Below are 41,270 nucleotides of genomic sequence, written 5' to 3'. Positions count from 1 at the left end.
CGAGCGTGAACTTGGTACCGACGCGTCGGCTGTAGACACTGACGGCGATGGTATTCGCGACGATGTCGAGGTCCTTACCGATGGCACCGATCCGGTAGACGCGAAGTCCTTCAAGCCTGCTGCTCCGAAGCCGGCTTCGGATCAGGTCCTCCCGTCGATCGAATCTTTGTCGGGCACCATTAAGCGTGAGCAGGATAAGGACACTCAGGGCAAGGACATCCCGCTCCTTGGCATCACGAATGCTGACGCCGCACCGGTCAAGATTGTCGCTGTGCCGACTGACAAGCTGGACAAAGACGATGAAGGCAACCCTACCTATAAGACTGATGACGCTATTGCCGTTGCATCGCTTGACGACGCCGCCGCCATCGAAAAGGGCGAGTTCAAATCCGGCAAGCTTAAGCTCGAGGACGGTACGGAGTACACCCTCGTTGCGGAGTCCCCGAATGGCGAGCGCACCAAGGGTGGTGCTTTCAAAGCGACCGATGCTCCGACTGAGACTCCGGCTCCGTCGATTACCACTGGTTCTGAGAAGGATCAGGTTCCGGCTGATGGTTCGGAGAAGACCTTGGATGACAAGGTCAAGGATCCGACTGATGGCATGACTGGTGAGGTCCAGGACAAGGACGGCAAGCCGATTGATGGTGCCAAGGTTGAGGTTGATCCGACCACTGGTGGCATCAAGGTGACGGTGCCGGAGGGTACTGGCGCGCAGGATGCCAAGGTTGTTGTCAAGGACAAGGATGGCAAGCCGGTTGGTGATCCGATTGGTGTGACGATCACCAAGCCGAAGGGCGAGACTGAGACTCCGGCTCCGTCGATTACCACTGGTTCTGAGAAGGATCAGGTTCCGGCTGATGGTTCGGAGAAGACCTTGGATGACAAGGTCAAGGATCCGACTGATGGCATGACTGGTGAGGTCCAGGACAAGGACGGCAAGCCGATTGATGGTGCCAAGGTTGAGGTTGATCCGACCACTGGTGGCATCAAGGTGACGGTGCCGGAGGGTACTGGCGCGCAGGATGCCAAGGTTGTTGTCAAGGACAAGGATGGCAAGCCGGTTGGTGATCCGATTGGTGTGACGATCACCAAGCCGAAGGGTGACTCCGGTGAGCCGTCGAAGCCGACCGACCCGACCGGTACTCCGGCCCCGCAGGAGCCGGCGATCGATAAGGGTAAGTGTGCGGCTTCTGCTGTGGGCTTCGGTCTGCCGCTGCTGGCGCTGATTCCGGTTGGTCTGGCAACGCAGATGTCCATCCCGGGTATCTCTGACTTTGTCGAGAACGTCTCGAAGGAGATCGAGCGTGCGAATGCGCAGATCCAGCAGAACCTGGGTATGTTCAACCCGCAGACTGCGCAGTCGCTGTCGCAGATGAATGAGCAGCTGCGTAAGGCAGGTTTCGACCTGGCCACTGTCGGTGCCGGTATCGCGGTGATTGCTGCTGGCATCATTGCTGGCACGATCATTTACGACAACTGTGCTCCCGGTGGTCTTGGTGGTAGCTCCGCCAAGCTGGATGGTTCCTCTAAGTAGCCATCCCGAACGCGGTTAACACCGTGTAAACACCGCACCGGCGCAACGCCCCACGAGTAGGGGGTGTTGCGCCGGTGCTTTTGCGTCTGCAGAGGAGGGGAGTGCTCGCTACCACACTCAAACGCGGGTAGCTCGGAGCCGACTAGTCTTACCTTTACCGGTACAATGGATCGCGTTTACTGGCATCTCGAACCAGGCCGTGAAACGCCTGGACACGAAAGGCGGAACCCATGGCTCAAGGCCACTCCCTGCTTCTTACCGCGGCCAACTGCACGCTGGAAGACGTCGACGTTGACGCGCTCGCAGCTCAGTTGAATGTGCGCCCCGCGCGCGTCGAGGGCGAGACCCTCGCCGAGGCGTACGCGCAGGAGCTGCTCGCGGACGGCGACGCGCTCATCCTGGGTAGCGGCGACTACACCTTCGACGCAGAGGTCGCCGCAGCGTACGGCGTGCCGGTCGTGCTGGTGACCCCGACTCCGGAGAAGACCGGGCACGTTGAGGGTGTGCTGGGTGAGAAGGGGGCGGTGCTCGCGGGCGTCGTGAAGCAAGGAGCCCTTGACGCGGACTCCCTGAAGGTGGACGCGGCGGCTGAGCCCGTGATGAGCGCCGAGGTGTTTGAGTCTTGGCTGATTGGTCGCGCAAAGGAGAAGCAGGCGCACATCGTGCTGCCCGAGGGCGACGATGACCGCATCCTGCAGGCCGCGCACCAGCTGCTGGCCAAGGATGTGGCGAAGCTGACCATCCTGGGTGACCCGGCGGACATTGAGCGCCGCGCAAACGAGCAGGGCCTGGACCTGTCCAAGGCGCAGGTGATCAACCACCTCGAGTCCGAGCTGCGCGAGGAGTTCGCGGCTGATTTTGCGGAGCTGCGCAAGAAGAAGGGCATCACGCTCGAGCAGGCTCGGGAGACGATGGAGGACATCTCCTACTTTGCCACCATGATGGTGCACAAGGGCATGGCGGACGGCATGGTTTCCGGTGCCGCGCACACCACGGCGCACACCATTAAGCCGTCCTTCCAGATCATCAAGACCGCCCCGGGCGCATCCGTGGTCTCCTCCATCTTCCTGATGGTCATGCGTGGCCGCCTCTGGGCATTCGGCGACTGCGCGGTGAACCCGAACCCGACCGCGGAGCAGATCGGCGAGATCGCTGCGGTCTCCGCCAAGACTGCTTCGCAGTTTGGCATCGACCCGAAGGTCGCCCTGCTGTCCTACTCCACCGGCACCTCCGGCTCGGGCCCGGACGTAGACCGTGCCGTCGCCGCGCTCGAGGCTGCCAAGGCCGCGGACGCGGACCTGGTCGTGGACGGGCCGCTGCAGTTCGACGCAGCGTGCGACCCAGGCGTGGGCAAGAAGAAGGCTCCGGACTCCCCGGTGGCCGGCCAGGCAAACGTGTTCATCTTCCCCGACCTGGAGGCGGGCAACGCGGGCTACAAGATCGCGCAGCGCACCGGCGGCGCCCTGGCCGTCGGCCCCGTGCTGCAGGGTCTGAACAAGCCGGTCAACGACCTGTCCCGCGGCGCGACCGTGCCGGACATTGTCAACACCGTTGCAATCACCGCTATCCAGGCAGGAGCAAAGTAAATGGCATACGCACTGGTTATTAACTCTGGCTCGTCCTCCATCAAGTTCCAGGTCGTGGACCCGGAATCCAGCGCCTCGGACGACCCGTTCGTGTCCGGCCTGGTCGAGCAGATCGGCGAGCCGCAGGGCCGCATCACTATCAAGCACAACGGCCAGAAGTACGTGGTGCAGCGCGCCATCCCCAACCACAAGGTGGGGCTGGAAGAGAGCTTCGGCCTGCTGGAGAAGAAGGGCATCGGCCCGACCCAGATTGACATCCAGGCTGTCGGCCACCGTGTTGTCCACGGCGGCATGGTCTTCTCCCAGCCGGAGCTGATCGTGGACCAGGTCGTGGAGATGATCCGAGACCTCATCCCGCTCGCCCCGCTGCACAACCCCGCGAATATCGACGGCATCGAGGTCGCCCGCGAGCTGCTGCCGGACATCCCGCACGTCGCCGTGTTTGATACCGGCTTCTTCCGCAACCTGCCGCCGGCCGCCGCACTGTACGCCATCAACGCGGAGGTGGCGGAGCGCAACCAGATCCGCCGCTACGGCTTCCACGGCACCTCGCACGAGTTCGTCTCCGAGCAGGTTCCCGCCCTGATCGAGCGCGACCCGCTGCACACCCGCCAGATCGTCCTGCACCTGGGTAACGGCGCGTCCTGCTCCGCAGTGGAGAACGGCCACGCGATCGACACGTCGATGGGCCTTACCCCGCTGGCCGGCCTGGTCATGGGCACCCGCTCCGGCGACATTGACCCGGGCATCATCTTCCACCTGGTCCGCCAGGGCAACATGAGCATCGACGAGATTGACAACTTGCTCAACCGCCAGTCCGGTGTGAAGGGCCTGTCTGGTGTGAACGACTTCCGCGAGCTGCGCACGATGATTGATGAGGAGAACGGCGACGCCTGGCTGGCGTACAACGTGTACATCCACCAGCTGCGCCGCTACATCGGCTCCTACATGATCGCCCTCGGCCGCGTCGACGCGATCACGTTCACCGCCGGCGTGGGCGAGAACGACCAGCACGTCCGCATGGACGCCCTGGACAACATGGAGATGTACGGCATCAAGGTCGACCCGGAGCGCAACGCGCAGCCTAACGACGGACCGCGCATCATCTCTACCGACGACTCCAAGGTGAAGGTCCTGGTGGTCCCCACCAACGAGGAGCTGGCGATCGCGCAGAAGGCATCCGCGATTGCGAAGCAGATGGCGTAAATCGCCCCTCCACTGAAGCCGCGGCCCCGCGTTGGGTCGCGGCTTCTTGCATCGCAAAACCCTGCCGGTAAAGTAAAGGGCACGTAGGCTTTTCCTGGAACATCCATAACGTTTTCCAGGAAAGCGGTCGGTCCCCGCCGTGCGCGGGCAAACACAGGAGGAGCGGCCATGGGCACGCACAGCTCGTCACGTCGTCGGGGCGCCTCGCTCGCCGCGTGCGCATTCGGACTCACACTCGCGCTCTCGGGCGTCCAACCCATCGCCGCGCAGCACACACTCCCCGCCGCCCACGCTGCGCCCCGCACGACCGTGCACTGGGACACACTGCGTCCCGCATTCGGCGAGTCCGCCACCGCACCCGCCTCCGTGCGCGCACTCGGCCTGTTCGGCCGCGCGGCCGAGCCCACATCCTGGGCACTCAGCGAGGGGTTCGAGGTCCCCGAGGGCTGGAGCATTGAGCTTGACGACGCCGGCGCTGTCACCGCCCAACCACCCACCCCATTCACCGAGGGCGCGACCGATGAGTTCGACGTCCCCGTCCAGGTGACGTTTGCGGACGGCACCTCCGGCGAATTTTCCGCACACGTGGAATTGGCCGACGAGCCCTACCTCATCGCCCCCGGCGACAAAACCTACTGGTCTGGCCGCCTCATCCTGCCCCTCTACCTGCGAGCGGTGAACGTGCCGCTCGGCTCCAAGCTGGAGCTCGACGGGCTTCCCGACGGGCTGTGGACCACCCTCCAGGCCCCCGGTCTCAAGCGCAGCCAGTACTTCTACGTCAACGGCCGCCCGGAGGGCACGGGCGAGTACCCGGTGACCCTGCGCGTGGTCGACCGCCAAGGCGAGCCGGTGGAAAACGCCGCCGGCCCGCTGGAAAACGAGTTCACCATCACCTTCCGCGACCCGGCCGACCTGGAGCCGCTGGAAGCTGACCTGGCGGATTCGCCGGCGGAACCGGTTGCCGCTGGCGAGCCCATCCGCATCCCGATCTCCGCCGACAACGCCGCATCCGTCGAAGTCTCTGGCCTGCCCGACGGCGTGGAGTTCAACGGCGAGGACAGCGTCATCGAGGGCACCCCGGAGGAGCCGGGCACCTCGAGCGTGACTGTCGACCTCATCACTGACGACGGAGAGCGGCTCGTCGACACCTTCGACCTGGTTGTGGCGGGGGAGCCGAGTGCGGAAAATTCCGCACAGGCGGAAACTTCCGCACAGGCGGAATCTTCGACGCTGGAGTCTGCGGAACCGACCGCCAAAACTTCCGCACATGCGGAAGAATCCGAAGAGCCCAACGCGACGACTGCCGGGGAGACGAGTGTGGAAAGTTCCGCACACGCTGAATCCTCTGCGCCGGAGTCTGCGGAACCTACCACCAAAAATTCCGCGCAGGCGGAAGAATCTGCGGAGCCCACTGCGACGACTACTGGGGTGACGAGTGCGGAAAGTTCCGCACAGGCGGAAACTTCTGCGCTGGAGTCTGCGGAGCCGACCTCTAAGAATTCCGCACAGGCGGAAGAATCCGCGGAGCCTAGCGCGATGACTGCTGGGGTGACGAATGCCAAAACTTCCGCACAGGCGGAAAAGCCCACCGCCCCCGTCGACCCCGCGGGCCCGGAGGAGATCGACCAGTTCGAGTGGGACGAGTTCACCGTCGCGGCCGGCGCGGAAAACGCGGTCGACCCGGTGCGCAGCGAGCGCTCCGCCGTGGTCACCGCCGAGGCGGGCGCTCCGGACTGGGTGACCGTCTTCCGGGGCGGCCAGGTGTACGCGAGCCCGTCGCGCGACGTTGCGCCCGGCGAGTACCCGGTGCGGGTGCGCACGAGCAACGGGGAGACGGACACCATCCATGTCCGGGTTGTGGAGGCGGCGAACGACGCCGAGCGCTACACGCCCACCTACGCCGTTGCCTACGCCCGCGCCGGTGGCAGTGTGCAGTCGCTGCCGCCGCGAGCCACCTTTACGGTCCGCTCCTCCGAATTTGATAACCAGCCGTTGCCGGAGGGGACGAGGTTTGAGGTTGAGGGGGATGGGGTGAGCGTCGATAGGCATGGTGCAATTACGTACGCTCCGCCGCTGGACGCGCAGGTGGGCAAGGCGAAGCTGGTGCCCGTGAAAGTGGTGTACCCCGACGGGTCGAGCGAGGGGACCGTGGCGCGCTTCGAGGTGCTCAAGGCGCGAGACGCGGAGCTGTACACCCCTGCCTACCAGGTGGAACGTGAGGCAGGCGCGGGGGAGACCGCTACCGTGGCGCAGACCGCGCGGGACCTGCCGGCGGAAACGGAGTTCAGCCTGGACTCCGCCGCGAACCTGCATGGGTGGGACGTGCGCGTGGACGCGCGGACCGGCCGCGTCGAGGCCACCGCTCCCGAGGCGCCGGCCGACCTGGACGTAAACGTGCACGTGTCGTACGCGGACGGGTCGGAGGAGACCGTGCCCGTGCACGTCGCCGCGCGGCGCACCGCCTCGATGGCGCAGTCCACGGAGCTGCGTTACGACGACGCCTACGCGGCCGCCGACGGCACCATCACCATCGCCCCGCGCGGCGCGGTGCCAGAGGGCGTGGCTTTCGCCGCCGCGGGCGCGACGCCGGTGCAGCTTGACGTGGAGCCGTCGACAGGCGTGATCACCGCGAAACTACCTGATGGCGCCCCCGCGGACACCTCGTACACCCTGGGCGTGCGCGCGGCGTTCCCGGACGGATCCGCAACCCAGCTGAGCGCGACCGTGACCACGGACTCGCAGGCGCGCCACGCCGACGTGCGGTGGCCGTCCGTCGCGGTCCCGGTCGGCGCTGATGCCGCGACCGCCCAGGTCACAGGCGCGCCGGCGGGCACCACCTTCGCGCTCGCCGCCGAGTACTCGGGCTCGCCGTGGCCCAGCAGCGTCGACCCCACCACCGGCGCACTCACCGTCGCCGCCCCGGAGGGCGCGAACGCGGGCGACGGCGCCGAGGTCCCGGTCGTGGTGACGTTCCCGGATGGCTCGCAGCGGCTGGTGGGGGTTCGCGCGACCGCGGTCGATGCGATGGCCGGCGCGCAGCCCACCGAGTACGGCGCCGCGGAGGTCCGCCCCGGCGACTCCGTGACGGTCAGCCCCGCGTTCGCGGCAGCACAGTTCTCCCTGGTTGAGAAGGTCGAGGGGCTCTCCACGCGTATCGACGCCACGTCAGGCGCCCTCACCGCCACCGCCACCACACACGCAGCCCCCGGCCCGCGCCGCGTCCCGGTGCGCGTGACCTTCGCCGACTCCACGCAAGCCACGGCCTACGCCACCGTCACGGTGCTTCCGGCGGACGTGACGGCGCAGGCGCAGGGCGAGGGCGAGGGTGCTTCCGCGGTTGGGAAGCTCGTCGCGCTCGCGCTGGGTATCCTCGCCAGCACGGGTGCTGTCGGGTTCGGCCTGTACGAGAACCGCGAGTTCTTCCGCACCTTCCTGGCCTTCCCGCCCCGCTAGACCGCCGCTCCGCCTTCCGCACAGAAAGGGGAACCGATGCGCCTCAGGCCCGCCCGCGCCGCCGTCGCCGCGCTGACCGCCGTCGCGCTCGCATGCGCCGGCGCCCCCGGCCCGGCCGCCGCGGACATCACGCAGAGCCGGTTTGCCGTCCAGCTCACCACGGGCGCGCCGAGCGGGTTCCACACCGTGGACGTGAACAAGGGCCGCGTGTCCTGGCTTACCTTCAACCACCCCAACCAAACGGTGCACGTGCTGCAGGACGCGCTGTCTATCGACGCCACCGCCGCCGGCACCCAGGTCTCGTACGCCGGCGACGACACCGAGGTCACCGAAGGCGCCGGAGCCGCCGGTGGCACGGGTGGCGCTGCCGAGACCGTCACGCTTACCCACCGCGACGACCGCGCCCAGGTGGAGATGGTGCGCACTTTCCGCGTCTCCGCGGACTCGGTGGAGGTGGACGTGCAGCTGCGCAACCTGGCGCAAGACCCGCGCGAGCTGAGCGTGGACTTGGCCCACGGCACGCTGGACAGCGACTTCGCCGTCACCGCCGACCGCGACGGCGACGCGCTCGACCTGCACATCGGTGAGGCTTACCAGCTGCGCCTGGACCTGGCGGGGGCGCAGCGCATCGGCACCGGCGCCGACCGTGATGCCGCGCTCGCGGCCCTCGCCGGCTCCGACGGACCGGGCTCGGACGAACCTGGCACGGACGCCCGCTACCAGGCCGGCCGCTTCGCCGGCACCGTCGCCCCCGGCGAGTCGCTGCACGCCCGCGCCACGCTCACCGGCACCGCGGACGACCGCCTCAACGACACGGATGGCGACGGCTTCCCCGACGTCTTCGAGGCGCAAGGCTTCACAACCGCCGACGGCACCGAGTTCCCCCTCAACGCGTGGGGCCTGGACCCCAACCGTCCTGACCTGCTCCTCCAGCTCAACTGGATGAAGTCCGAGTGGGAGACGCTGGGCTGCGCCACCCGCCGCGCTTACGCGCCCACACCGGCCGACTTCGCCGCCTTCACCGCCTGCTCGCGCGCGAACACGAACACCTACCGGCCTTCGCGAGCCACCCTGAACCAGCTCGTCGAGGTGTTTGACCGCCAGGGCATCAATTTGCTTATCGACGCCGGCGCCTACTACACCAACATCCCCGCCTACACCGACTTTCACGGTGGCCCCACTGAGGACTACGCGGAGTACTACTTCGGAGGGGCGTCGACAAGCATGCCCTACGCGGCGAAACTCCTGGCCGAACGCGACCGGCTGCTGGGGGACCGCGCGGGCGTGTTCCGCGTCGGCGTGATCGGCGGGCAGCAGGCGCCCGGCGACCTCTCCTCCGGGACCGGGCTGGTGCGCGACGGCTCGTTCTTCGTGTCCAAAAACGAGCTGATGACGTCGCAGGAGCAGCTGCGCAACAGCATTCTGCACGAATACGGCCATAACCTGGGGCTCACGCACTCGGGCGCGTACAACGTGGCGCACCCGGATTCGGCCTACGTGCCCAACTACCGGTCCGTGATGAACTACCTCTACCAGTTCGCCTACTTCGACTACTCGGATACGGAGGCGCGCCCCGACGCCGCCGCGCCGCTGCCGCGCGCCTGCACCGATGGCTCCGTGACCTGCTACGACGGCGACTACGACATCGCGCCGGACTGGGACCACATCGAGCTGGTCAACGGGCGCATCGGCACCGCCCAAGGCACCGCCGGCACGAGCACGGCGGGCGGGGAAGAGACGTCGCACCGCGCCGACGTGACCGTACGCGACCTGGAGAAGCACGCCGCCGAGCACAACAACGGCAAGGCCGGCTTCCGCGTGCTCAACGACCCGGACTCGCCCAACGTCATCGTGGCCAACCGCACCGACTCCACCGTGCGCGTCGAGCTGTCCAACCTGGGCAGTGCGCCGCACCGCTTCCGCGTCCAGGCGTCCTACCCGGGCGGCGAGTGGTCCGACACCGTGCAGGTCGCCTCCGCGCTGTCGAGCGACTCCAAGCGCACCGTCACGGTCCCCATCGCCCAGACCGCCGGCTACCGCGACGCCACCATGCCCATCCAGTTCCGCGTCTACAACGAGGACGGCCGTCTCGTCGCCGACGAGACCCAGGACTTTTCCGTGCTCACCTACACGAAGGCGCAGATGCAGTCGCTTATCGACGAACTCCAGCGCACCCGGTCCCCACTGCTCGCCGACGCGCAAGCCGCGCTCCTCGGGCCCGGCTCGGGCTCGGGTGCTGGCCAGGGCGCTGCGACCCCGGCTCCGGTGCCGACGCGCCCCAACTCCGCCCTGCCCACCCCGACCCGCGCCCCGGGCGTCACCGACCTGGCGCCGGCGTCGCCTGCTGAGCCTGCGTCACCTGCTGAGCCGGCTCCGGCGGCTATTGCTTCGCCTGCGGGCGGTTCGAGCTCGACCGGCATCGCGATCGCCGTGGTCCTCGCGTTGCTCGCGGCGCTGGGGATTGGCGCGGGCGTCGCGGCGCAGGCCGGGCTGCTGTAGCGGTCGGCTGTAGCGCCTACCCCGCCTTGCGCCGCCGCCAGTCCACGCCCGCTTGGGGCCGGGACGAGGTGGCGGGGGTGAGTGGGGCGTCGAGAAGCGACGAATGCTCCTTGAGCTCCAGGATCTGCTGCACGACGCCTGCCTCATCGCGCAGCAGCTCGCGCGGAGTCACGCGCACGACCTCGTAGTGCTGCAGCCGGAGCCAGTTCTCGCGCTCCAGCTGCTCGAGCGCCGCGACCTGGCCGTTCGCCGCGAACTTTGCGTCGCCGTCGACCTCGATGATCAGCTGTCCCCACAGCAGGTCCGGCCGCACGAACTGCCCAATCCACATTTGCTCCGCCACCTCGATCCCGCGCTCGCGCAGCACGACCCGCAGCAGCGACTCGTACGGCGACTGCGACTTCCTCGAGCACCAGGCCAGGGCCTTGCGCGCGTGGGCGATGCCTTGCTTACCGACGAGCCTGTCCACCACCTCCTCCAACTCCGCCAACACCCGGTGGTGGTCCTTGCGTTCCACCTGGTAGAAGAGGGAATCCATCGCCACCACCCCGTGCCGAACCCCGTGGAACCGCGCGATGTCCACCGCCGTCCGCGCGGCCGTGGTGACCTGGACGGTGTCGCGCTCCAAGGTGAAGGCGTAGCGGTCCGCCTCCGGGATGCGCAGGCGCCGATACTGCACCCCTTTCGGCCACGACGCCTTCCCCGGCACCGCCTGCTCCGGGTAGGACAACGTGACGGGCGCGTGCCGGTCGGGCAGGACCCAGATGCCGCTCACCACGGCGGCTGAGCGCCCCACCAGCACGGCCGTCTGCGCCGCCGCGCCAACCGCGTACGTGCGGAGAAACTCCTGCTCGTGGGGCTTGAGCTGCTGCCACACCGATGTGGCGATGAACTTGGTTGCGGACAGCTTCGTGCAGGCGAGCTCGTCTGCACTTCCAGGCCGGATGAGATGGCCGATGAGCGCACGTTTATCCATTGGTGTTCCCCCGATCTGTTGGCGCGATCCCCCCGATCGCCACTAGCTGCCAATGTAGCAGCCGCCGGCTGGCGTGGTGTGGAAACGTGCGAGCTGCGGCCTAGATGACGAAATCACGATGACGAGGATGCGACGAAACTCTCGTACCCTCGTCACCCTGATCTCGTCAAGTAGCAAGGAAGAGGGGCACCCGGCCCCCGCCTAGAACCAGGTCGCGGGCCGGACCTTGTTGGCCATGTCCACCAGGGCGAACCGGTGCCTGGCGTACGGGGCGACGCGGGCCTGTTCCCGCAGCGTGATGGCCAGGCCGCGGCGGAGTCCGCGGAGGCTGAATGTGTACTCGAAGAGCGGCATCGTGGAGTCGGCGCGGCGCAGGTTGTTGGCGCGCAGGTAGGTCAGCGCGGCGCGGAGGACAAACACCTTGATCTGCAGGAAGCGCGGCTCGGTGTTGGGGATCTGGTCCAGGCGGCGGGCGGCGCGGCGGATGCGGGACTCGGTCAGGTCGCGGGAGACGAGGCAGAGGATGGCGGTGAGCTGGGCCATCCGGTTGTGGCGCGACGAGTTGGGCACCTTGTCCAGGGCGGCGACGGCGAGTTCGACCTCGCCCTCGTTCATGAGTTGGCGGGCCAGGCCGAAGGCGGAGGACACCGTGGTCGGGTTGGTCACCCAGACCAGGGCGTAGAGGCGCATGGAGTGGAAGCGCAGCATGGCGGGGTCGTTGGTGATCAGGCCCCACTCCCGGTCCAGGAGGCCGCGGTCGTGGAGGTCCTCGAAGAAGGATTGGTCCACGTCGTCGAGTTTGGAGCGGAGGCCGGCGGAGGCGCGCGCGAGGGCGTCGTTAAGCATTGGCTCTTCGTGGAGGCCGAGGCGTTGGAGCATGAGCTCGTTGACGGCGGCGATGGCGAGCTTGGGGGCGGCCTCGCCGGGGAGGAAGGCGAGGACGCGGGCGAAGTCGCGCTGGGCTGCGGCGTAGTCGCCGAGCAGGGTGTTGACCACGCCGAAGTACCAGTAGAAACGCCAGTTGCCGGCGAGGCGGGAGCTCATGCTGGCCAGCCACGTTTGGGCCTGCTGGGTCAGGCCGAGGTCCAGCATGGAGCGGACGACGCCGAACGGGATTTCCAGCGACTGCTGGTACTGGTCCGTCTGCATCGCCTGGCGCAGCGTTTCCAGGGTTTCCTGCGGCTCGGTGTAGGAGGAGCCCTGGAGCATGCCGGCGCCGACGTCGTCGCGGTTGATCAGCGGGGTGGGCAGCGCGGAGACTACTTCCTGGGGCGTGATTTCGACGGTGCGGGTGATGCCGTCGATGAGCTGGTCGGTGCGGAAGACCAGGTGCTTCGTGCCGAAGGTGGTACGTTGCGGCGAGAACTGGGATTGCTGGGCGGGGAAGGTGCGGCCGTCGCGAATTGCCAGGATCTCGCGCAGCACGCCGAGCAACTGCGCCTGCAGCTCTTGGACGGAGCTGTAGCGCTTCGCCGGCTCGGGCTCGCAGCAGCGCATGATCACGCGGTAGAGCGAGATGTGGCGGCGGAACAGCGGCTCCTCGGTAGGGGTGGGGATGTGGCGCTTGTACACGCCGTCGACCTGCGGCAACTCCACGACCAACGCGGCGAGCGTGCGCCCGATGGTGTAGATGTCGGAGTGGACGGACGGCCCCTCCGAGGCCACCTCGGGCGCCTGGAAGCCGCGCGTACCGTAGATGAAGCCGTAGGCGCCGATGCCGGAGACCGCGCCCAGGTCGATGAGCTTGACCTGGTCCTCCGTGACGATGATGTTGTCCGGCTTCAGGTCGTTGTACACCACGCCGCGCGAGTGCAGGTACCCCAGCGCCGGCAGCACCTCGAGCATGTAGCCGATCGCCACGTCGGGCGGCAGCTTGTGGTCGGGCTGCTCGTTGCAGCGCGTGCGCAGCGACGGCCCGCCCACGTACTCCATCACGATGAAACCGCTGGTCACGCGGGGGTCGTCGATGAAGTTGAAGATCTTCACAATCCCCGGGTGCGTGATGTCCGCCAGGAACTCGCGTTCGGCCTCGGCGGCCGCCGCCTCATCAGCGCTTTTCGACGAGTGCAGCCCCTTCAACACGACCACCCGCTCCGCCACGTTGTGGTCTTGGGCCAGGTAGATCCAGCCCATGCCGCCGTGGGCAATCACGCCCATGATCTCGTACTGGCCGGCGACGATGTCGCCCGGGTGCAGGGCCGGGGCGGGGATGCCCTTCTCCACCTCCGCGGTGCGCGGGTCTTTGAGCGCCTTCTGCGGTTCGGTCGGCTCGACCCAGGGCAGCTTCACCATGCCGTCGGCGACGGTGCGGTCGTCGCGCCGGGTGCCGCGCAGCTCGCGGAATGTGTCCAGCGCCAGCTTGCGCGAGCGCGACGAGGTCTCCTCCTTCACCGACCCTTTGCGCAGGTCGTCGAGGTCTTTGAGCAGGCCGGCCATCTCGCCGAGCCCGGAGAAGTCTGCCTCGTCTTCGTCCTCGTCATCGTCGGCGAACGGGTCGAACGCCACGGCCTCGGTGCCGGGGTCGGTGTCGTCGGCGAAGGGGTCGAAGGCGACGGCTTCGGTCGCGGGGCCGGCGTCGGTAGGCGGGGTGTCCTCGGGGTCGCGCTTGGGGGTCGGGTCGCTCACTGTTCCTCCTCTTCGCGGTACATCAGGGGCGGCGGGGTGGGCTCGGCCAGCGAGCGGCCGAGCCAGGTGCGGTGCATGGTGGACCAGGTGCCGTTGGCGCGGATGCGCTCGATGGTGTGGTTCACGGCGCGGACCAGGTCATCGTGGCCCTTCTGCACGCCGACGGCGTAGAGCTGCCGGGCCAGCGACTCCGAGACGATCTCGGCGTGGGGGTCCTGCGCGGCCATGCCGGCGAGGATGGCATCGTCGGCAAGCACTGCGTCCGCCTGGAACTGCTGGGTGGCCATGAGGCAGTCCGACCACGAGCGGGTGCGCAGGACCTCGGACTCCGGGGCGACGGTGCGCGCGAGGTTGAGCAGGTTGGTGCCGTCGACGATGCAGACGCGCATGCCCGCGAGGTCATCCAGGCTCTCGATGCCGCGGTCGCGCGGGGCGAGCAGGCGCACGTACGAGATCATGTACGGGGTGGAGAAGGAAACCTTTTGCGTGCGTTCCTTGGTGATGGACATGGTGCGGATCACCACGTCCACCGCACCGGATTGCAGCATCTCCGAGCGCGAGGCGGACTCCACGAAGCGGAAGTCGACCTTCTCCGGGTCGCCGAGAATATCGGCCGCGATCTCGCGGGCGAGGTCGACCTCGAAGCCTCGCAAGTCGCCCGCCGACGTATCGCGGTAGGACAGCAGGTACTGCGATTGGTCAATGCCCACGATGAGGCGGTCGCGGTTGCGGATCTGCTCCAGTGAGCCGCCGATGCCGTCCTCCTCGTCGTGGGGACGCAGCGAGCCCTGCCAGTCGAAGTCCGCGGTGGCGAACTCGCCCTCCGGTGCGATCCCGGGCGGGTCCAGGATCGCGCCCGGCGGCAGCGGGAGGCCCTCGTACGTGGGCTCCGGGTCGCTCGGCGGGGTCGGGGAGGGCTTGGGCGCGGGGGCGCAAGCGGACAGGGCGAGCGCTGCGGCGGTGGCGGCGGCGGTGACGCGGCGGGAAGTGTTCACAGGAATTCTCCGATCCTGCGGCGGATACCAATCCAGATGCACACCACCGCGAGCAGCGACAGGAGCGCGACCGCGCCCGAGACCAGACGGGTCGCGTCGAGGGATGCGGTGATGTACTCGCGCGTGGACACGCGCGACAGCGTGATCAGGTCCTGTAGGTCCGCGTCCAGTTCGCGGTACGCCGACGCGCCGACGTCGCCGGCCTCCTCGGTCCCCGGCTGCTTGCCGGTGAGGAGGACCACGGCCTCCTGGTACTGGCCGGCGTCGATAGCGGCGAGGAGGGCGTCGTGGTTGGAGGACCACTCGTTGAGGGACTCGTGGGCGGAGGCGATCGTTTCCTCGGCCGCGACCGGGCCGTCCTGCGCTTCCACGCCCCGCGCGTTGCGCAGCGCGGGCGTATCGCGCGCGTCCAGCGCGTTCTCTGCGGCGCCGAGCGCGTCCTCCACCCGCTGGTACGTCGAGTCAAAGGAGCGCGAGGACTGTGCCACGGACTGCCGCCGCAGCAGCGCGAACGTTTCGTCGGTGCGGGCCTCTTGGGCGTCGATACGCGCGGCCGTCAGCTGCTCCCACGGTTCCGCCGCCCGCGCGAAACCGACCACGCCCGCCTGCCACAGCTGCAGGTTGGACACGACCACCCACAGGATCGCCACCACCATGGACGCGGTGGCGACGAGGAAGCCTCGGTTGAGGCGGCGCCGGAACGTGCGCCACAGCCACCACTGCGCCAGGAGCAGGAAGAACAGGGCGGCGAAGAGCCCCGACAACGGTACGAGCTGGGGCGCGGACAGCCGGGCCATCTCGCGGGCGACCTGGCGTTGTGTGAGTTTGTAGAGGCGGTCGGCGTCGCTAAGCATGTGCTCGCGCATGATGCCGGAGGCCTCGGACATGTACGCGACGCCCACCGGGTTGCCCATCCGTTGGTTCACCAGCGCGCGCTCCATCAGCGCGGAGTAGAGGGGGATCTGGCGCTGGATGGAGGTGACCAGGCGCTCGATCTCCGCGCCGTCCTGCCCGTTCTCCGTCTCCACCGAGCCGCGGAAGACGTCGTTGGACGCGGAGACCGCGCGGTCCAGCGAGCCTAGGTACAGGTCCATTTCCTCTTGCGTGAGCATGCCCGGCTGGACAAAGCCGGTGGTGGCGACGGTGTCTGCCTGCGACAGCGAGGTGAACAGCAGGTGCGCCGAGTTACTCATCGGCTCCGTGGCCGTGACCAGGGTGTCCAGCGAGTCCTGCCGCTTGGACATGGAGCTACTCATCGCCGCGCCGGCCGCCAGTAGGGCGAGCGTGAGCACCAGCATCATCGCGATGAGCTTGCCGGGCGTGGTGGCGAGGAAGCTCGCGCTGCGCCGGGCCATGCGTGCCGGGCCGGTGGCGTAGTCGCGCACGATCGCGCCGAACGTGCGGCGGGTGGGGACGCGCTCGAGCTCGTCCAGCCACGCGTCATCAGACGTCGGCGCGGCCCCGTCCTGGGCCGTGCCGGGCAGCTGCACGTTGTGGCTCATTCCCCAAGAATAACGTGTCTGTCTACAGTGGGGGCATGCTTGGCGACGGAAACGGATGGGTCATCGGACCCCACGGTGAAAAGTACTGGGGCAAATTCGGGGCGGCTGGCCTCTTCCTACAGGCAGGCGACGCAATCCTGATGCAGCACCGCGCCGCATGGACCGCGCAGGGCGACACGTGGGGCATCCCCGGCGGCGCGCGCGATTCGCACGAAACCGCCAGCGAGGCCGCGCTGCGCGAAACGGTGGAGGAGTGCGGCATCGACCCGGACCGCGTGCGCCCGCTCGAGGAAGTGATCACGTTTGAGGTCCCCGGCTGGGCGTACACCACCGTCATCGCGCGCACCGACGACGGCGCCCAGCTGCCGGTCACGGCGAACGAGGAGAGCGAGGAGCTGCGCTGGGTTCCGCTGGGCGCGCTCCGCGAGCTGCCCCTCCACCCGGGGTTCGCTGCCGCGCTGGATCGCCTTATCGGGCATACTGAACCGCATGATTAAAGTACAGGGACTGACCAAGCATTACGGTCCGGTCCGGGCCGTCGATGACCTCACCTTCACCGTCAAACCTGGCGTGGTCACCGGCTTTCTCGGCCCAAACGGATCGGGCAAGTCGACGACGATGCGGATGATCCTCGGCCTGGACACGCCGACCGCGGGCAGTGCGCTTATCGACGACACGTTGTACCAGCACCTCCCCAACCCCACCCACCGCGTGGGCGCTTTGCTGGACGCGAAGGGCATCCACCCGAACCGCTCGGCACGCAACGCGCTGCTCTGGCAGGCGCAGGCGGCGGGGCTGTCGAAGCAGCGCGTCGACGAGGTCCTCGGACTGGTCGGCCTGACCGACGTGGCGGACAAGAAGGTTCGCGGCTTCTCGCTCGGCATGGGCCAGCGCCTCGGCATCGCGGCCGCCCTGCTGGGCGACCCCGAGTACCTCATCCTTGACGAGCCGGTCAACGGCCTCGACCCCGAAGGCATCCGCTGGGTCCGCAGCCTGCTGCGCCGGCTTGCCGACGAGGGGCGCACCATCCTCGTGTCCTCGCACATCCTGTCCGAAATGGCGCAGACCGCCGACAACCTGGTGGTCATCGGCCGCGGCCGGCTGGTGGCGGACACGTCGGTGAACGAGTTCATCGCGTCTAACTCGAACGTCACCACCGTCGTGCGCACCGCCACCGTCGCGGACATGAAGGGCCTGAGCGCCGCGATCGGCCAGGCCGGTGCGCGGGTGGAGCGTGGCGTCGATAGTGCGCAGCGCGAAGTGCTGGAAATCCCCGACCTGACCAGCGACGAGGTAGGCCGCATCGCCCACGAGGCGGGCGTGCAGCTGGCGGAGCTGACGCAGCGCCACGCCTCGCTGGAGGACGCGTACATGCACTCGACCATGGACAAGGCCCAATACGTCGCACCGGAGGGAAACCGTGCTTAACCTGATCAACGCAGAATGGACCAAGCTGCGCACCACCGCGTCGTTCTACGCGTGCGCGATCGTGGCGCTCGTGCTCTCGCTGCTGAACGCCGCGCTCACCGGCTGGATCTACAACACGATGTCGTTCCCGAAGCCATTGACGACGGCAGCCGTCATCACCGTCGTACTCTCCATGTACACGCTGGTGCAGACCTCAATGATGGTGACCACGGAATACCGGTTCGGCATGGCCGCCACCAACTTCCGGGTCGCGCCGAAGCGCTGGCAGCTTGCCCTGGCCAAGCTGATTCTTGGCGCGGTGCTCGTCGCCGTGGTGTCGCTGGTGAGCCTCGTCCTGGGCTTCACAGTGGCGGACCTGGTGGACAACAACCCGGTCGGCTGGGCCAGCAACTCGTTCGTGCACCGGGCGCTGTGGGCGGTCCCGCTTGGCGAGGCACTCCTCGCCGTCCTCGTCCAAGGCGTCGGCTGGCTGCTCCGCAACACTGCGGTCACGGTCTGCGCCGGGCTGCTCATGATGCTGCTTGTGGAGCGAGTCCTGCCCGTCATCCCCAAGATCGGCGAGCACGTCGACCGGTTCCTGCCGTTCAAGGACCTCAACGCGTTCATGCTCAACCAGAAGGCGCCGAATGACGACCCACTTGTGTCCCTCGGCATCTTCGTCGTCTGGGCCCTCGTCGCCTGGGTGGCCGGCGTGGTGCTGCTGCACAAGCGCGACGCGTAAAAGTTTGGTTTGTGTGCCCCTGGGCAGCCGGTTGCGGCTGGTCGGGGGCTTTTTGGTGGGGTCTTGCGGGGGCCGAGTGAGAGATTTCTGCGCTGCGTGGTTGGGGCGTGGCGTGGCCCCAGGTCGGGGTGGTTTAGATAGGCAAGCTATGGGAGATTTTGCGCATTCTCGTCATCCAGCGCCCCGCCTACTGCAGCGCGGAGGTCAGCTTCATCACGTTGTCCACGTAGCGGCGGTACCAGGGTCGGCGGTTCCATCGCTCCGGGGTGAGTTCTCTGGAGACGGATAGGTAGGTGTCGGCGAGGCGGTGCAGGTCGCGGAGGAGGGTGCCCTCGGCGACGAAGAGGCTGGACTCGTAGTTGAGGGAGAAGGAGCGGATGTCCATGTTGGAGGAACCAACGATGGCCACCGGCCGCCCACCCCCAGAACCAGCCCCAACCCCCGGATCCGCCAGCGCGAACTTGGTGTGCAGGACGTAGGGGGCGGGGAACTCCCAGATGTGCACGCCGGCGTCGAGAAGCTGCTCGTAGTAGGAGGATTGGGCGTGGTTGACCATGAACTGGTCGGCCTTTTCGCCGACGAGGAGGTCGACGCGGATGCCTCGATAGCAGGCGGTGGTCACCGCTTCTAGGAGGGATTCGTCGGGGACGAAGTAGGGGGAGCAGAGGATGAGGCGCTCGCTGGCGTGGTGGATGAGGGAGTTGAAGCTGCGCAGGTTGGGCTCGGTCTGGTAGCCGGGGCCGGAGGGGAGGAGCTGCACTAGGTTGACGTCCTCGCCGTGGGGGCTGGGGAGGGACGCGGGGGTGTGGAGGTCGATCAGCTCGCCGGATTCGGTGTACCAGTCGACGGCGAAGAGTGACTCCATGGAGGCGACGATGGGGCCCTCGAGCTCGATGAAGGTGTCCACCCACTGGCGTCCGGCGCGGCGGTGGTTGGGCATGAGGTAGCCGCGGTCGATGAGGTTGAGGGAGCCGATGAAGCCGACGCGGCCGTCGATGACCACGAGCTTGCGGTGGTTGCGCAGGTCGGGGCGCCGGAAGCGGCCGCGCAGCAGGTTGAGGGGCAGCATGAGGTGCCAGTCGATGCCAGCGTCGGTGAGCCGGCGCTTCAGGGTCCGGAAGTGCGGGTACTTCATGGAGCCGATGTGGTCGAAGAGGAGGCGGACGTGGACGCCGCGCTGCACGGCCCGCTCCATCGCCTCGAAGACGGGGCCGGTGGTCTGGTCCCACGCCACGGCGTAGATTTCGACGTCGACGTAGGAGGTGGCGGCGTCGATAAGCGTTGCGAGGCGGCGCATGACTAATTCGTAGTCGGTCCAGGTGTGGCGGACGCGGCTGTATTCGGCGGGGAAGCCGGTGAGCTCGCGGTTGAGCCGGATCATCGACGCCACGTCGGGGGCCAGGCGAGCGTCGACGGGATGGTCGGGCGTGCGCGTGTAGATGTCGTTGAGCGCGGCGGTGGCGCGCTGCTGGATGCGGTGGCGGCGGCGCGAGACCAGGGTCGATCCCATCAGCAGGTAGAGGGGCAGGCCGACGATGGGTAGCAGGAGGATGAGCAGCAGCCACGCGTTCGCGGACGCCGGGCGCCGGTTCTCCGGCACGATACCGATCATGACGAACTTGATCGCGTAGTCAATGGTCATGGCAACGAGCTGCCAGACCGAGAGGTCGAACGAGAACGTCATCGCACTTGGTCGATGTCCAGGCCGTGGGTGTCGTAATCCACGATCACGGGCGCGTGGTCGGAGGCGCCGGTGCCGCGGCGCTCGTCCACGTCCACCCAGGCGCGGGTCGCCTTCGCCGCGAGCGGCGCGGTGGCCAGCTGGAAGTCAATGAGCATCCCCTCGTTGCGCGGGAAGCGGCCGGACTTGTAGTCCCAGAACGAGTAGAGGTCGTCGTGCGTGATCTGGGTCAGTCCCGTCTCCTCCAGCATCTGGAACGCGGCGCGCTCCGGCTCCGTGACGTGCGTTTTGCCGTCGAACCAGTCGATGTCCCACACGTTTTCGTCGCGGGGCGCGATGTTGAAGTCGCCGGTGAGCACCTGCAGGTCGCCGGGCCGCACCGTGTCCTGCAGCGAGTAGAGGAACTGCAGCTTGTAGTCGTAGTGCGGGTCGCCGATCTCGCGGCCATTCGGCACGTACAGGCTCCACACCTCGACGCCGCCGCAGTCCGCGCCGACGGCCCGCGCCTCCAGCTCCGGCTCGCCCTTCTTGGCAAAGCGGGGCTGCCGCTCGAAGTGGTCGCGCACGTGCTCGAGCCCGACCCGCGAGGCGATCGCCACCCCGTTCCACTGGTTGTGCCCCACGTGCGCGACTTCGTAGCCCGCCGCCTGAAACGTGGAGTAGGGGAACTTGGCGTCCGCCGTCTTCGTCTCCTGCATGGTCAGCACGTCCACGTCCTGCCGCTCGAGGAATGCGGCGATGCGATCGGCGCGCGTCCGCACCGAGTTGACGTTCCAAGTGGCAATTCGCATGCCCACCACCTTAGCGTTTTCGGGGCAGTGCTTATCGACGCCACGTCCACCCCCGCCCGACTCACCCCAACAACCGGGCGTACCGGTGCCGGTGGTGCTCCAGGAACCCCAGCTTGTGGTACATCGCCAGCGCAGCCGTGTTGCTCACGCGCGCCTGCAGGTAGGCGCGCTCGGCGCCCTGCTGCGCGCCCCACGCGAGCAGCTGCCGGGTGAGCTGGGTGCCCAGCCCCTGGCGGCGGCAGTCCTCGGCGACCTCCACGGCGGAGTAGCCGAGCCAGGTGCGCCCGTCGTCGGACTCCGTGAGCGTCGCGCGAGTGACGGCGACGGTCCGCCCGCCCCGCTCGAGCCGGGCAAAGGCGATGCGGCCCTCGATGTGCGACGCCAGGTCGAGCACCGCGTCCTCCGGCAGCGCGGCGCCCCGGAAGTGGTACATGGAGAGCCAGTCGGCGTCGGGCGTGTCGTCGACGCGGAAGTCAGCGCCAGCGGGTTCGGCGGGGGCGTCCTCGCACGGCGCCGTCATGACCAGGATTTCCTCGCCGAGCTCCCACCGGTCCTGGTGGCCCTCGATGAGGCGCAGCGCCGGTTTGCCGATGCGCTCCGGCACCAGCAGCTGCACCGGCATGTCGCGCTCGGCGTAGAACTCGCGGAGCGCGTCGAGCGGGACCGGCTGCAGGGAGGCGGAGTGGCCGATGGGGGCGGCGGAGTTGGATCGCTCGGCGATTTCGGCTCCGGAGCGGGCGAGCCAGCCGCTGATAAGCTGCTGCTCTTGGCCCGGAAAGGCGCGCGCGGTGGCGGTTTCGATCGCGCGGATGTCGGAGTTGCGGACGGTGCGCGGCGACAGCTTCTTGATGATGTGCACGTCCCGAATCTCCACCGCGTCCTTGAACGACGGAAAGCCGCCGACCTCCTGCGGGCGGATGACCAGCGGGTTGAGGCTGAGGACGTGGCCGATGACGTCGCTGGCCATCTCGCCGCGGCGCTGGCGCACGACCACGCGGTCGCCGACGGCCACCTCGTCGGAGCGGAAGATGCGCGACATTACGCCGGACGGCGCACGAGGAACACGCCACCTGCCGTGAGCAGCAGCGCCAGCACGATCAGGTTGAGCATCGGCGTGCCGGTCTCGGCGAGGTCACCCTCACGCTCGTCCTCCTCGGTGGTGGTGGAGGAGGAGCGGGTGCTGTTGGTCGTGCGCGTGGTGGTCGACGACTTGGTCGACGAGCTCGCCGACGTCGTGCGGTTGTGCAGGATCGCGGTCGCCGACGTGCTCTCGGATGTGCTGCTCGAGGAGCTCGTCGTGCTCGACGCGGTCCCCGTGGTCGTCTCCGCCGGCGAGCTGGTGGACGATGAGGTTTCGGTGGTGCTGGTGGTGCTCGACTCGCTGGAGGTGGAGGACGAGGTCGTCTCGTCGTCCTCTTCGTCGCTGTCCGCGAGCACGTTCGCGCGGTACCGCACGTTGGGCTCCTCGGTCGCTTCGGTCTCTTCGGTCGCTTCCGGCTCAGCGCTCGTACTTGTCGACGCTTCCGTCGACCCCGCCACCGTCGTCGGCTCCTCCGCGCGCTTCACCTCGGTGGTGGCGTGGGTGGATTCCGGCGCGCAGTCGAAAGCGATGCGCTTGTCGCCCTGCTCGGAGCGCTCGACCGCGTCCATGGCGGTCGTGCCCAGCAGGCCGCCCAGGCCGGTGTCGCCGGCGACGAGGCCGGGGAGGCAGACCGCTTCGTCGTCGCCGAGCACCTCGGTGCGCAGCTCACGGACCGTCTTGCGGTCCTCCTTGATGGCGTCTGCCGCCTCGGTGAAGGCTTCCTTGTCTTCCTTGCTCAGGGGCGTGCCGGACTCCTCGGCTTCCTGCTCCGCGTGTGCGCGCAGCTCGCGCAGGTCATCGGCGGCGTCGATGAGGTCGATGCGCCACTCCTTCAGGGTGGCGCGGTAGGCGTCCTGGGCCTCGACCAGCGCCTCGTCGTCACCGGATTCCTCGGCGGCGTCGATGTCCTCCTGCTGGGTCTCGAGGGTTTCGGAGTGGGAGTTGTGGGACGCGGTGACGTCGATAAGCAACTGCTCCAGCGGCTCCTCGGCCGATGCGAACGGCGCTGCGGCGAGCACAATCGTGCCTGCGGCGATGGCGGCGGTGGTACGCATAAATTCCTTCCCTCGTGGGCTAGTGGCCGAACGGGTCCTCGTCGGTGCCCGGCAGCCACGTGTTGCCCGGCTCGGTCCAACCATTGGCCTTGATCGCGCGCTTGGCCTCGCGCTTGTAACGGCCGGTCAGTACGTCGGTGTACACCTTACCGTCAAGGTGGCCCACCTCGTGCTGCAAACAGCGAGCGAAGAAACCGGTGCCCTCGATTGCAATCTCGTTGCCGTGCTCGTCCAGGCCCGTGACCTTGGCCCAGTCCGCGCGGCCGGTGGGGAAGCCCTCGCCGGGGACGGAGAGGCAGCCCTCGTCGTCCTCGCCGTCGTCGCGCGGCATGGTCTTGGGGATCTCGCTGGTCTCCAGCACCGGGTTGATCACGGTGCCGCGGCGCATCTCGTCTCCATCCGGGCAGTGGTACACAAACAGGCGCAGGTCAACGCCCACCTGGTTCGCGGCCAGGCCGACGCCGTGCGCGGCGTCCATCGTCTCGTGCATGTCGGCGATGAGCTCCTGCAGCTCCTCCACGGGCTGCTCCACCTTGCGGGTCGGGTTGTGCAGGACAGGGTCGCCGTAAATCACGATGGGTCGAATCGTCATGCCTACTATATTAAGCATGCTCTCGACGCTTTCCGATTCCGACCGCGAACTCCTCGACTTCGAAGCCCACGCGCCCCGCAGCCTGGGCGCGAAGGAGGAAGCGATCCGGCGGGAGCTCGGGCTGAATCCCACCCGGTACTACCAGCGGTTGAACCTGCTGTTGGAGTCGCCGGAGGCGCTCGCGTACGCGCCGCAGCTGGTCCGGCGGCTGCGCGCGGTGCGAGAGACACGCGAGATTGGGTAGCGTTTTATGCTTGACGACGATCAGCGTTCGGCGTGTCACACGCGCACCTCTACCTCAAGTATGGCTTGAGGGTTTAGAGTGGCGCATGTGAATACTGTGAACCCTGGTGATGGACATCGCGGACGAGACGAGTTCCCGCGCGAACGTGACGACTACCGTGGCGCCCACCGGCGCGCCGACGAGCCGGAAGAATACGGTGACGGCTACGCCGACGACAGGTACGTAGACGACCGCTACGCCGACGACCGCTACGCCGACGACAGGTACTACGACACAGCGTACGAGGATGCGGAGTACGTAGAGGCGGAGCCGGTCGAGGCCGAGCTGGTTGATGAGGAAGAAGAGCGCCGCGGGGCGCTGGGCGGATCCACCGTGGCCACGGCCGGCGCTGCGGGCGCAGCTGGTGCGGGTGCAGCTGGTTCGCGCGACGCAGCCGCCGCTGGTTCGCGCGACGCCGGCGCTGACTCGCGCGACGCGGCGGCAGCGGGGCTCCCGAAGCGCGGCCTCGGCATGATCCTGCTTGCAGTCGGCGTGTTGCTCGCGCTGTGGGCCGTCTTCGCGCTGAACAAGGGCGATGACTCGCCGAGCAACACTGCTGAAGAGACCCAGAGCAGCCAGGCAAGCAGCGCCGCGCAGCCCAACGGCGCAGGCGAGAACGGTGCCAACAACGGCGCGGCCGCACCGGCGCCGGGCCAGGAAAACGCGGGCCAGAACGGCGACGCGCAGAACCCGGATGCGCAGAACCCGGACGCCAACACCCCGGACGCACAGAACCCGGGCGCAAACGCCGACGCCAACGCGAATCGCGATGCCGGCGAGGCCGCCCCCGCTGCGCCCGCCGCTCCCGCTAACAACCCGGCCACCCCGGGCCTGACGGCGCAGGACGCGCAGATCTACGTCTTTAACAACTCGGGCGTGCCGGAGCTGGCCAACAAGACGGCCGGCGAGCTGGGCGGCCAGTACCACGTGGCCAACCAGTCGCAGGACCCGGCGGCGATGAATATGCCGGAGCAGACGTTCGGCGTGTTCCCGGAGACGTACGTGTTCTACAACCCGCAGGTGGCGGGGGCCGACCAGGTGGCGGCCGATGTGGCGCAGCGCGTCGGCGGCACGCCGCGTGCGAACAACGACCTGCCGGACGGGGAGACCCAGCTGCCGTCGGAGGCCATCCAGAACCGCAACGCGATTACGGTCGTGCTCGCGGGGCGGTAACGGGGGCGTCGATAAGCAATTGCCCTGAAACAAATTGACGAAGTTTCGGGGCACCCCGACTTACACTTGACCACATGGATCCTTATCGCGATTTTGCTCGATCCGCGGAGCCCACGCTGGGCGTGGAGTGGGAGATTTGCGTCGTCGACCCCGAGACGCGCGACCTCGTTCCGCAAGCCGAAAGGGTCATTGAGCAGGTGGAACGCGAGCACCCGGGGACCCGGCTGGAGCGCGAGTTCCTGCAAAACACCATCGAGCTGGTCACCCCGATCTGCCGCAATACTCGCGAGGCGATGGGTGCGCTCAGCGCCGACCTGGGCAAGATCCGCAGCGCCGCGGAGCAGCATGGCCTCCGGTTGTGGGCGAGCGGCGGTCACCCTTTCTCGGACTTCCACGAGCAGCCGCTCAGCCCCAAGCTGACGTACCAGGAGATCATTAACCGCACGCAGTATTGGGGGCAGCAAATGCTGCTCTGGGGCGTGCACTGCCACGTAGGCATCAGCCACGAGGACCGCGTGTGGCCCATCATCAACGCGATCATGGTGCACTACCCGCACTTGCTGGCTATCTCCGCGTCGAGTCCGGGGTGGGACGGCATTGATACCGGCTACGCCTCAAACCGCACCATGCTCTACCAGCAGCTTCCCACCGCGGGCATGCCGTACCAGTTCCGCGACTGGGACGAGTGGGTCGGCTTCATGCGTGACCAGCAGACCTCCGGCGTGATCAGCCATACTGGAAGCATGCACTTCGACGTCCGCCCGGCCGCCAAGTGGGGCACGATCGAGGTGCGCATTAGCGACGCCCCCTCGAACCTCCGCGAACTCGCCGGAATCGTCGCCCTCACGCACTGCCTCGTGGTGTACTACGACAGGAAGCTGTCCGCAGGCGAAGCGCTGCCGACGCTGCAGCCCTGGCACGTCGCCGAAAACAAGTGGCGCGGCGCCCGCTACGGCATGGAGGCGCTCGTGATTACCAGCCGCGACACCGACGAGCGCTGGGTAAAGGATGAGCTGCGCGACATGCTCGTGGAGCTCGCACCCATCGCGGAGGAGCTTGACTGCGTGGAGGAGCTGGAGCTCGTGCGCGAGATCTTGCGCGACGGGGCGGCCTACCAACGACAGCGGAAAATCTACGAGGCAACCGGGGACTGGAAGCGCGTGGTGGACGCGACCTGCGACGAGATGCAGGAGATGCAGCCGCCTCGGTAGCCTAGAGCGGCGACCTGCCAGCGGCGAGCGCTACTCCGCGGGCGCGTCCGGGTTGACGCGGCGCGGGTGGTAGGCGGCCGGTCGGTCGTTGCGGGTGAGCTGGTCCTCGGAACCGTAGAGCCCTTCGCGCCTGGCCACGCGGCCGAGGCGCTGCGCGGTGACCGGGTTGGTCATCAGCGCGAACAGGACCAGGAGCACCAGGATGCCCAGGTCACCGCGCTCGTGCACGGAGAAGCTGGGGGAGCTGACCAGCCGGATGATGGTGCCCACGAACATGAGCAGGAGACCGGTGGTCTGCGGCTTGGTAATCGCGTGGACCCGGGCCAGGGTGGAGCCGAACCGGACGGCGCCGACCGCCGCCGAGAACACCATGAAGGATCCGGGGAGGATGAAGAGGAGGGAGATGGCGTCGAAAAGCATTGCCCAATTCACAGCGAACCATCCCTCTTGCGGAAGCGGGCGACGGAGATAGAGGCGATGAAGCCGAGCAGCGCGATGACCATCATGACGTTGACCACCGTGGTATCCAGCGTCCAGCACACGTAGAGGGCGAAGGCACACTGGAGGGAGGCGGTGATGGCGTCGTTGCCCAGCAGGCGGTCCATGGAGTCGGGGCCGACGATGACGCGCCAGGCCAGCAGCAGGAAGCCGACGGCGATGAAGACGGCGGCGATGCAGAGGAAGACGTTGTACAGGGTTGGGTCCATGGGGTTAGCTCCTGCTCTCAAAAATGTCGATCATCTGGCGCTCGAGGGCGGCGACGTTATCAATCTCGCGCTGGATGGCGTGCGGGTCGGCGGCGTCGAGGACGTGGATGGTCCACTCGCGGTCGGCGAGGTTGATGTCCGTAATCGAGCCGCCGGGCTGCAGGTTGTACGCGCAGGTGGCCAGGTACAGGACGAACTCGCTGCTCAGCCGCATGGGGACGGTGAGGATGGCGTTCTTCGGTGGCGCGGCGGGGCGCAGCGCCAGCCAGATCACCTTCGCCGACGCGATGAGCAGGTCGCGCAGCCACACCAGCCCGAACAGGACGAGCTTGCCCCACCGGACCTTGTAGCCGGTGTTGGGGATGTGCGGCAGCGGCAGCAGCAGCACGATCAGCAGCGCGAGCCCGAGCCCGGCGGCGACGTTGCCCCAGCTCAGCTCGCCCATCAGCAACACCCACATGAGCGTCAGCCACACCACAAACAGCGGCCGGAACCGGTGCCTGACGCCTTGCATCGTCTCCAGCATCTACTCCTCACCTCCGTTGGGGCTCATGCTTGTCTGCGCCTCCGCACCCGGCGTCGCTTCCTCCGTATCCCCAGCGACGGGCGTGGGCACGGTCTCCGTGGAAACGCCCTCGCCGCCTTCGGGGCTCCGCTGGTCCCGCTCCACGTGGTGGCGGTCCAGGTTGTCGGACGCGCCGTAGTCCGAGTGCGGGGTGGTGAAGCGCTCGGGGCGCCGGGTCGGCTCGTCGCTGTCCGCCCCCACGGGGCCCTCCAGCACCGCGTTGCGGTAGATCGAGCGGTCCTGCGCCGACTCCGCCGCGCGGTCCGTGATGCTGGAGATCGGTCCCGCCAGGAAGGTGATGGACACAGAGGCGGCGACGAGCAGCGCCGTGGAGAGGAGCATGCCCGCGGGCAGGCGGCCGACGTCGTCGCGCTGCTCGAACTGGGTGGTTTCGCCGCGCTCGGCAAGCAGGGATGGCCGCGCCATGGCCACGTTGCCCTCGGGGGCGTCGGCGCGGTCGCGCAGGAAGCCCTTAGACCAGACCAGGATCATGGCGTAGAGGGTGAGCAGCGAGGTTACCACGGCGCCGCCGATGAGGACCCAGGCCAGCCAGGACCCGTCGTCTGCGCCTGCCTGGATGAGCATCACCTTGCCCAGGAAGCCGGAGAACGGCGGGACGCCGCCCAGGTTGAGCGCGGGGATGAAGTACAGGATGGCAATGATCGGGGCCGTGTACAGCAGGGAGCCCAGGCGCCGCAGCTGGGCGGCCCCGGCCTGACGCTCCACCAGGCCGACCACCAGGAACAGGGAGGTCTGCACGAGAATGTGGTGGACCGCGTAGAAGATCGCGCCGGACAGGCCCGTCATGGAGCCGAGCGCGATGCCAAAGATCATGTAGCCGATGTGCGAGACCAGCGTGAACGACAACAGTCGCTTGATGTCGTTCTGGGCAAGCGCGCCCATCACGCCGATGATCATGGTCAGCAGTGCCACCCACATGAGCAGGGTGTCCAGGGTGCCGCCCGTAAACACGGTGGAGCGCATGCGGATGATCGCGTACACGCCCACCTTGGTCAGCAGGCCCGCGAACACGGCGGTGACCAGGGAGGCCGCAGTGGGGTAGGAGTCAGGCAGCCACGCGTCCAGCGGGAACACGGCCGCCTTGATGCCAAACGCAACAAGCAGGGTGGCAAAGATGGCGGCGCGGGTGCCGTCGGGGATCTCCTCCATGCGCATGCCCGCCTGCGCCATGTTTACGGTGCCCACGGCGGAGTAGACCAGGGCCAGGGCGAAAAGGAAGACCATGGACGAGGCCATGGAGACCATCACATAGCCGATGCCGCTGCGCACGCGCCCGGGTGAGGCGCCGAGGGTGAGCAGGACGTACGAGGCGACCAGGAAGATCTCAAACCCGACGTACAGGTTGAACAGGTCGCCGGCCAGGAAGGAGAGGTTCACGCCCATGCACAGGAGCATGTAGACGGGGAGGAAGACGGCGATGGGGTCGTCCTCGCCGCCGTCGCGAAGCCCCTGCGAGATGCCGTACCACATGACGGCGAAGAGCACGGTGGCGGAGACGAACAGCATGATGGTGGACAGCCGGTCCGCCACGAGCGTGATGCCCACGACGGCGTCCCAGCCGCCCATGTGCACGGTCTGGATGCCGTGGACGTCGGCGATGATAATCATGGCGCCGGCGATGAGGGCGAGCGCGAACAGCGTGGTGAGCGCGATGGCGCGCTGCAGCTGGACGTGCTTGCCCGAGACCAGGATGAGCGCCGCCGCGATGGCGGGCAGGATCAGCGGCATCACCGTCAGGTACGGCATGGCGGGCAGCGCCCAGTCGGCGAAGTCGAGGAGACTACTGGTCATTCTCCGCCTCCTTCACGGGTGTCTCGAACGAGCGCGGGCCGAAGGAGTCACCGGACAGGCTCGGCTTGCCGGTCTCCGGGTCGTCGGAGCGGTCGTGGTCCGGCGCGGCTGCGGGCGTGGTCGGCCGCTTGGCAATCGCGCGGTCCTCCTCGTCGCGCTCGATGATGTCGTCGGTGCGGTAGCGGTACTGCCGGTACGCCAGCGCGAGCATGAACGCGCTCATGGCCATGGAGATCACGATCGCGGTGAGGATCATCGCCTGCGCGAGCGGGTCCGCGCTGTCCGCGTACTGCTCGGATTCGCGCCCGAGAATCGGTGGCGAGCCCGCCTGCCCGCCGGACTGCAGCAGCAGGAGGTTCGCCCCGTTGCCAATCAGCAGCACGCCGAGGATCATGCGGGTCATCGCCCGATCCAGCATCATGTACACCCCGCACGCGATAAGCACGCCCGAGCCGATCAGGAGGAAGAGGTTCGCTTCCATCTACTTGCTCCCTTCTTGGGCTTGTTTGCTTATCGACGATCCCGCTCCCCCAGCCGAAGCCCGCTCGGACTCCCTGGCGGCGCGCCGCTGCGCCTGCTGCTGCCGGCGCCGTTTGTTCTTCACTTGCAGCTCACGGGCGCGGTCGCGGGCCCGCTGCTTGCGGGTGTCTTCCTCGCGGTCCAGGTACGCGCCCATGGAGCCGAGGATGTGCAAGGTGAGGCCGACGACGATGGCGTACACGCCGGCGTCGAAAACCAGCGCCGAGGGGACGTCGAACTCGCCGATGAGCGGCAGCGCCAGGGAGGCGTAGCCGGTGGTGAGCGGCGGGTTGCCAAAGAAGAGCGGTACCACCACGCACGCGGCGGAGAGGAGGATGCCCGTGCCCAGGATTTTCGCGGGGTCGACCGGCAGCGCCTCGTCGATCTCCGCGCGGCCGCCCGCCAGGTAGCGCAGCGTGAACGCGAGCGCGGCAACCAGGCCGCCCGCAAAGCCGCCGCCGGGGGCGTTGTGGCCGGAGAAGAAGAAGTAGAAGGACAGGAGCATGATCGACGGGAAGAGGATGCGCGTGACCACATCGACCATGATGGAGCGGTTCTGCGCCGTCTCCGAGTCCACGCCCGAGGCGAGCCAGCGGGGCTTGTTGGTGGACAGGGTGGGGCGCCGGGACTCGCGCCCAAACGTGCCCGTGCCGAAGATGAGGCTGGCCACGCCGGTGGCGGCGATGACCAAGACCAGGATCTCGCCAAAGGTGTCGGCGGCGCGCAGGTCCACGAGCAGCACGTTGACGGTGTTGCGGCCGTGGCCGATCTCGTACGCCAGGTCCGGCATGTACTTGGACACCGGGTCCTGCACGCGCGCCGACATCGCCGTCATGGCCACGATCACCACGGAGAGGCCCGTGCCGATGGAGAGCCAGGCGCGCAGCCGGTTGTCATCGTTGCGCGGCTCCACCTCCGTGGGCATCTTGCGCAGGACCAGCATGAATACCACCATGACGATGGTCTCCACCAGGGCCTGCGTGAGCGCGAGGTCCGGGGCGCCGTGCAGCGCAAAGATGAACGCGAGCGAGTAGCCGGTGAGACCGACCATGACCACGCCGGAGAGGCGGTTGCGCTGCAGCGTGGCAAAGATCGCCATGGCGCACAGGATGCAGACCACAAGGCCCTGCCACGGGTTGTCCCACAGCAACATGTGGATGTCGTTGCTCTGCCCCAGAATCAGCGCGGCGAGCGGGACCACCATGAGCGTGGCAAAGATGACCGCCAGGTTGATGGTCAGCGAGCCTCGCTGCGTGGACGCCGTGAGCTTGAGCGACGCGTTGCGGAGCTGGTGGAGGATGAGATCCCAGATCTCGTCGGCGTCGCCAAGCGCCGGCTTGTCAAAGCGGACCCTGCGGATCAGGTCGCGCTGCCAGAACAGCACGGTGCCGGCCACGACGATCACCACGGTGAGGACGAGCGGGGTGGTGATGCCGTGCCACAGCTTCAACGGCGCGCCCTCGACGTGCGGGAAGCGGACGTCCAGGTAGGAGTTGATGGCGTTGGACAGCCAAGCGGGCAGGAGCCCGAACGCGATGGTGGCCAGCGTGAGCATCGCCGGGGAGGCGGACAGGAGCGGGCCGATGTGGTGCATCTTTGCCACGGCGGGGGAGACGCCGGTTTCGCGGTGCTGCGCCTTCGTGGCGAACGCGCCCCACAGGAAGTACAGGGAGTAGCCCATTGTCAGGATGGAGCCGACCACCAGCACGACCAGCGTGATGTGGCCCGGCATGCCGTGCAGCGACTCCTCGTGCAGGATCGCCTCCAGCGCCGACTCCTTGGCAATGAATCCGAACAGCGGGGGCAGGCCCGCCATCGACGCCGCCGACACGACCGCCAGGAACGCGACGAACGGTTCCTTGCGACCCAGGCCGGAGAGCTCACGGATGTCGCGGGTGCCGGTGGTGTGGTCGATGGCGCCGACGATCATGAACAGCGTCGCCTTGAACATGGAGTGCGCGAACGTGATGGCCAGGCCCGCCATCGTCGCCTCGCGCGAGCCCACACCGATCACCGCGGTGATAAACCCCAGCTGGGAGACCGTTCCGTACGCCAGGATGAGCTTGAGGTCGCGCTGCCTCAGCGCCATCCACCCGCCGAGCAGCATGGTGAACAGGCCGGTGGAGATGACCACCAGGTGCCAGGTGCTCACGGCCGCCATATCCGGCGCCAGGCGGGCGACCAGGTAGATGCCCGCCTTCACCATCGCCGCCGAGTGCAGGTAGGCGGACACCGGGGTGGGCGCGGCCATCGCGCCGGGTAGCCAGAAGTGCCACGGGGCTTGGGCCGACTTGGTCAGCGCGCCGAGCATTATGAGCACGATCGCCGCGGAAATCGCGGGCGTGTTCTGGATGTCTGCAAACTGCGGGATCTGGCTGAGCTTCCAAATGCCCGCGTTGAACCCGAGCAGGTTGATGCCCACCAGCATGGCCAGCCCGCCCATGGTGGTGATCATGAGCGCCTGGATCGCGGCCCTGCGTGACGACGCCCGCTCGCCGTAGTACGAGACGAGCAGGTAGGACAGGATGGACGTCAACTCCCAGAACACGTACATGAGCAGGAAGTTGTCAGAGATGACCAGGCCGTACATGACGGTGGCGAACATGGTGAGCTCGCCGCCGAACTTGGCCAGCCGGCGCGGGTTGGAGTCGAAGTAGCCCCAGCAGTACAGCAGGACGAGGGCGCCGACGCCCAGGATGATCAGGGAGAACAACCCGGCCAGGGGGTCGAGGCGGAACTCCAGGTTGAGGTTGACGGAGGGCATCCAGGCGTAGCTGGCAACGATCTCGCCTTCGTCGGTAAAGATGCCCCGCTGGAACAGGCTGGCCATCCAGATGAAGCCGCCGAGTGGGACCGTGGCGAGCATGCCGAACGCTGCCCGGCCGCACAACCTGATGAGTGGGGGTGCGGCAATCGTCGCGATGATGAGCGCGGCGAGCAGCGTGAGCAAAGTGCGGACCCCTCCTTGGGCATGTACGGATCGAGTTCTCTTACCGAGCCCAACAAGCCCAACAAAGCGGCCCAAGGAGGCACAGAGCGGCCATGAATTGGAAACTCGTGCGAGAGCGTGGGGCGCGTCGAAAAGAATAGGCGCGGCCAATGCGTCCAACTGTACCGATTAGATAACTATTTCGCTACCGAATTGTGGCCGCATCGTGACCGCGCCCTGAGCGGCCGAGGGTGGCTTACTTGCCGTACTGGCGGAGGAAGCTGGCCTCGGCGACGGCGATGCGCTCGATCTCGGTCGGGTCGACGGACTCGTCCACGCCATGGATGCCGCAGGCGGGTTCCTCAACGCCGTAGAGGGCGATCTCAGCATCCGGGAACTGCTCCTGCAGCGTGTTGGTCAGCGGGATGGAGCCACCCGAACCGATGAGGGTGAGCTTGTCGGTGCCGTACGCCTCGCGCAGGCACTCGCCGAGCTTCGCGGCGGCTGGGCGCTCCGGGTCGGTGGCAAACGGCGCGTTGACGCCGCTGATTTCCACGGTCACCTTGGCGCCCCAGGGGGTGTGGGCCTTGATGTGCTCCTCCATCTTCTGTGCGATCTCGGCGGCGTCTTGACCGGCCGGGACGCGTAGGTTGAACTGGGCCTCGGCGCGCGGGTTGACCGCGTTGACCGCCTCGGCGACTGGGGTGGAGGTAAAGCCGATCATGGTGACGGCCGGGCGTGCCCAGCACATGTCGGCGGGGTCGTCGTCGACGGTGCCGAGGAGCTGGACGCCGTCGAGGACGCCCGCGTCGGTGCGGAAGGTGTCGCGCTCGTAGGCGTCGCCGGTCCACTTGGCGGTGGTGTCGACGCCGTCGATGGTGGTGCGCCCGTGCTCGTCGAAAAGCGAATCGGCGATGCGGATCAGGGCGTGGGCCGCGTCGGGGGCGGCGCCGCCGAAGCTGCCGGAGTGGATCGCGCCCTCGAGGGTTTCCACGGTGACCTTCACCTGGGCGCCGCCGCGCAGGGAGGTGGTCAGGGTGGGCTCGCCCACGGCGGCGTTGCCGGAGTCGGCGATGAGGATCGCGTCGGCGCGGAAGATCTCCGGCTCAGCCTCGATGAGCTTGCCCAGGCCGTCGTCGCCGCCGAGCTCCTCGGAGCCCTCGACGACCACCTTCAGGCCCAGGTCGGTGCCGCCGGCGGCCTCGACTAGGCGCAGCGCCTCGAGGTGCATGGCCAGGTTGCCCTTGCAGTCGGCGGCGCCGCGGCCGTACCAGCGGCCGTCGCGCTCGGTGAGCTCGAACGGGTCATTGGTCCACACGGACGGGTCGCCCGCCGGGACGACATCGTAGTGGGAGTAGAGGAGGACGGTTGGGGCGTCGCCCGCCGGTTCCTTGACGGCGACGATGGTGTCCGCGTTGTCCACGGTGGCGTGGCGGGTCACGTTCAGGCCCAGGCCCTCGAGGGCGGAGACGGTCCAGGCGCAGGCGGCCTCGTGCTGGTCGGCCAGCTCCGGGGTGGAGTGCGGGGAGTTAAAAGAGACCAGTTTGGCCAGGTCGGCGAAGATGCGTGTGCGGTCCGGTGTGAATTCACTCATGGGGGCGACGCTACCATTGGGGAAACGGTGGGCGTCGATAAGCAAATGGTGCTTGCACTCGCTGGGGGTGAGTGCTAAAAATGGGTCCTAGCACTCGGAGACGCCAAGTGCTAAGCGGGTGAGGCTGCACCACTCAGCAGCCGTGCCGTCGCGGGCGCCTGCTTGAACCGACGAATTGAGTACTCGTTCCACAATAAATAAGGAGCAACAAACTCACATGGCAAAGACCATTGCATTCGACGAGGAAGCACGCCGCAGCCTCGAAAACGGCCTGAACACCCTGGCAGACGCCGTGAAGGTGACGCTTGGCCCGAAGGGTCGCAACGTCGTCCTGGAGAAGTCCTGGGGCGCGCCGACCATTACCAACGATGGCGTGACCATCGCGAAGGAAATCGAGCTCGAGGACCCGTACGAGAAGATCGGCGCCGAGCTGGTGAAGGAAGTTGCCAAGAAGACTGATGACGTCGCTGGCGACGGCACCACCACCGCAACCGTCCTGGCCCAGGCGCTCGTGCGCGAGGGCCTGCGCAACGTTGCGGCCGGCTCCAACCCGATGGGCATCAAGCGCGGCATCCAGGCCGCGACCGACAAGGTGTCCAAGCACCTGCTCGACTCCGCGAAGGAAGTGGAGACCCAGGAGCAGATCGCTTCCACCGCCGGCATCTCCGCCTCCGACCCGGAGATTGGCAAGAAGATCGCCGAGGCGATGTACGCGGTTGGCAACGGCACCGTGAACAAGGAGTCCGTCATCACGGTCGAGGAGTCCAACACCTTCGGTGTTGAGCTCGAGGTGACCGAGGGCATGCGCTTTGACAAGGGCTTCATCTCCGCCTACTTCGCCACCGACATGGAGCGCGGCGAGGCCGTGCTGGAAGACCCGTACATCCTGCTGGTCTCCGGCAAGATCTCCAACGTCAAGGAGCTCGTCCCGGTTCTGGAGCAGGTCATGCAGTCGGGCAAGCCGCTGCTCATCGTCGCCGAGGACGTCGAGGGCGAGGCCCTGTCCACCCTCGTGGTGAACAAGATCCGCGGCACCTTCAAGTCCGTCGCCGTGAAGGCACCGGGCTTTGGCGACCGCCGCAAGGCGATGCTGCAGGACCTGGCTATCCTCACCGGCGGCCAGGTCATCTCCGAGGAGGTCGGCCTGTCCCTGGAGACCGCCGGCATCGAGCTGCTCGGCCAGGCACGCAAGGCCGTCATTACGAAGGACGAGACCACCCTGGTCCAGGGCGCTGGCGACCAGGCCCAGATTGAGGGCCGCGTCAAGCAGATCCGCGCCGAGATCGAGCACTCTGACTCCGACTACGACCGCGAGAAGCTGCAGGAGCGCCTGGCCAAGCTGGCTGGCGGCGTTGCGGTGATCAAGGTCGGTGCCGCCACCGAGGTGGAGCTGAAGGAGCAGAAGATGCGCATCGAGGATGCGGTGCGCAACGCGAAGGCTGCTGTGGAGGAGGGCATCGTCGCCGGCGGTGGCGTGGCACTCCTGCAGGCCGCCAAGGAGCTCGAGGGCGACCTGGAGCTGACCGGCGACGAGGCTACGGGCGTGAAGATCGTCCGCGAGGCACTCTCCGCCCCGCTGAAGCAGATCGCCCACAACGCAGGCCTGGAGCCGGGCGTTGTTGCGGACAAGGTTGCCAACCTCCCCGCGGGCCAGGGCCTGAACGCCGCGACCGGCGAGTACGTTGACATGCTCTCCGAGGGCATCAACGACCCGGCTAAGGTGACCCGCTCCGCGCTGCAGAACGCCGCGTCCATCGCTGGTCTGTTCCTGACCACCGAGGCTGTCGTTGCTGACAAGCCGGAGCCGGCTGGCGCCGCAGGTGCCGGCATGGACCCGGAGGCCATGGGTATGATGTAGGCCCGTTTGCGCCCGAAACGCCCCAAGTAGCCCCGCGCTGCTTGGGGCGTTTTGCTGTCTCCCTCGGCCCCCTTCCAGCCCGTATACCCCCGGATGTGGGGAAATGTCCGGCTCTGTGGGGCATTGCTTATCGACGCCACCGCAACCCCCGTTACGCCGCCCCGCCGGAGTTAAGAGACAGTTAACTTAGTAGCACCATAACAAAGCTGTAACGGCGCAGGTTGGTGGTGAACCTTGGAATAAGGTTGCGTTTGGGTGAACAAACTCTCAAATGGGGGCCGAGTTTGGCGGGGAGAAAGTTTCGCTGGAACACTTGCGAGCTCACAATGCTGTGGCAAAATACTTCGTGTGATGCCCCACGGAGGGTGTCAGGACACTGTCAATCTAGAGCCAGACATTCTGGCACCTATACGTAAGGGGAAAACAATGGGTGACCTCTCTGCCATCATCGACATGCTGAAGGACTTCAGCAAGTTCGGTAAGAACATCGTCGAGCTGTTCCGCGGCATCCCGGATCTGTTCATCAACCTGGGTTCCCTGGGTGACAAGGAGACCGGTTTTGACAAGGTTTCCCCGGATAACCCGGACAAGGATGTCTGGGAATGGAAGGGCCCGAAGTCTAAGTAGGACTTCCATGCGTGCCTTCCGAGGTGCGTTCCAGAGATACAACACCGATAACCGGACTCAAACTTTTCTAAAAGGAGAACACCATGCAGGCTCTGAACAACTGGGCATTCCTTTCTTCTGACCACCACGTCGCTGGCGCGCTGCTCGGCGTGCTGAAGCAGGTCGCTGGCCTGGCTGGCAACCTGGCTGAGCTGCTCGGCCTTGTCGCGTAAGACAAACCGCCTGACAACCCCGCCGTTGCGCGGGGTTGTTTTGCGTTTAAGGCGTCTCTTTGGTCGCGTGCGCGGAACAGGCGAAGCCCCGCTAGAGCTGGAGGCCCCGCGCGCCGAGGCGATGCGCCCGGCGGCTGGGCGGGCGAAGACTTCAAAGCCGGAGCCGGAAGCAACTCAGCCGGCCAAGGATCCCAGCGCGCTCGCATCCGAGGAGAAGCTGGTCGCTCCGGTGCCGGAATCGATTCGGAAGGCCCCGGACCCGAAGCCCGCGGCGAAGGCCCACAACGCACACCAGGCGGACACCCCGGCGAAACTGACCTCCGATTCCACCTCTCAATCTTCCATCGAACACAAACCCCAGACGGGCGGTAAACTTAAGGACATGGCTGACCACAAGGATGATGAACTCCCTTTGATCGACCTGGCAGAGGTCGAGGGCTGGGTTGTTGACGATACTGATGAAGACGATCCGGTGCTCATGATGCCGGACGGCACGCCGATTCAGACCTGGCGTGAGAATTACCCGTACGACGAGCGCCTGAGCCGCGCGGAGTACGAGAAGGAAAAGCGCGCGCTGCAGATCGAGCTGCTGAAGTGGCAGAACTGGACCAAGGATACGGGCCAGCGCCACATCATCCTCTTCGAGGGACGCGACGCCGCCGGCAAGGGCGGCACCATCAAGCGCTTCAACGAGCATCTCAACCCGCGTGGTGCCCGTACGGTTGCGCTGGAGAAGCCCAGCCCGCGCGAGTCCACCTCGTGGTACTTCCAGCGCTACATTGAGCACTTCCCGTCCGCGGGCGAGATCGTGTTCTTTGACCGCTCCTGGTACAACCGCTCGGGCGTCGAGCGCGTCATGGGCTTCTGCACCGAGTCGCAGCACGCGGAGTTCCTCCGTGAGGTTCCGATGCTGGAGAACATGATCCTGGGCTCCGGCATCTCGCTGACCAAGTTCTGGTTCTCCGTGACCCAGCGCGAGCAGCGCACCCGCTTTGCCATCCGCCAGGTGGACCCGGTCCGCCAATGGAAGCTGTCCCCGATGGACCTGGCCTCGCTGGACAAGTGGGACGACTACACCCGCGCCAAGGAGGAGCAGTTCCGCTACACCGATACGGACGAGTCCCCGTGGGTGACCATCAAGTCCAACGACAAGAAGCGCGCCCGCCTCAACGCGATGCGCTACATCCTGTCCAAGTTCGAGTACACGAACAAGGACCACGAGCTCGTCGGCGAGCCGGACCCGCTGATTGTCAAGCGCGGCCGCGACCAGATCGGCGACTAAGCTCGCGCCTCATTGCCCGGTCCCCACGGGGGCCGGGCTTTTCGCTTATCGACGCTCCTACTGGTCCTCGTCCTGCAGAATCGCCTTCGACAGCTTCTTCAGGCTCTTGAGCTGCTTGGCGCTGGACGCGTCGAGGGCGCGGTCCTCGGCATCGGCGACCTCCTCGGCGAGCGTCCCCAACGCCTTGGAGCCCTTCTTGGTCGCGGTGACGATCTGGCGGCGCCGGTCCTTCGGGTCGCGGTCGCGCTTGACCCAGCCCAGGTTCTCCAGCGAATCGACGAGGCGGACCATGTCGGAGGCGTCGACAGCCAGCAGGCTGGACAGCTGCGACTGCGACAGTGCAGTGTTGTCAACGCAGGTGAGTACCCAAAAGCCGCGCATGCTCACGTCGTGCTTGAACAGGGTGCGCTCCACCTCTTCCTTGGTGTGGCGGCGGACCCGCTCGATCTGGAAGGACGGGGACTTGGTGAGTGCATTGGGGAGCTCGTCGTGCGTTGCCATGCCCACATCATACGGTTAGTTGGCTAATTCAATCAATTACAGTTGCGCGGAAAACTGCCCCCGCCGGGCGGTGTGTTTTGCCGGGGTAGGCGGCTATTCCGCGGGGAGGTCGGCGGCGAGCCAGGCGTCTGTGCCACCGGCGACGTTGATGACGTTGTCCCAACCGCGGGCCTGCTCAAGGTACTCGGCGGCGTGGGCTGAGCGGCCGCCGGACTTGCAGATGACGTAGATGTCCTGGTCCGGGTCGATCTTGTCTGCCAGGCCGACAAAGTTGGACAGCGGAAGATTGACGGCGCCCGCGGCGTGGGCGATGGCGAACTCGTCGGGCTCGCGGACGTCGATAAGCTGTGCTCCCTGCGGTACTTCTGTGACATTGACTGTTTTCATAGGGCCGATCCTATACGCTATTGCGCCATGGGATCCCGGAGACCGCGTCGCCCGCAGTGGGTGTATTGGGTGCGGCGCGCGATGGTGCTTGCGGTGCTGGTGGCGGTGTTAGCGCTGCCGGTGGTGTTGCTGAGCCGGTGTGGGGGAGGGGAGCCGGGTGAGGCGGGCCCGATTGGGCAGTCGCGGCCGGTGGAGATGGCGGTGCCGCAGATAGGCTTGCGCGCCGAGTTTGAGGAGGGGGATTGCCGGGTGAAGGACGGCGCGATCAATCCGGCGTCGATGGGCAAAGCGTGCGCGTACACGGCGGAGGGGAAGCCGTATCAGCTCCCGGGCCCGGGTGCTGGCGACGTTGTCGTGGTGGCGGGGCATACTGGCGCGGCGGTGCGCGGTGTGTTTGACGGGCTGTACGACGCGCGCGCGAATGCGCACAACGTGCGCGAGGGGGACACGCTTTACCTGCGCACGCAGGATTCGCGCGCGGCGGGCAAGTGGTTGGAGTACCGCGCGACGGACCTGCACGATCCCAAGAAGGAGGGGCTGGCTGACGACGCCTCCGTGTGGGGCACCGAGCCGATGCCCGGTCGCCTCCTCACCATCTCTTGCATCCAGCCGGTGAACCCACTCGCCGCGGCGGTACGCAATGCGGTGGTTGGGTGGCAGTTTGTGGGCGTGGTGGACGACGCGACGGTGGACGCCGCCGGGTAGCCAGCGCCTCCGCGCGACAATCGTTGCCAATGTGTTACGTGTGACTCCTGGGAAAACGCGCCACCTCTGTGTAAAGTCTAAAGGTGAACTTGAGAGTGACCCTTGCTCGAGACAGGAGACCACCATGAACCGCACTTCCCTCGCCGTCGCCTTTGCCGGTGCGCTCACGCTCACCGCGGCCCCGCTCGCCAGCGCGCAGGACCTCCCCGCCGAGGTGACGGACGCCCTCGGCGCCACCTACTTCCTCAACCAGGCAGGGGACCACTACGTGTCCGACGCCAACCTCGTCGCCACCCCCTACGCGCAGCTGAGCGCCGACGACCAGGAGCGCGCGGTCGACGTGACCAGGGCAGCGGTCGCAGGGCTTATCGACGCCCCCGCGCCCGCCCCCTCCGCCCCGGCTGCTCCCGCCGACGCGCCGGAGAGCCAGCAGGGCGACCAGCCTGCCACTCCGGTGCAGCCCGACGCGGACCAAGCTCCGGCGGAGAAGATGCTCGACGCGGACGCGGTGGACCCGAACAACCCGGCGCCAGTTGCCGGCGGATTGGTCGCGCTCCCGTCTGTGCTGAATGTGGACGGGCAGACCTACTACCTGAACAAGGACGGTGCCACCTACGTTGCTGACGTGGCCCGTGTCGCCGAAACCCCGACGCAGGAGGAGGCGGAAGCCGCGGCGCAGCTGGTGACGGACAACGCTGGTGTGATCCGCGAGCAGGGCCTGGAGGAGGCCCGGGCCGGGGGTAAGGCCGAGCAGGCCGACGGTGGGGCAGCACCCGCTGTGGAAGTGCAGCAGCAGGCCGCGCCCGTGACCGCAGATGCTGTCGCCGGCGCGACCGAGGTGCAGGCCCGCGGCATGGCTGCCGAGACCGGCTCCAACACAGTGGCTCGCGCGCTCGTGGCGCTGTTGATCGCCTCCGCGGTTGGCGCTGCGGTTTTTGTGGTGGGACGCCGCTACCTGGTGTAGCTCTGTGGAAGCCGCCGGCTGAATCGTCGGCTTGGGCGCTCGCTTGATGTGCGGGCGCCCCTTTTTTTGTGCCCTACCTCCTGGCTTTCGGGTTAAGCGACAAAATGTGTGCTTTTCTCGGCGTGTCGACTTAAGCGACAAAATGTGTGCTTTTTTGGGGGTGGGATGGGTGGTTTTTGGGTGTGTTGTGCTGGGGTTATGTTCGTCCTGCCCAGC

35 protein-coding genes are annotated in these 41,270 nt (G+C 67.2%); 17 read left to right on the top strand and 18 right to left on the bottom strand.

The annotated features are described in order from the left end of the window. The 5 genes from FPP74_RS12325 to FPP74_RS11295 form a co-directional block, all read left to right on the top strand. A partial coding sequence (locus FPP74_RS12325) for a hypothetical protein (RefSeq protein ID WP_186439441.1) occupies window positions 1-1,534 on the top strand: 1,534 nt, incomplete at its 5' end. Between the two features lie 230 nt (window positions 1,535-1,764). Beyond that, entirely contained in the window at window positions 1,765-3,120 is a 1,356-nt protein-coding gene (pta, locus tag FPP74_RS11310; protein WP_095537960.1) for a phosphate acetyltransferase, read from the top strand. After that, complete coding sequence (locus FPP74_RS11305; protein ID WP_144718604.1) at window positions 3,121-4,326, top strand: acetate kinase; 1,206 nt, start codon at window positions 3,121-3,123, stop codon at window positions 4,324-4,326. Window positions 4,327-4,494: 168 nt separating this feature from the next. Continuing rightward, complete coding sequence (locus FPP74_RS11300; protein WP_144718601.1) at window positions 4,495-7,779, top strand: Rib/alpha-like domain-containing protein; 3,285 nt, start codon at window positions 4,495-4,497, stop codon at window positions 7,777-7,779. A gap of 36 nt (window positions 7,780-7,815) precedes the next feature. After that, window positions 7,816-10,278: a hypothetical protein gene (locus FPP74_RS11295; protein ID WP_144718598.1), complete on the top strand. Its 2,463-nt coding sequence runs from the start codon at window positions 7,816-7,818 to the stop codon at window positions 10,276-10,278. 16 nt (window positions 10,279-10,294) lie between these two features. Here the strand turns inward: FPP74_RS11295 and FPP74_RS11290 are convergent, their stop codons facing one another. The 4 genes from FPP74_RS11290 to FPP74_RS11275 form a co-directional block, all read right to left on the bottom strand. Further along, the gene (locus FPP74_RS11290; protein ID WP_144718595.1) at window positions 10,295-11,254 is read right to left on the bottom strand and encodes an endonuclease domain-containing protein; all 960 of its coding nucleotides are present in this window, start codon (window positions 11,252-11,254) and stop codon (window positions 10,295-10,297) included. A gap of 201 nt (window positions 11,255-11,455) precedes the next feature. Further along, window positions 11,456-13,879 (bottom strand): serine/threonine protein kinase, encoded by a 2,424-nt coding sequence (locus FPP74_RS11285; protein WP_255456146.1) that lies wholly within the window; start codon window positions 13,877-13,879, stop codon window positions 11,456-11,458. Next, window positions 13,876-14,874: a glutamate ABC transporter substrate-binding protein gene (locus FPP74_RS11280; protein ID WP_144718590.1), complete on the bottom strand. Its 999-nt coding sequence runs from the start codon at window positions 14,872-14,874 to the stop codon at window positions 13,876-13,878. The genes FPP74_RS11285 and FPP74_RS11280 overlap by 4 nt, the downstream gene beginning before the upstream one ends. Beyond that, on the bottom strand, window positions 14,871-16,376 hold the full coding sequence (locus FPP74_RS11275; RefSeq protein WP_144718587.1) for a hypothetical protein: 1,506 nt from the start codon (window positions 16,374-16,376) through the stop codon (window positions 14,871-14,873). Before FPP74_RS11275 ends, FPP74_RS11280 begins: the two co-directional genes overlap by 4 nt. 35 nt (window positions 16,377-16,411) lie before the next feature. On the opposite strand from FPP74_RS11275, the gene FPP74_RS11270 reads away from it, so the two are divergent. The 3 genes from FPP74_RS11270 to FPP74_RS11260 are packed head-to-tail and all read left to right on the top strand — an operon-like array spanning window position 16,412 to window position 18,525. Continuing rightward, complete coding sequence (locus FPP74_RS11270) at window positions 16,412-16,873, top strand: NUDIX domain-containing protein (protein WP_095536328.1); 462 nt, start codon at window positions 16,412-16,414, stop codon at window positions 16,871-16,873. Further along, on the top strand, window positions 16,866-17,804 hold the full coding sequence (locus tag FPP74_RS11265) for an ABC transporter ATP-binding protein (RefSeq protein WP_095537953.1): 939 nt from the start codon (window positions 16,866-16,868) through the stop codon (window positions 17,802-17,804). The genes FPP74_RS11270 and FPP74_RS11265 overlap by 8 nt, the downstream gene beginning before the upstream one ends. Then, window positions 17,797-18,525 carry an ABC transporter permease gene (locus tag FPP74_RS11260; protein ID WP_144718584.1) on the top strand — a complete coding sequence of 243 codons (729 nt, stop codon included), beginning with the start codon at window positions 17,797-17,799 and terminating at the stop codon, window positions 18,523-18,525. Before FPP74_RS11265 ends, FPP74_RS11260 begins: the two co-directional genes overlap by 8 nt. A 187-nt stretch (window positions 18,526-18,712) precedes the next feature. On the opposite strand, the gene cls is transcribed toward FPP74_RS11260, so the two are convergent. The 5 genes from cls to FPP74_RS11235 all read right to left on the bottom strand — a co-directional run bounded on the left by cls (window position 18,713) and on the right by FPP74_RS11235 (window position 23,725). Beyond that, the gene (cls, locus tag FPP74_RS11255; protein ID WP_144718581.1) at window positions 18,713-20,209 is read right to left on the bottom strand and encodes a cardiolipin synthase; all 1,497 of its coding nucleotides are present in this window, start codon (window positions 20,207-20,209) and stop codon (window positions 18,713-18,715) included. After that, on the bottom strand, window positions 20,206-20,997 hold the full coding sequence (locus tag FPP74_RS11250) for an exodeoxyribonuclease III (protein ID WP_095275623.1): 792 nt from the start codon (window positions 20,995-20,997) through the stop codon (window positions 20,206-20,208). Before FPP74_RS11250 ends, cls begins: the two co-directional genes overlap by 4 nt. A gap of 61 nt (window positions 20,998-21,058) precedes the next feature. Then, window positions 21,059-22,036, bottom strand: coding sequence for a GNAT family N-acetyltransferase (locus FPP74_RS11245; RefSeq protein ID WP_144718578.1), 978 nt, complete (start codon window positions 22,034-22,036; stop codon window positions 21,059-21,061). Continuing rightward, window positions 22,036-23,133, bottom strand: coding sequence for a hypothetical protein (locus tag FPP74_RS11240; protein ID WP_144718575.1), 1,098 nt, complete (start codon window positions 23,131-23,133; stop codon window positions 22,036-22,038). Before FPP74_RS11240 ends, FPP74_RS11245 begins: the two co-directional genes overlap by 1 nt. Before the next feature lie 19 nt (window positions 23,134-23,152). Further along, window positions 23,153-23,725, bottom strand: coding sequence for a peptide deformylase (locus tag FPP74_RS11235; protein ID WP_207758789.1), 573 nt, complete (start codon window positions 23,723-23,725; stop codon window positions 23,153-23,155). 16 nt (window positions 23,726-23,741) lie between these two features. Between FPP74_RS11235 and FPP74_RS11230 the strand changes: the two genes are divergently transcribed. The 3 genes from FPP74_RS11230 (at window position 23,742) to FPP74_RS11215 (ending at window position 26,392) form a co-directional block, all read left to right on the top strand. Further along, entirely contained in the window at window positions 23,742-23,969 is a 228-nt protein-coding gene (locus FPP74_RS11230; RefSeq protein WP_244213356.1) for a DUF3263 domain-containing protein, read from the top strand. An 87-nt stretch (window positions 23,970-24,056) separates the two neighbouring features. Next, window positions 24,057-25,181, top strand: a complete 1,125-nt coding sequence (locus FPP74_RS12320; protein WP_186439440.1) for a LytR C-terminal domain-containing protein — start codon at window positions 24,057-24,059, stop codon at window positions 25,179-25,181. 74 nt (window positions 25,182-25,255) lie between these two features. Then, window positions 25,256-26,392 carry a glutamate--cysteine ligase gene (locus tag FPP74_RS11215; RefSeq protein WP_144718570.1) on the top strand — a complete coding sequence of 379 codons (1,137 nt, stop codon included), beginning with the start codon at window positions 25,256-25,258 and terminating at the stop codon, window positions 26,390-26,392. Between the two features lie 30 nt (window positions 26,393-26,422). Here the strand turns inward: FPP74_RS11215 and FPP74_RS11210 are convergent, their stop codons facing one another. The 7 genes from FPP74_RS11210 to FPP74_RS11180 form a co-directional block, all read right to left on the bottom strand. Continuing rightward, the gene (locus FPP74_RS11210; protein ID WP_095554811.1) at window positions 26,423-26,824 is read right to left on the bottom strand and encodes a monovalent cation/H(+) antiporter subunit G; all 402 of its coding nucleotides are present in this window, start codon (window positions 26,822-26,824) and stop codon (window positions 26,423-26,425) included. Then, window positions 26,821-27,099, bottom strand: a complete 279-nt coding sequence (locus FPP74_RS11205) for a monovalent cation/H+ antiporter complex subunit F (protein WP_122085413.1) — start codon at window positions 27,097-27,099, stop codon at window positions 26,821-26,823. The genes FPP74_RS11210 and FPP74_RS11205 overlap by 4 nt, the downstream gene beginning before the upstream one ends. A 4-nt stretch (window positions 27,100-27,103) precedes the next feature. Beyond that, the gene (locus FPP74_RS11200) at window positions 27,104-27,625 is read right to left on the bottom strand and encodes a Na+/H+ antiporter subunit E (protein ID WP_233127006.1); all 522 of its coding nucleotides are present in this window, start codon (window positions 27,623-27,625) and stop codon (window positions 27,104-27,106) included. Next, window positions 27,626-29,476: a Na+/H+ antiporter subunit D gene (locus tag FPP74_RS11195; RefSeq protein ID WP_144718567.1), complete on the bottom strand. Its 1,851-nt coding sequence runs from the start codon at window positions 29,474-29,476 to the stop codon at window positions 27,626-27,628. It lies immediately after the preceding gene. Beyond that, the gene (locus FPP74_RS11190) at window positions 29,466-29,957 is read right to left on the bottom strand and encodes a Na(+)/H(+) antiporter subunit C (protein WP_095536316.1); all 492 of its coding nucleotides are present in this window, start codon (window positions 29,955-29,957) and stop codon (window positions 29,466-29,468) included. Before FPP74_RS11190 ends, FPP74_RS11195 begins: the two co-directional genes overlap by 11 nt. Next, window positions 29,958-32,945, bottom strand: a complete 2,988-nt coding sequence (locus FPP74_RS11185; protein ID WP_144718564.1) for a Na+/H+ antiporter subunit A — start codon at window positions 32,943-32,945, stop codon at window positions 29,958-29,960. Between the two features lie 235 nt (window positions 32,946-33,180). Continuing rightward, entirely contained in the window at window positions 33,181-34,518 is a 1,338-nt protein-coding gene (locus FPP74_RS11180; protein ID WP_095547816.1) for a dipeptidase, read from the bottom strand. Window positions 34,519-34,735: 217 nt separating this feature from the next. On the opposite strand from FPP74_RS11180, the gene groL reads away from it, so the two are divergent. The 4 genes from groL (at window position 34,736) to ppk2 (ending at window position 38,497) form a co-directional block, all read left to right on the top strand. After that, the gene (gene groL / locus FPP74_RS11175; RefSeq protein WP_095536313.1) at window positions 34,736-36,376 is read left to right on the top strand and encodes a chaperonin GroEL; all 1,641 of its coding nucleotides are present in this window, start codon (window positions 34,736-34,738) and stop codon (window positions 36,374-36,376) included. 426 nt (window positions 36,377-36,802) lie between these two features. Beyond that, a complete protein-coding gene (locus tag FPP74_RS11170) occupies window positions 36,803-37,003 on the top strand; it encodes a hypothetical protein (protein ID WP_095547815.1) in 201 nt (66 codons plus the stop codon). Between the two features lie 83 nt (window positions 37,004-37,086). Then, window positions 37,087-37,215 carry a hypothetical protein gene (locus FPP74_RS12465; RefSeq protein ID WP_255456145.1) on the top strand — a complete coding sequence of 43 codons (129 nt, stop codon included), beginning with the start codon at window positions 37,087-37,089 and terminating at the stop codon, window positions 37,213-37,215. A gap of 382 nt (window positions 37,216-37,597) precedes the next feature. After that, the gene (gene ppk2, locus FPP74_RS11165) at window positions 37,598-38,497 is read left to right on the top strand and encodes a polyphosphate kinase 2 (RefSeq protein ID WP_095275641.1); all 900 of its coding nucleotides are present in this window, start codon (window positions 37,598-37,600) and stop codon (window positions 38,495-38,497) included. Between the two features lie 57 nt (window positions 38,498-38,554). On the opposite strand, the gene FPP74_RS11160 is transcribed toward ppk2, so the two are convergent. Together FPP74_RS11160 and FPP74_RS11155 are read right to left on the bottom strand one after the other, a co-directional pair. Further along, complete coding sequence (locus tag FPP74_RS11160) at window positions 38,555-38,998, bottom strand: MarR family transcriptional regulator (protein WP_095547814.1); 444 nt, start codon at window positions 38,996-38,998, stop codon at window positions 38,555-38,557. 93 nt (window positions 38,999-39,091) lie between these two features. Continuing rightward, the gene (locus tag FPP74_RS11155; RefSeq protein WP_144718561.1) at window positions 39,092-39,385 is read right to left on the bottom strand and encodes a rhodanese-like domain-containing protein; all 294 of its coding nucleotides are present in this window, start codon (window positions 39,383-39,385) and stop codon (window positions 39,092-39,094) included. 27 nt (window positions 39,386-39,412) lie between these two features. Here FPP74_RS11155 and FPP74_RS11150 point away from each other — a divergent pair, with 27 nt between their 5' ends. Then, on the top strand, window positions 39,413-40,090 hold the full coding sequence (locus tag FPP74_RS11150; RefSeq protein ID WP_144718558.1) for a hypothetical protein: 678 nt from the start codon (window positions 39,413-39,415) through the stop codon (window positions 40,088-40,090). A gap of 124 nt (window positions 40,091-40,214) precedes the next feature. Continuing rightward, on the top strand, window positions 40,215-41,054 hold the full coding sequence (locus FPP74_RS11145) for a hypothetical protein (RefSeq protein ID WP_144718555.1): 840 nt from the start codon (window positions 40,215-40,217) through the stop codon (window positions 41,052-41,054). Window positions 41,055-41,270 lie beyond the last annotated feature (216 nt).

Source organism: Corynebacterium sp. NML180780 (assembly GCF_007786415.1).
Taxonomy (GTDB): Bacteria; Actinomycetota; Actinomycetes; order Mycobacteriales; family Mycobacteriaceae; genus Corynebacterium; species Corynebacterium gottingense.
This window is presented reverse-complemented; position numbering and strand designations above follow the sequence as displayed.

Bases quoted from the DNA above. Each gene is read 5' to 3' on its own strand.
- FPP74_RS11160 (WP_095547814.1), bottom strand. From the start codon at position 38,998: ATGGCAACGCACGACGAGCTCCCCAATGCACTCACCAAGTCCCCGTCC.
- FPP74_RS11215 (WP_144718570.1), top strand. From the start codon at position 25,256: ATGGATCCTTATCGCGATTTTGCTCGATCCGCGGAGCCCACGCTGGGC.
- FPP74_RS11205 (WP_122085413.1), bottom strand. From the start codon at position 27,099: ATGGACCCAACCCTGTACAACGTCTTCCTCTGCATCGCCGCCGTCTTC.
- FPP74_RS11295 (WP_144718598.1), top strand. From the start codon at position 7,816: ATGCGCCTCAGGCCCGCCCGCGCCGCCGTCGCCGCGCTGACCGCCGTC.
- FPP74_RS11245 (WP_144718578.1), bottom strand. From the start codon at position 22,036: ATGTCGCGCATCTTCCGCTCCGACGAGGTGGCCGTCGGCGACCGCGTG.
- FPP74_RS11275 (WP_144718587.1), bottom strand. From the start codon at position 16,376: ATGAGCCACAACGTGCAGCTGCCCGGCACGGCCCAGGACGGGGCCGCG.
- FPP74_RS11305 (WP_144718604.1), top strand. From the start codon at position 3,121: ATGGCATACGCACTGGTTATTAACTCTGGCTCGTCCTCCATCAAGTTC.
- groL (WP_095536313.1), top strand. From the start codon at position 34,736: ATGGCAAAGACCATTGCATTCGACGAGGAAGCACGCCGCAGCCTCGAA.
- FPP74_RS11235 (WP_207758789.1), bottom strand. From the start codon at position 23,725: ATGACGATTCGACCCATCGTGATTTACGGCGACCCTGTCCTGCACAAC.
- FPP74_RS11145 (WP_144718555.1), top strand. From the start codon at position 40,215: ATGAACCGCACTTCCCTCGCCGTCGCCTTTGCCGGTGCGCTCACGCTC.
- FPP74_RS12465 (WP_255456145.1), top strand. From the start codon at position 37,087: ATGCAGGCTCTGAACAACTGGGCATTCCTTTCTTCTGACCACCACGTC.
- FPP74_RS11230 (WP_244213356.1), top strand. From the start codon at position 23,742: ATGCTCTCGACGCTTTCCGATTCCGACCGCGAACTCCTCGACTTCGAA.
- pta (WP_095537960.1), top strand. From the start codon at position 1,765: ATGGCTCAAGGCCACTCCCTGCTTCTTACCGCGGCCAACTGCACGCTG.
- FPP74_RS11240 (WP_144718575.1), bottom strand. From the start codon at position 23,133: ATGCGTACCACCGCCGCCATCGCCGCAGGCACGATTGTGCTCGCCGCA.
- FPP74_RS11190 (WP_095536316.1), bottom strand. From the start codon at position 29,957: ATGGAAGCGAACCTCTTCCTCCTGATCGGCTCGGGCGTGCTTATCGCG.
- FPP74_RS11155 (WP_144718561.1), bottom strand. From the start codon at position 39,385: ATGAAAACAGTCAATGTCACAGAAGTACCGCAGGGAGCACAGCTTATC.
- FPP74_RS11265 (WP_095537953.1), top strand. From the start codon at position 16,866: ATGATTAAAGTACAGGGACTGACCAAGCATTACGGTCCGGTCCGGGCC.
- FPP74_RS11270 (WP_095536328.1), top strand. From the start codon at position 16,412: ATGCTTGGCGACGGAAACGGATGGGTCATCGGACCCCACGGTGAAAAG.
- cls (WP_144718581.1), bottom strand. From the start codon at position 20,209: ATGACGTTCTCGTTCGACCTCTCGGTCTGGCAGCTCGTTGCCATGACC.
- FPP74_RS11200 (WP_233127006.1), bottom strand. From the start codon at position 27,625: ATGCTGGAGACGATGCAAGGCGTCAGGCACCGGTTCCGGCCGCTGTTT.
- ppk2 (WP_095275641.1), top strand. From the start codon at position 37,598: ATGGCTGACCACAAGGATGATGAACTCCCTTTGATCGACCTGGCAGAG.
- FPP74_RS11150 (WP_144718558.1), top strand. From the start codon at position 39,413: ATGGGATCCCGGAGACCGCGTCGCCCGCAGTGGGTGTATTGGGTGCGG.
- FPP74_RS11195 (WP_144718567.1), bottom strand. From the start codon at position 29,476: ATGACCAGTAGTCTCCTCGACTTCGCCGACTGGGCGCTGCCCGCCATG.
- FPP74_RS11250 (WP_095275623.1), bottom strand. From the start codon at position 20,997: ATGCGAATTGCCACTTGGAACGTCAACTCGGTGCGGACGCGCGCCGAT.
- FPP74_RS11170 (WP_095547815.1), top strand. From the start codon at position 36,803: ATGGGTGACCTCTCTGCCATCATCGACATGCTGAAGGACTTCAGCAAG.
- FPP74_RS11300 (WP_144718601.1), top strand. From the start codon at position 4,495: ATGGGCACGCACAGCTCGTCACGTCGTCGGGGCGCCTCGCTCGCCGCG.
- FPP74_RS11290 (WP_144718595.1), bottom strand. From the start codon at position 11,254: ATGGATAAACGTGCGCTCATCGGCCATCTCATCCGGCCTGGAAGTGCA.
- FPP74_RS11180 (WP_095547816.1), bottom strand. From the start codon at position 34,518: ATGAGTGAATTCACACCGGACCGCACACGCATCTTCGCCGACCTGGCC.